Origin of the sequence: Fibrobacter sp. UWH9 (genome assembly GCF_900129715.1) — a bacterium.
Classification (GTDB): domain Bacteria; phylum Fibrobacterota; class Fibrobacteria; order Fibrobacterales; family Fibrobacteraceae; genus Fibrobacter.
Genome location: NZ_FQWP01000001.1, coordinates 1 through 57,671 on the forward strand (window position 1 = coordinate 1; position 57,671 = coordinate 57,671).

Here is a 57,671-nt window from a genome sequence, read left to right on the forward strand (position 1 = left end):
CTCAACACAATCAGGCTGGGCGTGTCAAACGCAAGGATCGAGGCGACGAACAACAAGATAAAGCTACTGATACGGACTGCCTATGGCTTCAGGAATATGAACAACATGCTGTCGCTGATAATGTTGAGCTGTTCCTATGTAGATGTAAAGATAGCCTACGAATGGGAATCGGAATCGAGAGAATCATCTAGCAAGGCTGCCTAAATGCTTCCACACATGTTGATGATGCCTCTTTTTTGTTTATATTTATTTGTGGATTAGGGAAAGGATGGACTATATGAGATTTGGGTACACCAAGAACGCACCTGCTTTTGCGTTGGCATTTTTATCTACAGTTTCTTCTGCCGTGGCTGCTGACTGGTATGCCAAGGAAACTCAGTGGGCCGGCCATGATCCGGACATTATCCGTTATGAAGACGGGTACGCCTTGATGACTACGGACAACCATCTGCTGATGCAGACTTCCGAAGATGCCTTGAACTGGAAAAAAGGCGAACCTGCCATGCCCCAGTTCGAGAAATGGCTTTATACCTATGCGCCAAACATGATCGATATCTGGGCGCCGGATATACATTTCATTGGTGGCGAATACCGCGTGTACTATTGCGGTTCCGAAATGGGGATCCGTTCTTCCGGTATGGGCTTTATGTCCAGCAAGGAAATCGATCCCACGAAACCTGGTTATGGTTGGACGGACCAGGGCGAGGTGATTCATACCGTAAAGAACGACGCTTATAATGCCATTGACGCGGCGGTGCTAAAGGACCTTCAAGGCAAGGTCTGGATGGCCTTTGGCTCCTGGGGTACGGGAATCCACATCATTGAACTTGACGAGAAAACAGGCAAGGTGACCAAGGGGGCGGAACAAATTAATATCGCCAACCGTGGTGGTGCCGGTGTAGAAGGGGCTAGCCTCATTGAACATAATGGCAAGTACTTCTTGTTTACGGCTTGGGATAACTGCTGCAAGACAGGTGCTAACCTTGATGGAAATTCCTACAAGACTGTTGTGAACCGCGCTAATTCCATTACGGGACCTTACCTGGACCGTTCCGGAAATCAGGCCCTGAAAGGTGGTGGAACCATTTTGCTGCAACGCTACGGACGCTATTACGGACCTGCCGGCGGCGAAGCTTTTGAAGATATTAATCGTCAGCGCTTTGTGAATCATTACTACGATAAGAACGATACTGGTCGAGCTAAGATCCAGGTTCGCGACATTGTCTATACGGAAGACAACTGGCCTGAACTCGGTCAGCCGTTTCTGGGACGTTATTTGAGTGCCGAAGCGGAACATGGAATTCTCAGCAACGTGGAAATCTCAAGCAGTTCCAAGGCTTCCAACGGCGAGTATGTTGGCTACATCAATGAACCTGACAGCCGTATTCGTCTGCCGATGATTATACCTCAGGCTGGCGATTACTTGATCCGCTATCGTTACGCCAATGACTGGACCGATGAAGGTTCCCACTTTGTGGATGTTAACGGCGTAACCCGCGAAGTGAAGCTGCCCATTACTGGAGCCTGGGGTGAATTCCCAGAAAAGTCTGTGGTCTATATTCCCGCCAAATTGAAACGTGGCAGTAACTTTGTTGAAATTACCAAGGGCAAAAGCTATGGGGAACTGGATCGACTGGACTTCCTCCGCATTATTCGCGATACCATTCCTGCAAATGGATTTGATAATGGTATTCGCCTTCGCCTAGATGAAAATGACCAGATGGCAATCAAGGATGGCGGTTACGCCATTTATGAGAATGTCATTACGGATTCTATTACAGGTCCTGCTGTTCATGTAGAAGTGAAGAATTGTGCTGGAGGATCACTTTCCATTAGAACTGAAAGCAAAAAGGGCGATGAAATTTCCAAGTGCGATCTTCCCACGTCTTGTGGGGATTCCAAGTGGGTTAGCGTAAAGTGCTCCGATTTGCCTGAGCTGAAAGGCGTGCAGGATTTCTATGTAACTGCTTCTGGATTATCTGGGGAATTGCTGGTCGGGAACATCAAATTTTCTAAGGCGGCTGAAGCCGAGGGCGATTCTCTAGAAAGAATTTCTGCTGTGAAATCCGTTGCTGGTATGCACTATGATGGAACTACACGAACCGTAGAACTTTCAAGAGATATGCGTTGGACTGTTTTTGATTTGAATGGGGTCGAGGTCCGTCGAGGCTTTAGTCGCAAGGTTGATCTGAAAAACCTTGGTCAGGGGAGCTATCTGGTTCGTGCTGGCGGTTCTTCTGTGAGAGTCCATTAAAACTCTCTAAATGGCGTGTTGCACGCGAAAGGAGTATGCTAGAAAGGTAAAAAGTTCTATATTGAACCTGTACTTTTACTTTTAAGGCGTTTTATGAAAATCGGTAAGACTGAAGCTCGTTTGAATGCAGAAATCGAAAAGCGCGGTGCGTTGTTTGCTGTGCTGCTGGATCCTGATACATCAGACGAGACTGCCTTTGTGAAGGCTGGTGCCATGGCTGCTGAAAATGGCGCAGACCTGCTGCTGGTAGGCGGCTCCTATTTGGGTAATTTCACCTTGCCGAAACAGGTGGCTGCTCTTAAGGCTAATGTGGATCTTCCCGTTGTCCTGTTCCCGGGTGGCGCTTCTCAAGTTGTTCCTGGTTTTGATGCCATGCTGTTCATGACTTTGGTTAGTGGCCGCAATCCCAACTACCTGATCGATGAACAGGTTCGTGGTGGTGCCTTGGTTCGTGCCCTGAACATGGAAGCCATTCCTACGGCTTATCAGTTGATCAATAGTGGCAAGCGTACTACAGTTGAATATATCAGCAATACCATGCCGGTACCTGCTAACAAGCCTAAGCTCAGTATGGTGAATTCCATTGCCGCAGAACTCATGGGCATGCGCTATGTCTATCTGGAAGCAGGTAGTGGCGCCGAAGAGCCCGTTCCTGTAGAACATATTGCCTACACCCGCAAGGCAACCGAAATGACCATCATTACTGGTGGCGGTATTAAGGACCCGCAAACGGCTGCTGTCCGTGTTGCTGCCGGTGCAAATATCATCGTGACGGGCACCCTGTGGGAAAAGGTCCAGGACCCGAAACTCCTTGCTGAATTCTCTGCTGCGATTCATACTAAGGGTTAACATACCTAACGTTGCAAAACGTTGTATAAAATCAAAAAGGCTCCACCAAGGTGGAGCACTTTTTTTTGGATGAGATTGTTTGAACGATTTGCTATTTCCGTTTGCGGGTCTGCTTCTGCTGAATGTATTTCGTCAAGAAGTTGTAGAATTGTTCCGTCTTGGAATTGTCCTGTTTGTTGCGTCGCAAGGAAACCACGATATCTCGCTTGAATTCGGTGTCCGTAATTTCAAGGAGCTTAATCTTTTTGTGATCCATCTTTCCCCAGGAAAGTTCTGGCCAGAATCCCACTCCGATACCTGCGGCGACAGCTTCCTTGATTGCGGTTGCGTTGTCGCTTTCAAAAGTGACATTGGCGTGGAAGCCGATTCTGTCGCAAAGCTCGTTGCAGATTTTGCGGTATTGCTTGGATCCGTAGAGTCTGATGAATTTTTCATCTTTTAGATCGAGAAGGGAAATGGAACTAAGCTTTTTGTATTGGGCTGTATTGGGAACGGCCAAGAAAATTTTTTCGGAATGGACGAAAGTCTTGTCGCTATTTGTATTATCCAGTTCCGGTTTGTAGGTGGCGTATGTCCTTACGCAAATGTCGAAAATGTTTGTTTCTTCATTTTGGATAAGGTCTACGTTTATGTCGGAATTGTTCTGCTTGTATTCAATGACGGCATTTGTAATTAATGTTGATGCCGCAAGAACGTTCAGCTTGACATTGTTGTTCTGCTTGTTGGCTGTGGCTCGCAGTTGTTCGGGCAGCTCCATCATGTTGGCGTAAAGGGGGAGCATCTTTTCGTAAAAGAATTTTCCGCTTTCTGTAAGTTTGATGTTTCTGCCGGATGTCTTGAAGAGCGCTACACCGAGCTCATCTTCCAATTTGTGTATGGCTTGGGTGAGAGCTGGCTGGACGATGCAAAGGTTTTTTGCGCTTTGAGTGACGTGCTCAGTGCGTGCCACTTCTAGAAAGTATTTAAGCTGAGTCAGTTCCATCAATAATAAATATAAAACTTATGTCTTCTATTTCCTAGGTTTTTAATTGATAATATTTAATTATTGAAATATCATAAAATTTGATGAAAGTTTTATGTAATCATCAAAAAAAATTATCAATGTGATATGAAGAAATTATTAGTCAAACTGGAATGTTGATTCTAGATTTGGCGCCGTAAAAAGAGCTCTTAAAATTCTAATCGTCAAAAAACTCTTAAGGAGATTGATTTATGAAGCTCAGGTTTGTTGCTGCCATGGCCGTTGTAGCCTTTGCCGCCTTTACCTTCACCGCCTGCGACAAGGCCAATGCCTGCAACTATAATGAGTCTGCAAATACTCTTACTTGCCAGGAAAAAACTTACAAGACCGTAAAGACTGGTAATAAGGTCTGGATGGCAGAAAACCTGGCTCGCTTTGATTCTGATTCTAGCTTCTGCTATGGAAGCAATCATGAAAACTGCGAAAAGTATGGACGTCTCTATCCTTATGAGTCCGCCAATACAATTTGTCCCGATGGTTGGGCTTTGCCGTCTCAGGCAGATTTTGAAGGTGTTGATCTTAAAGTTCTTAATGTCTTGAATGCCGGTTATCGCTATGCTAGTAACGGTAAGTTTGCCGATGAAGGTGTCAGCGCCAGCTTCTGGACTGCAGATTCTTATGACGATGCCCGCGGAACTATGGTTCGAATCAAGGATGATTCTATCTCCTACGAACATTTCAGCAAGAGTATCGCCTACTCTGTTCGTTGCATCAAGAAGTAGCACTTAAACATTTATCAATATACAATCAAGCATATGGAATGGCTAATTAATCTCTTTATCGGTACTTCTGTAGCGCAGCAGGTTGTTGTGCTCTCTTTCACCGCTGCCGTGGGCCTTATGATCGGAAAGATCAAGGTCAAGGGTGTTAGCCTGGGCGGCGCGGGAGCCCTGTTTGTCGGTATCTTGATGGGCCATGTGGGCTTGCGCATTGAACCGAATGTTCTGCACTTCATGCAGGAATTTGGCTTGATTCTTTTTGTCTACACCATTGGTATGCAGGTGGGGCCTGGTTTTATTGACTCCATCCGCCGCCACGGCCTTGTACTTAACATTTTGGCGGTAAGCGTTGTGCTTATGGGTGTGATTGTCACCCTCTGCCTTTACTTCTTTACGGATATGCATAACAACGTACCCGTGCTCATTGGAATGCTTTGTGGCGCAGTCACAAATACGCCTTCCCTAGGAGCCGCAAATTCAGCCTTTGTCGCGGCCGGGGCAGACACATCCCTGACGGGCATTGGGTACGCTGTTGCATATCCGTTTGGCGTTCTCGGAATCATTCTGGTCATGATTCTTATTCGAATCTTCTTCAGACAGGATCCGCAAAAGTCTGCAGATGATTATGCTTCTGAAATCGCAGCGACCCGCAAGGATATCGTTTCTTGCAGCCTTTCTCTGGATAACAAGAATCTGTTGGGTTCCAAGATTAAGGAAATTCCGGGAATCCGCTCCAGTGGCGTTGTTATTACCCGTCTCCTTCGCGACGGCAATGTTTCTATGCCCGACGGTAAGGTGGAATTGCAGCAGGGCGACTGCCTCCACATTGTGGGCTTCCCTGAAGCAGTTGCCGAAATGGAAAAGATTATCGGTACCCGCCTGTCGAAGCCGATTACCGAAAACGATTCCAAGTTTGAAACTCGAAGCATCCTTGTGACCAATAAGAAAGTCCTGGGCAAATCTTTGGGCGAACTGGCTCTTGAACGTTTCGGTGTGACTGCAAGCCGTGTCGTGCGTGGTGAATTCAAGTTTACGGGTCGTCTGGATCTCCGTCTGAAATTTGCCGATAAGATTCTTGTTGTCGGTCCTCGCGAAAGTATAGATGCTGCAGCAAAGCTCCTGGGTGATTCCCTGAAGGCTCTTGAACATCCCGAAATTATTCCCGCCTTCGTTGGAATTTTCCTGGGAATTATCGTTGGATCTATTCCCCTGACCATTCCTGGAATGCCGACCCCGCTGAAACTTGGTCTTGCTGGTGGCCCGCTGGTTATTGCCATCATCCTTTCCCGAGTTCGTAAGATTGGCCCTCTGAATTTCTTTATGGCGGCAAGCGCAAACTTGATGCTTCGAGAACTTGGTATTACTTTGTTCTTGACTTGCGTCGGTCTCAATGCCGGTATCAAGTTCTTTGACGTGTTACTGAAGGGAGATGGTTTTTACTACATGGGACTTGCCGCACTTATAACCTTTATCCCCTTGATGGTTGCGGGTATTGTGGGCAAGCTGGTTTTCAAGGTAAATTACCTGAGCCTGTGCGGTGCCATCGCTGGTTCCATGACCGATCCTCCGGCACTTGCCTTTGCCAATGGCCTTTCTGGAAGTGAAGCTGTAAATGTGGGCTATGCTTCTGTGTATCCGTTAACAATGCTGCTCCGTATTTTGAGTGGCCAGGTACTTGCCATTATTCTCTATAGCGTCGTGTGACGGATCTAGAAAACAGGTTCTTTGTTCTCCTCCAATCGAAACCCTTAATCCCCGGTCTCGCGGCAGACCGGGGATTTTTATCCAGTTTGCAGTTTTTTGCCCGATTTCCCCATATTTCAGGGATGTTCTCGTTTGCAATCCTTTTTTAAAAGTGTATTTTTCAAGGAAGAAAAGAGCCGCAAGCAAATTGCGGTGTTATTGAGGTTAAAATGCGAAAAATTGTGATTGCGACCTATGTACTTCGTGGACTTGGCATCGTGTTTGTACTGCTAAGCCTGTTTGGGCATAGTGTAATTTTGAATTTGTTTCCTGGCCTTGAAGGTCAGTCGATCAATCCTATTTTCTATTCTGGCGTTGTGGTATATCTTGTTGGTGCTGCCATTTATTTCGTCATCAATAAGAAGGAAAAGGCGGAGCGACGTCGCCGCATGATTGAAGAGGCCGAAGAAAAGGCTTTTGGTCCCCGAGACTAGATTGAGATTTTTATGATAAAAATTGAGAATTTGCACAAGACCTACCGCAGTGGTTTCTTGATGAAACCGAAGCTCGCCCTTAAGGACGTGAGCTTTTCTGTGGAACCGGGTCAAATTTATGGTTTTATTGGCCCTAACGGTGCCGGAAAGTCTACCACCATCAAGGTGCTGACCGGTCTTTTGAATTTTGATTCCGGAACGGTGCTGGTGAACGGTATTAGCCCCCGCGATGTAAAGAGTCGTACCTTTTTGGGCTATTCTCCTGAACAGCCGTATTTTTATGATTACTTGACTGGACGAGAACTTCTGAAGTTCTATGGCAAGCTTGTTGGTCTGGATGGGGTTGAACTGGATAAGCGTATTCAGTGGGCCTTGGAACTTTTGCATGCCGACAAGGACTGGATTGACCGCCGCCTCCGTTCATATTCAAAGGGTATGATGCAGCGCGTAGGAATTGCCCAGGCTATTCTCGGTAAGCCCAAACTTTTGATTCTGGACGAACCTATGAGCGGCCTCGATCCTATGGGCCGTCGTGACGTTCGTGGTGCAATCCAGCAGCTGAACCAGGATGGGGTAACGATTTTCTACTCCAGCCACTTGCTCAGCGATGTGGAAAGTATCAGCCATCGTGTGGCCATGATTGTAGATGGTAAGATTGTTCGTGAAGGTACCGTAGACGAGATTACGGAATCTTGCGGCGTTGAATACCACGTTCGTACCCGTCAGGGTATCCTCCAGTCGGAGTTGCCCGAGGGCGTAACCCCTGCAGGTCATCCTCAGGAATGCATTTGTGCTGATGATGCCGCTCGTGATCGCCTCTTGCGCTACTGCCTAGAAAAGGGAATCGCTGTGGAACGCATGGAACACAAGCGCCCCAGTCTTGAAGATATTTTGACAGAGGAGATTGCCCGTGCAGACGTTTAAGCATATTGGCGTTATTGCCCTCAATACCTTCCGCGAATCCATTCGCGACAAGATTCTTTATAATATCGGTTTCTTGGCTATCGCGCTCACCTTGTTCAGCATTGTGCTTGGTGAATGGTCTGTTTTTGACCGCTCTTACGTGATCAAGTCTACAACCCTTTCTGTTATGAGCCTTTCTGGTCTCCTGATTTCCATTTTTGTGGGTATCAGCCTGGTGCAGAAGGAAATCAAGGGACGTACGGTGTTGACCTTGTTGTCTAAGCCCATTAGTCGAGCCTCCTTTATTGTTGGCAAGTACTTTGGGCTGCTGGCTGTGGTGGCTGTGCATCTGGCTCTCCTGACTTGCATTTATTATCTGATGCTTCTGGCTACCGGGTCTGAGCCGACTTTGAGTCTGCTTACTGCGATCTACCTGATTTTCTGCGAGATGGCTGTGGTCATTGCGGTGGCCTTGTTGTTCAGCAGCTTTAGCAGCACTGTGCTTAGCGCCCTGTTTACCCTGGGTGTCTATTTTGCGGGACACTTGAGCAATCAGCTTTTGGAACAGGTCCGCTTTGCTAGCCGTATGGGCGAGATGAGTGGGGCTTCTACTGCAGTTTTCGAAAAGGCTGCCGTTGTCATTCACGCGGTTTTCCCGGGCCTTTATCGTTATAATGTTACAAGTTACGTGGTTCATGGCGTGGCTCTTCCGGATATGTATGTATTCTGGAATTCTGTGTACGCCGTTGGCTATGTGGGTGTTTTCTTGGCCATCGCTAGCTGGTGGTTTAGCCGGAGGGATTTCCTATGAGAAATCAGTATATGGCAAAGGTCCTCGTTCACAATAAGGTGGTGTCCGAGGCTCAGATTCAGGCCCATTGGGGCGAAATTACAGACAAGAAGGATATTGGCCAGGTACTGGTTGATGCCGGGGTATTACAGCCTCCTGTGTACATCAAACTTTTGGCCTTCGTCAAGAATTTGGAAGCCAAGGCTGCTGCCGAAAATGCTGCTGCGCCTGCTGCGGAAGCTCCCGCATCTTCAACCTCGGCGAAGGTTTCCGCACCGTCTATGCGGACTATGGCTTCGAAGCCTGGTGAATCTTCTGCTTCTGCCTCGGATGATGCCGGTGGTCTTCAGATTGAAGGCAATAATCCTTACGGAGAAACGACTTCTACGACCAATATGGAAGTGGAGACTGTGACGGGGCTTGAGGCTACTAGTATCAGCACGGTGCAGGTTCAGACAGAATATGATGAAAATGCCGAAGATGAGGATGATGGCAAGTTGCCGGCTCGTTTTGCCGTGGCTACTGGAGAGGGTAAGGCTGTTGAAGCTCCCGAGACCATCCGTCCAATGACGAATTTGTCTCAGCTGATTGCGTTCGCCCGAAAGTTTAATGCGACGGATATTTACCTGTTTGCAAACCGTCCCGTTGTGATGCGTCAATCCGGTGGGCTGTTCGTTGCGTCGGAAGCTGTTCTGGATCTGGATCGCATCAACGACCGCCTGAATGAAGCTGTTGTGGGTTTCTCTGACGGTTACAAGATTATTGTCGGCAAGAACTTCAGCAAGACTATTGGTCTTGCGGGTGCTGGTCGAGCCCGCATTACGGTTACCTGGAACGGAACCACGCCTAGCATTTCCATTCGCGTGATTCCCTCGGAAGTTGCAAGCCTTGAGAATTTGTATCTGCCGGCATTCTGTAACCAGTTTGCGGATTTGACAAGCGGTCTTGTCTTGATTGCGGGCCCTGCAGCAAGTGGTCGTTCCACGACCATGACGACTTTTGCGTCGACTATTGCCGCAAACCGTGATGTATACATCCAGACGATTGAAAAGCCCATTGAACGTCTCCTGGAGAATCCTCGTGGTGCCATCGCTCAACGTGAAGTGGGACTCCATGTGCGTTCTGGTATTGAAGGCGTTGAACTCGCCATGGCCAGCGGTGCCGATGTAATTTTATTTGATCACCTGGAAACAGCCGAGGAACTGGACTTGCTGTTGCGTGCCTCTAATTCTGGCGCTCTGGTGTTTGCCGTAACGGATGGCAATAATGTACACGCCCTGCTTTCTCGTTTACTGTCTTCTGTTCCCGAAAGCAACCGTACTGCTTTTGCCAATACTCTGGCAGACCAGCTTAAGGGTGTTATCGTTCAGCACTTGATTCCCATCGTCCAGAATCAGGGCTTGATCCTGGCTGCAGAAGCGATGAAGATGACTTCTCCCATGGCCAACTTGTTACGCCGTGGTGATGTGTCTCAGGTGGCTGCGGCAATCTCGAGCCAGAAGGATCAGGGTATTACCTTGGATGATTCCTTGCAGAAGTGCGTTGAATCTGGTTACATTGAAGGTGCAGAAGCTTGGAAACGTGCTTGCGATAGTCGTCGTTTCGCTTCTTATCGTCCGACAAATTAATGGAGGTTTGTGATGGCTACAGAAATTGATTCTCTGTTGGATTACGCTCTGCAGGTCGGAGCTAGTGAAGTGATTGTTACCGAAGGTGCTCCTGCTGCGGTTCGCCTGGCTGGCAAGGTTTGTGCCATTCCCGATGCTCCGGCAACGGAATTTGGAACGCTTAGAAAATTTTTGGGATCTATGGACGGAGAGTCCGGAATGATTCTTGGTGGCCCCTGGTGCAATTCCCGCTGGAGAGTTCGCTACTGCCGTGCCGCTCTCGGGAATACGGCGGTGTTCCGCCCCGTTCTTGAGGATTGCCCGGATTTTTCTGCCCTTGGCGTTCCTGAAATGCTGTCTAGCCTTCTCAGCTTGAGTGGCGGTCTTGTTGTGTTTGGCGGTCCCGCCTGTAGCGGCAAGACAACTACAGCTACCGCTTATGTGTCTGCCTTGTGCCAATCCAAAATTTTGCGTGTTAGCCTTTTGAATCCCAAGGAAGAGCTGAAGGTAAAAAGAGGCGACAGCCTTGTGCTTGAAGACTCCCGAGGTGATGTCCAGAGCAAGATTGCCCAGGCACTTCGTAGCGGCACTGATTTGATTTGGCTTGGGGATTTTGAAGGCATGTCCTTGATTCCTATTCTGAAAGCTGCGGAAGCCGGCGCCCTGGTTGTCCTTAATGTTTCTGCGGGCAATACGGTTGGCGTGCTGGAGGCTCTGCTTTCTTCGGAAACTCCGGAAAATCGCGGGTTGGCTCGTAACATGTTGGCTTCGGTTCTCAAGGCCGTTGTCGTGCAACGTCTTGTTCCTGCCGCAGAAGGTAATGGTGCTGTTCCTGCATGGGAAATTCTTTACGGTACTCAGAACGTGGCATCAAGAATCCGTAATGGCGAACATTATACCCTGCCCTCGATTATTGCGGCCTCTGCCGCCGACGGCATGTTGTTGATGGATGACTGCCTTGTAGAATTAGTAAAAGCCGGTTATGTAACGCAAGAGGAGGCTGCTAAGTATGCGGCTAACCCTGCGCGCATGGCTTAACGCATTCTGCTCTTTAAACGGGGCGGCATTTTTTGCCGCCTTTTTGTCGTTGTCCTTTTGGGGTGGAGCGGAAGCTTTCGCTCAGGAAGGCATGCTACCTTTTGATGAAACACAGGAAATGGCTCTTACGGATTCCTCTTCCGTAGATTCTGTTTCCCGTGGTTCCGCGGTCATGGATTCCGTTGCGACGGATTCGGCTTTGGCGGGCCCGGTTTCGTCTGATTCTGTTTCGTCTGCCTCCATTGTGAATGATTCTTCTGCAGTGGTGACTCCGGCGTTGCCTAAAACGGTCAAGAATGTATTGTATTTAGGAGGTGGAGATCATTCTCCCTGGTATCATTTAGGTGTTCTGTATGCTATAGAAGAATTTGGAATTCCTGTGGATTCTGTCGTGGCTACGTCATGGGGCGCCTGGGTTGGTGCCCTGTGGGCGAAGGGGGTGTCTCCAGATGAAATCCAGAGAATCATGCTGGACTCTACCATCGCTCCTTATGTGGGACGTAATTTGACTGCGGAAACCGCCGGCCTTTCGCAGGAAGGTGGTGACGCTTTTGAATGGGCCTTGTCGGAAGATGGAATTCCTTCGTTGAGAAAAAGATTTTCTGTTTCAAGGACTGATGACGGTCACCTTGTTCAAAATAGAAAGCCCCTTGTGAGAGACTCCGTTCCTTCTGGACGAGCTTTGGCCAAGTTGAGGTTTCAGGAAAGTCTGTATCGACAGCCGATTCAATATGCACGCCCGTTTTCGCTGGTGGGTTGCGATGAGAACGCCACGGCGGAATTTCGTTCGGGTTCTGTTGATGAAATCATAAAGTCCCTGCCGTTGTGGTGGAACGATGGTGATGTTTCTGTTAAGCGGGCTTCCGGTGAACTTTGTCCGTTTTACGCCTTGCCTGCAGAAGATCGGTTAGATGAATTGTCTATTATCGTTGTTGCGGATCCTCTTAGAAATCCCCCTGTCGGAGATGTGCGGAATCGGTTGCTTCGTAAGATGGAATCTGCGCAGCTGTCCAATCAGCCGGGGGTGATAATTCGCTCCCATGCCATTTCTGACACTTCTCGTAATGCCTGGATTCAGGCGGGTTTTTCTGCCGTAGAACAGCGACGTACTTCTCACCCGGCGTTGTCCTCCCGCAAGGTGGATTATGGGAATGGACGTAGACCGGCTGCAAAATCCTGGTTCCGTTTTTCTCCGTCGCTAGACAGTTTACGTTCGTCTATTCATGCAGCTGTGCGGTCTTACTGGACCGAGGCGGATACGGGTTTGGCTGGCCCTCGTAATTTTGCCGGAGCTATTCTGAAAAATCCGGCTTATGACTCGTTGGATTTCTTTATGGGTGCAACGGGGGATCTGTTTGTAGAGACGGTATCGCATCCGACTTTTGATCTTGCTGTGGGCGGTTTTGGCTCGAACGTAGTTGGCCCCCAAGCCTATGCCGAAGGCTCTGTTCGCTATGTTGATCATGTGGAACTGCAATTGACTCTGGCTGGATTCTGGGGTGGAAATTCCTATGGTGTGATGCCTCGTCTTGATATTTCCAAATTGTTGGGACTCGGTTGGGGCGTTTCTCTGGATTTCGCTTTCCTTAGATTGCAACCGCTGCGGTCATATTACAACAGTCTTCCCTGGAATTTAAAAGTCGGCCATGAAGAACGTATGGATCTGAACTTGTCCATGTATTACGAAATAGATTCTCGCCAGAAGATTGCTGCAGAATTTCTTTTTGGAAGCAGGACCTATGAGCTGGACACCTTGCATTATAGAAATGGTGAAGTCGTAACATACCCGGTTTCTCCCATGCTTCATTACTCTTATGAATCGTCTGGTGAATCTGGGTGGTTTGCTGAAGATGGTGCCGGTGTTGATGTGATGGCTGGTATGGAATCTATCGGTTATCGATTTGACATCATGGACCTTGTGCCGATCTATTGGAAGATTCTTGTTGACGGTCGCCTGGTCTATTCGCCTCACCCCAACGTATCGCTGGGTATTGGTGTTGCCGGTGGAATTGAACGCTATCACGAAGATGGTTTCGGCTATGTTTCCCCCAAGTCGTTCGAATGCGGCCCGCTGGATTTGGCTTACCGTCTGCATGCTCAGGCAACCCCTTGGTCGACGGAATGGTATAACCGTGAGTTGTCTTCCCACGAATATGGTATGTTGCGAGCTAATGGTGGAGTCCATGGAAAACATCTAGGTGCCTGGATTTTTGTTGCTTATTACCATGACTTTGAAGACAGCCCCTTGGCAGAACTTGATGTAGATAAGTTTGTGGTTGAACCTGCGGTAAGGTTCGTCTACAAGTCAATGGTCCTGTATATGGGATTGAATAGAATTGTTGACAAGGATTCGTTTAAAGAGTTGAGGAATCTGTCGGATTACAGTTACTTTATCCGTGTCGGCAATTATTCTTTCTAAATGTATGACGTAAAAAAGGGGTCTCGCGAGAGACCCTTTTGCTTTATACAACGCCGAAGTTTTTCCACTTTCCGCCACGCCAGCGGATATAGTTGACAATGGAGCGGTAGCATTCGTCGGCGGCCATGCCTAACCAAATTCCTGCAAGGCCCAGTTCTAAAGTGAAGCCGAGGAATAGTGCGGTTCCCAGGCCGCAAGTCCACATCATGGCGGTGCCTACGATGGCGGGGAACTTGGAGTCTCCTGAAGCACGGAGCGCTGAGGTTATGGTCATGTTGGCTGCCTTGAACGGCTGCAGCAGAACGTCGCACCACAGGCAGATTTTGCCCAGTCTCTGAACCTCGGGGTCGTTGGTGTAGAGGGATAGCAACTCTGTTCCGAAGAGGGCGACGATGATAGCGACGATGAGCCCGCTGGAACAACCTGCAATAAGGCTCTGGTGCAGTCGACGGTTGGCCATCTGGTAATCGTGGGCTCCTACCAGATGGGCCACCAGAATCTGGTTGCCGCTGCTGAGACCCACGCTAAGGATTACCGCCAACATGGCGAAGTTGGCACTGAAAATTCGTGCGGTCATGGACACGATTCCCAGGTGAACGATAATGGCTGTAAGGACTACCTGGAACATCTGGAAACTGACCGGCTCCACGGCTGCGGGGAAACCGATACGGATCCAATCAGGAAGGATAATACGGGAACGCTTAAAATCGGTACGTCTAATTTTATGGTGAACCTTATAGCGCAAGATGCAGAACAGGATGCCAGAGGAAATCGCCCAGGAAAGCATGGTGGCTAGTGCCACGCCCTTTACGCCCATGCAGGGAAGTCCGAAGTAACCGTTCAGGAATACGACGTTCATGGCCGCATTGGAAATGATGGTGATAATGTTTCCAAGCAAGTTCCAGGTGGTTAGACCATTGGTAGCTATGAGGGCGGTCAGTGTAGTCTGCAGGGACCTGAAGGCGAAACCGAAGGCGACTACGTGAAGGAATTCCTGGGCGTATCCGGCAGCCTCTCCGGAGAGTCCCATCCATCGGACGATGTTTCCTTCTAGGGGGATGATGATGAGCATGAAGGCGATGCCCAGCAGGATGCTCCCTATGAGGACCATGGTCTGGGTGGTGCCAGCCTGACGGGGGCGCTCTGCCCCGAGGAACTGGGAAGCGATACTTGCGCCCGCCTGGGAGAACGCGGTAATGGCCATGAATAACGCTCCTAGCAGGGGACCGAGGGCTCCTACGCCTGCCGCCGCGGTTTCAGAAGTTCTAGAGAGAAACCAACTGTCCATCATGGGCTGGAATGTGGCGATTCCAAATGTGAGGAACAGGGGCCATGATAGGCTGAGCAGGGAGCGGTCTTTGACTTGCATATAACAAACGTAGCAATGGCGTGAGGCCATTGCTAGCGGGTGAAAAGGGAATTGTGTTTACAATTGTGTAGGGACTTATTCGCCTCTGTTTCTTGCGGCGACGTCCTTGTACTTGTTGTGGTCTGCCAGGGTGCTGCTGAAGAAGTGTGTCATGGAGCCGTCGTCCTTGGCCACGAAGTAGAGGGCTTCGGTCTTTGCCGGGTTCAGGGCGGCGTAGATGGCCTTGCGTCCGGGGTTGGAGATGGGGCCGGGCATCAGTCCCTTGAACTTGCGGGTGTTGTAGGGGCTGTCGCTGTTCAACTGGCTCTTATAGATGGGACCGGTCAGATTCTTGAAGATGAACCTCACGGTGGGGTCGGCGCCCAGGGGCATGCCGATGCGGAGGCGGTTGTGGAAGACTCCTGCAATAAGGGGGCGTTCTTCGGGAATGCCGGTTTCTTCTTCTACGACGCTGGCCAGGGTAAGAACACGGTGCCAGGTTCCCAGGGTTTTCCACATGGCCTGCGGCTTGCTGAGCATTTCGTCGCGGAGTTTCAGGTTTGCGGCAACCATCTGCTTCAAAATTGTCTCTTCGTTGGCGTCCATGGCGAAGGGATAGGTGTCGGGGAGCAGGTAGCCTTCAAGAGTCTTGGCTTCGAGGCCCAGGCTTTGGGCGAACTTCGGGTCCTGGACCAACTTGTTCCAGCGGTCCTCGTCCAGGTTGGGGAATGCCTTTTTCAGGTATGCGGGAATCTCCCAGCTGGCTCGGCCTTCGGGAATGGTCACTTTTTTTACGGCGTTCTTGCCGCTTTCGATAATGGCCAGGACCTGGGGAAGGGTAAGACCTGCGGGAATTTCGAACCAACCGGCCTTGAGATTGGGCTTCTGCTTGTGGCAGATGATCTTGAATGCCAGTTCATCAGACCAGATTCCGTTCTTCTGCAGAATCTGGAAAATCTTGGTGGGGGAACTGCCCTTGGGCACTTCGATAAGGGTTAAAGTCTTGTTTTGGGCCGTTTCCTGGAGTCTAGAGTTGATGGAATAGGCTCCAAAACCGGCTGCGAGGGCCAAAATTAGGGTAAAACAAAGTAAAATCTTCTTCATACGGCAAAAATTTAAAAGAAATTATGACAAAAGGGAAAAATAAAAGGTATATTCCTATCGCATAATTGAATTTTACCCTGTTTCTGAGGAAGAATATGAAGAAGGTATTGTTGATTGCTCTTGCCCTGATGGTCGGAATGTCTTTCGCCGCAGGTAAGAAGGTGAAGTCCAAGCTTGGCGATGTTGATCTGACCAAGGAAAAGGATGGCGGCGCTGTTGTATGTACCGCTGGCTTCAACGAAGAACTGACCATCGTTAAGGATGGTGATACCGAAGTGCTCGTTAAGGGTTCTTGCGGTCAGGGTTGGGTCGCTAAGTCCAAGATCGAATACGTTGCTCAGGCTGCTGGCGATAAGTCCATGAAGCTCGAAGGCGTGGACGTGGTCGGCTGGCTCGATAACCCGTCTGCAGTGTTCGTGTTGGAAAACGATGACCTTGACTTCGACGGCGTGAACATCGACCGTGACTTCAAGGAATACCTCCAGCACACTATGGACCGCGAACAGACCGAAATGCGCAACAACGAAAACTAATTAAGGGAATTCCAAAAGCCCTTAAAAACGCCTTGCTGTAAAAAGCAGGGCTTTTTTCATTCTGGAGGCGGGGCGCAGACCCGCCCCCAGACTCCCACCCAGCCGTCAGATGATGTAGTCTTGAAAAGGGGAATTCCAAAAGCCCTTAAAAACGCCCTGCTGTAAAAAGCGGGGCTTTTTTCATTCTGGAGGCGGGGCGCAGACCCGCCCCCAGACTCCCACCCAGCCGTCAAATGATGTAGTCTTGAAAAGGGGAATTCCAAAAGCCCTTAAAAACGCCCTGCTGTAAAAAGCGGGGCTTTTTTCATTCTGGAGGCGGGGGTGTATTCCTCCGTATACGTTTTTTTTATTACGTAAACAAAATATGTATTGAGTTTTGTCCTTTGTAAATCTATAATGAGCCGGATCCTTGGGATTGGTGTATTAACAAAGGATGTTCAAATGAAAAAATTATTAGTGTCTCTCTTGGTAATGGCAGCTGCAGCCTTTGCCGGACCCGTAAGCTACTACGGAAAACTTCAGGCAAAAAATGCCGCCCTGTATTCTGCTAATACCGGAGATAAGGTTCAGTTGAAGGGTATGAGCATGTTCTGGGATACCTGGGATGTGGGCTACAACTTCTATAAGAAGAACGTTATTGACGCCCTGGTTCGCGACTGGAAAATTGAAATTATCCGTGTCGCCCATGGTACCGGCACTAATTTGAATAGCAATTGGAAGTCTCTGGACGAAACCGTCATTGACGCTGCCATCAGTAACGATATCTACGTCATTATCGACTACCATTCTCACAACGCTCAGAATGAAGTTGCAGAGGCCAAGGAATTCTTCACCCATATGGCCTCCAAATATGGTAAGTATCCTAACGTCATTTTCGAAGTGTTCAACGAACCCACCGGCGAAAAGATGTGGAACACTATCAAGAATTACGCCAATGAAATCATTCCGGTGATCCGTAAAAATGGTGGAGCTGACAATCTGGTCATTGTGGGTAACAGCCAGTACTCCGCTCATCCCGAAGAAGTTGGCGCAGGTGACATTAACGACAACAACTATGCCGTAACGTTCCATTTCTACGCTACGGAACATGGTGTTTCCGATGGTGCATACAGCGGCTACTCTAACTTCAAGAGCCGTGTCAATACCGCTCTCCAGAATGGTATGACTGTTTTTGTTACTGAATGGGGAACTACCGAAGCTAGCGGCGACGGTACCGTCAGCGAATCCAAGTCCAATGAATGGATGACCTACCTGGATAGCAAGAAGATTTCCTGGTGCAACTGGTCTGTAAGTAACAAGGGCGAAACCTCTTCCGCATTCATGAATCAGGGTAACTACACCAATCCTTCCAACTGGAGCGTAGACGGTTATTCTGCTTCTGGTAAGTATGTCTACAATCAGCTGCAGAACAACTACAAGACTGCCCCGTGGGTAAATGGTTCTACTCCGAATACCTCTTCTTCTACTGCTTCCAGCAGCGCTATGGCCGCAGGCTATACCGACTACATCGATGACTTTGAAGATGGCGACAAGTATGCCTTTACCGGTGGCGTCTGGTATGCCTACGATGACTCCAAGGACGATAACGGTGCCGGCGAATCTACCATCACCAACGATCCTGAAAAGGATGAAGATGGTGTTGACGGTTTCAAGGTTGTGGTGAAGGGTGATGACACTAAGGGCATGCTGGCTCTCAAGGGCATTAAGCTGGTTCAGGGTAAGAATCTGTATGCTCCTTATGTGGCTCTCGGCGTGAAGCTGAACAAGGACGAATCCGATTATGACTTGTCCTCCTGCAAGTCTATCAGCTACCGATACAAGGGTGCCGAACACAATTTCAAGGCTCAGTCCTCCAAGGTTGAAAACTTCAACTACCATAAGATTGCCTTCAAGGCCCAGAGTTCTTGGACAAAGGCCGAAATTTCATGGGAAGATCTGGACCAGGAAAACTGGGGCAAGGCAGAAATGGAAACTCACTTCAGCATTTCTACCGCATTGAACACCATTAACAAGCTGACCTGGGAAGTGAAGGGTATTGAAAACGCTAACAAGACCTATGACGCTCCCACCTACAACTATCTCTACATTGACGACGTCCGTTGCGACGGTCTGGCCATCAAGCCTGTTGCTGGTTCCGGCTCTACCACCGGTAATTCCTCCAGCTCTACTGTTTTGAACAATAGCTCTAGCTCTACCGTCGTTACCAACTCCTCCTCTAGCATTGTCGTTGGCAATTCCTCCTCCAGTACCGTTGTGACCAATTCCTCCTCTAGCACCGTTGAGGCTAATAGCTCCAGTGCTACCGCTGCCGGCTACAAGGTTTCCGGTAACCTGGAACAGACTGTTGCTCCGAACGGTACCTTCGCTACTGTTACTATTACCGGCGTAACTTCCTTCAGCCGCGACTGGGCTCTGTCCTTCCTGACAATTGAAGAAAAGAACGGTACCGTAACCATTTCTGGAACGGTTCCCGAATGGGCATCTTCCAAGTCTGAAACTCTGACCATCAATGGTGAAAAGGTCGTTGTCAAGTTGACCGTTGCTGCTGCGGGTGCCTCTTCTAGCTCTGCTGTCCAGAACGGTTCCTCCAGCTCTGCAACAGCAGGAAGCAGCGCAACTGTTGCTACCCCCGCAGGCGTAGTGGATGACTTCGAAGATGGCGACAACCAGGCTTACACTGGTGGCTACTGGTTCGCTTACAACGATAAGGGCGACAAGGGCGCATCTACCTTCGCTAACGAAGAAGACGCTGAAAATGGTGGCTATGTGGTAATTTTCCCGGCAACCAACGGTTCCACCACTATGGCTGGCCTTAAGGATGTCGTTCTGGATCAGGGTGATAACAAGTATGATCCTTATGTGGCTCTCGGTTTGAACCTGGGCGAAGAAGATGAAGCCTACGATCTTTCCAGCTGCACCGAAATTTCTTACGACTACATCGGTTCCGCTCATAACTTCAAGGCTGTCCTCAAGGGTGATGGCACGGGCGCTCTGACTGATTATGACCGCCATATGGTTGCTATGAAGGCTTCTACCTCCTGGACTACTGCCAAGATCGCCTGGTCTGACCTGGAACAGGATGGCTGGGGTGCTGAAGTGGTTCTGGATAAGTCTCTGGTTTCTGCTTTCCACTGGGAAATCAAGGCTGAAGTTGAACCCAACTACCTCTATGTGGATAACTTCAAGTGCGATGGTCTCAAGATTGTTCCGCCGGCAAGCAGCGATAGCAAGGATCCCGGCTCTTCTGCTTCTACCGTCGCTCTGAATACCGTTGTTGCTAACCCGCTGTCTGTGGCTCTCCATGGCCGTACCCTCCAGATTGGTGGTGCTGACCTTGTGAATGTTGATGTGTTCGATATGCAGGGTCGCCCCATGATGAGTCTCCGCAACGTCAATAGCGATGTTGCCCTGGAAACTCTGGCTGGCGGTAGCTACATCGTACGCGTCCGTGCTGGCTCTGCCAACATGACCAAGCGCATCATGCTGAAGTAATCTTCATTCCCTAAATTTGTTAGACGAAGTGTCCGCTAGAAATAGCGGGCATTTTTGTATATTTGGCCTCATGAAATTTACGAAAGGTGTAAAAGACGGACTTCCCATTGGAATTGGATATTTTGCCGTATCCTTTTCTTTTGGCATTGCCGGGTCCAAATTATTGACTTGGCCTCTGGTCACCTTGATCTCCATGACTAACTTGACTTCTGCAGGGCAGTTTGCCGGTTTGCAGATTATGGCTGATGCGGCAGGCACATTCATCGAAATGGCTATTGCGACTTTCTTTATCAATCTGCGTTACAGCCTGATGGCCATTTCCCTTTCCCAGAAGGTGGCGCCTAGTTTCGGTACTGGAAAGCGATTGTTCCTGGCCATGGGTATTACCGACGAAATTTATGCCGTTTCCATGGTACAGAAGGAACCGGTCACCCCGATTTACTTTTTGGGCCTGGCCACCTTGCCTTATATAGGTTGGTCCCTGGGAACTTTGTCTGGTGCCATATGTGGCGAAATTTTACCGGCTATTGTGACTAATGCCCTGGGGGTTGCACTGTATGGTATGTTCATTGCCATCGTGGTTCCCCAGATGAAGGCACATAAGCCGACGATGCTTGCTGTGGCTATCGCGATAGGCTGTAGTCTCGCCTTTAAGTTTGTGCCGGCCCTAAGCGGTGTTACCGTGGGCTTTGCCATTATCATCTGCGCCTTGATCGCTTCCCTGATTTGCGCGGCTCTTTTCCCTGTCAAGGATGAGGAGGCTGAAACATGAACTTGAAGCTGTACTTTATGTATCTGGCGGTGATGGCTGTGGTGACGTACCTTTTGCGCGCCGTTCCCTTTGTGCTGCTGAAGTCAAAATTGAAGAGCCCGTTCTGGCGTTCCTTTTTGGCTTATGTGCCTTACACGGTTCTTGCGGCCATGACTGTCCCTGCCATATTCTATTCAACCGATAGCAAACTTTCTGGCGCCTGCGCTCTTGTGGCTGCCGTGGTGGCTTCCTTGTTTGGCGCGGGTCTTGTTGGCGTTGCCGTGGTGGCTTGTGTTACGGTTCTTGGTGTAGACGGCCTTTTATTGTTTTTATAAAGTTTGCGGTACACTTCTAACTTTACCCCATAAATCGAAAATTAACTGTCCGTAAAAAAATGACTTCTGAACAGTGGGAAAAGATTCGCGAAATTTGCGATAAACTATCAAAGGTGACTTACGAGAACCTGACGAAGATTATCCGTCTTGAACAGACGGGAAGTTCGTCTGCCGCCCAGAAACTGGACGATAGTTTTCAGAACGATGTGGACGCCTGGATGGGTGGCGGCACCTGCTTTAGCATGACTTGGCACCTGTATCAGGTTTTTGTGGATATGGGTTTTAAGCCTCGCCTGGTCATGGGCCATAAACGTAAGGAACGGAATATCCATTGCGCGTTGATTCTGCCCGACAATACGTCGTCTCCATTGGCTCCTGCAACGGAATATCTTTTTGATCCGGGGTACTTGATTTTTGATCCGCTGCCGATTCCCCAGCCGCCTCCCTTTGGAACGGGAACTGCGTTCTTTCCGCTGGTTCCTAACTGCGTCCGTCTGGACCGTCCTTCTGCCGACGCCATGTCCCTTTGGACTGGGGGTGCGGGCGCTCCCATGAAATTGCGTTTTGACTATCCGGTGGAGGGCGTTTCTGTAGAGGAATTTAAGCAGCACTGGAATGGAAGTTTTTATAGGGAAATGATGACTTATCCGGTGCTGAACCGCCTAGACCGCGAACGGGGCGTGCAGTACTATTACCAGAAGGGAAATCTGGTAACCCGAGATGCCAATGGCTCCCGTATGGAACGGATTGAGGTGCCCGATCGCGTGGAAACTTTGAGCCGGGTGTTCGATCTTAAGCCGGAATTGATTGAAAGGGCTCTGCATATCCTCGAAAAATAAAAGGATGTGAGGGGGATGTTTTTTGAATAGGTCTTTGAGGCTTATTATAATTTTCTTATATTCTCGCAAACTCTATAGGAGGAATCATGAAGAAGTTTGCGATTGTTTTGCTGTCCGCCCTGTCTATGGCCCTTGTGGCTTGCGGACCTTCTAAGTTGGAAATTCAGGAAATGGCTGTCCAGAGTGACGTGGTTGTCGAAGTCCGTCAGGTCCTGAACGATTCCATTAGCCTTTTTGTTGGCAATACGCTGTACTTGAACGCCAAGCAGATGGTTTCTGACGAAATGTATCCGCTGCTGGTGAGCATGCGTGATCCCGCTGAACTGGAAAAGCCTACCGCAACAGATATCCTGAATAGCGACGAAGACTTGCTGAACTACCTGCGTAGGGTTTCTCCTCAGATGGTAGCTGTGGGTTTGGTCATTGGCGAAACCGCTGCCAATGAAATCGGCTTCGAGGAGTCCGATGTGGTGACCCGATTGACTGCCGTATTCCGGAAGATGGGTGGCGGTACTTTGGTTCTGTTCCACGAAAAGGGTGGCGAACTGACCGACGCCAAGAAAATTTTTTAATAATGATGGGAGTCAACTGGGGACAGTTGACTTTTAATTTTAAGGAGAAGATATGAAGCGACTGATGGCCCTGCTGGGAATTTGCTTTGCTTCCGCCTTTGCCCAGGGAAACTGGGATTCTGCTGATGTTGGATGGGATGATGAGCCCGCCGCTCCTGCAACGGGTGCCGTTGCCGATGGGAATGCTGCTCCCGCTGAAGCGTTGCCTGCGCCTGTGGCGGTTCAGGAGGATGAAATTCCGCCTGTGCCTCCCTCACCTCAGGATCACGGTTTTGTAGAAATTGCGGAACCGGCTGCTCCTAGTCAGGCAGCTCCCGCCCCGGCTTCCTCTGCCGAATCTAAAACTGCGGCCGCTCCTGCCACTGCCGCTCCTGCTGCGGCTCAGCAAGAAGGACTGCAATGGACTTTTACTGGGAATGCAAATGCTGCGGCACCTGCTGCCGTTCCTGCTGCACAGGATGGCGATAGCTTTGTTCCTTTTGGTTCACAACCTGCGGTCAACTCCACTTCGTCTGTTCCCGCAAATGATGACCGCAAGAAATTCTTCGCGGGTGTATTTGCTGCTGGAACCTATAACGATTTCTACGACACAAAGCTTGGATTCGGTTCCCTCGGTAAGAGTGCTTCGGGCTATTCCATCAAGACTTCCGGGGCCGATGATATTCTGGGCAATTTCTGGGGTCTTGGCTATAATGCCGGCCTTAGCGTGCTGTACATGCCCAGTGAATTTGCCGGTGTCCATGTGGAAGTGGGCGGGGCTTATCGTTATGCAAGCAGTGAAGCGGACATATCTGTGATTCTTACTTGGGATGATTCTGATCGACTTCCCGAAAAGTCAGACATGACCATTGAATATTACGTCAAGCAGCTTCGTATCGATGTGCCGGTATTGGCTCGTTTCGCCTTGCCGAATGTGGCTTTCCTGGAAGTGGGCCCCCAGGCGTCTTTCGCCCTTTATTCCAAGAGTAAGACTGTTATCGAAGATGATTTCGGAAAGCAGACTTTCCGCGAACATGACGTGAGCGACGTGTTTGAAATGGATGCAGTCATTGGTGTCGGTTCCACGAAGTACATCGGTACAAAGGCCCTTGACATGAGCTTGCGTTTTGTTATGGGTATCACTGCCTTAAACGATGCTGATGATGCGCCCAAGACTTGGCAGGGACAGTTTAATTTAACCTTCTGGTTCTTGTAATAGGAGGGTGACATGAAGAAGTTTATTAAAAGTTTGCTGAGTGTCGCTGCGATTTTTGCTTGCTCCGAAAGTGCTTTCGCCACATGTTCTGGAACAATTCATTTTCAGAAACCGGCTGAATGGTCTGGCGCAATGGATGTCGTCATTTTGAACAAGACTTTTGCCATTACAGAAGACATGTTCAATTCGGCTACCGGTTTTTATGATATTAAGGTAAATCAAAGCGTGTATTCGAGCCCTGAGGAAAAGTTTGGTATCCAGCATATGGTTAAGGTCAATTCGGGATCTTCTGCTTATGGCCGTACTGAACTGTATTATGTTCTTGCGTCTAAATGGAACGGCTACGAATCTATGTATTCTATGCTTATTCCTAGCCATCTTGATATTCCCTGTCCGACAGATGACGGCGATGTCTATGTGATGGAAAATCCCAAGAAGCCTGGATCTACTTTGATTTCTTCCCAAAAGCCTGATATCAAGTACTTCTATGTCCTTGTACCCGACGATGAAGAGTGGAAGGCTTCCGTTCCCATGTATTCCGGTGATGGTACCTATAAAAACCGCCAGTATCTGAAGGTCGCTCCCGATATGTGCGGCTGGTATTACGCAGTGTGGATGGATGAAGAACTGCCTGAAAATCTGATTTTCTTCAAGGCTGAAGATGAATCTCTTGATGATGCAATTGGTATTGATGGATGGGGCGCTTCTAAGTTGACTCCTATCGCTTCTGCCGCATTGTATGAAGGCTATGGCGTTGACGAACTGTTCTTTATTGCTGATCCGGGCGAATCCCCCGATGGCAAGGTGATTTCCTTGAATGATCCTGAAATTGAGGGTAACTGTACCTATTCCATGGCGGCTGTTCTCTATGATACCGATGCATCTCTCCATGGTTCCTTTACCTGTGATGCCTATCCTGCTGTGGCTTCTAACGGTTGCTATGTGGCTTCTGCTCCCTATGGTTTCCCGGGTGGCGGTGCTGCAAATACTGTTCCCTGTATCGGTGTGACCAAGGGTATCGTCAATGAAAATCTGGATCCTGTTACCAAGAAGCCGACTTATAATCCTGCCAGTGGCTGTTTCCCCAGTAAGGAAGCCTTTGACGTGATGTTCCGCGAGACTCCGGGCGTTAATTCCGTGCATTGTCGCGATGTGCCCTTTTCTCAGACAGCAGACGGCAAGTGGGAATATGACAGTCAGAATGAACCTACTGGCGCATTTACCATTTTGAATGACCTTCAGGATTCTGTTGCTGCCGGGGTATGTACTGGTACCTGCGCCACTGCCGCTACACTCCGTAACGTACTCGGAAATGTGAGATATGGTGCTGGTTCGCTGAGCTATGTTTCTAGCGCTGCAATTTCGTTGTTGGGTAAAGTGGAAAACTGGGCCGACATCGAACCTACGACGGGGCTTCCGTATATTGACCTGTACCCCACGGCTTCTGGTGAGTTTGATTCGGGAACGAATCCTGACGTGTACGACAATCTGTCTTGGGATTTGCGCATAAAGAGCAAGGGAAATCAGCACTTCTGCTTTGAGTCTCATGCCCACTTCGTTTATCGCCCCGGTATGCAGTTCTCCTTCCGCGGCGATGATGATATCTGGGTGTTCATCGACAACAGACTCGCTGTTGACTTGGGCGGAACCCATATGGCTGCTCCTGGTTATGTAAACCTGGATGAATTTAAGGGGGCTCAGGGTAATCTCGTTGCTGGAAAAACTTACGATATCGACATCTTCTTCTGTGACCGTCGAACCGATATGAGTAACATCCGTATCAGTACCAATATGTATCTTCAGCAGAAGAAGAGCCTAACGGTGAGCAAGAAAAAAACTGCCAGCGGAACTTACACTTATGGTGTATGCTATAGCGTAAACAATGGCGGATCCTGCGCAGCTGCCCTGAATGGTAGTGAGAACGTAGAAACTTGCGGTAATGAACTTGCTTCCCTGGGATTGACTCCGTCTTATTATCTAGTAAGCGGAGGAACCCTGGATAAGTCTACCGCAAAGATGTTGACTGCCGGTGAAGTGAACGTGGGTGGCATTGATCTGACTGATCCCTCGGTACCTATGATCTATTATGACAAGATGAAGCTGGCTCCCGGCCGTTGGAGCATCTTTATTGAAATCAATAAATCTACAAAGAAGATCATGACCTTTACCATTGATGAAAATGGAACCTTCGAAGAAGAAATCAGCAGCTCCGATAGTGGTTCCAACGGAGGCGAATTGGACGGCTCTTCTAACAGCAATGGCGGTTCCGAAGAAAATCCTGTTGCCGGTTCATCTGCTTCTGCTACCGAAGATGGTAAGAATCCTGAAGGAGCAGAAAACGGTAACGGCAATGTCGATCCTTCCAGCTCCAGTTCTAAGGAAAATGGAAAGAATGACAGCAGTGATGAAAAGGATGATGAAGACCGCAATTATGCTGAACCTACATTCCGCGTAAAGATGGTTGCTCCCTTTACTTTCGTGATTGTCTTTAACGAAGAGATCGCATCTCAGCCCAAATCCTACGAGGTGATGGATATGCTTGGATCTGTTGTAGCTTCTGGGACCGTTTCAACGAGCGAGACTAAGGTGGTTGCTCCTAGCAAGGGTACCTTCGTCGTCCGTTCCGGCCGTCACCATGAAATTGTGAAGTTCAAGTAAAGACAATCTAACGGTTTAGATAAACATTAAGCCAGCGCAAAGGCGCTGGCTTTTTGTATGTCTATTGATAAACGTTTAATTAGTTCAATGGATTGCTGGTTAAACCATTCGCTTCCATTCCTTACGGAGCATATACAAACCGATAAATGCGGTTCCCACGTCGGCTACGGGCTGGGCGCAGAAAACTCCGGTTAGGCCGAAGAACAGCGGGAGGATCATCAAGAAGGGGATGAACAGGATCAGCTGACGGCAAGCGTTTAGGAACATAGACTTGCCTGCCTTTCCGGTTCCCTGGAAAAAGCTACCTGCAATCATACCGCACGGGACCATGAAAATTGTGCAGGTGAACAGGCGCAATGCCTTGGCAGCCACTTCCTGCATTCTCAGGTCACCTGGGGCGAAGGGGGCTACGAAGGCGGGGGCCTGCCACTGGACCAAAGCCCATGCCAGAACCATGAAAATCATGGCGTAAAGGTAGGCAAACTTGACCACGCTCTTGACTCGGGTGTAGAGCTTGGCTCCGTAATTGTACCCCACGATGGGCTGGGTTCCGTTTACAAAACCAAGCAGGGGCAGCACGATAATAGAGACGATGCTGTTCAGGATGCCGAAAGCGGAAATGGCCATGTCGCCGCCGGACATGGTGGAGGTGGCTTCAATGCTCTTGTTTCCGTAGGTAGTCAGGCTCCAGGCGAGAATTGCGTTCATGAGGCTGTTGCAAATCTGCATTACAGAAGGAGGCAGGCCCAGAATGTAGATCTTGCGCACAAAGGGGGCGCGCAACTTCATGTAGCGGCGATTGATCTTCACCGGCGTACTCTTTTTCAGGAAGAACTGGGTGATGAGAATGCTGCTGACCAGCTGGGAGCAGATGGTTGCCCAGGCGGCGCCCTCGATTCCCCAGTGGAGGCGCATGATAAAGATGTAGTCCAGTGCCACATTAGTGAAGGCGCCGATAATTTCGCGGAACATGGCTGTCTTGGGGTGACCCATAGAACGGATGAAGTGGTTCATGCCCGGGGCCACGGTCTGGAAAACTGCACCCAGCAAGATGATGCGCATGTAGCTGCTGGCTACGGGGAGGGTCTGGTCGCTGGCGCCGAACAGCCTGAGGAGGGATTCCATGAAGATTTCGCCAAAGGCGAAGGCTCCCACTGCCATTATAATAAGCAGCACAAAGGAGTTGTTCAGGATGATGGCTGCCTGCTGGTACTTCTTTTCGCCCAGACGGATCGAGAAAAGGGTGTTGCCGCCTACGCCCACGATCATGGACATGGCCATAATGAATAGGGCGATGGGGAAGCAGAGCGTGATGCCTGCGATGCCCAGGCTGCCCACGCCCTGACCTACGAAAAAACGGTCCACTATATTATATAGTGCATTGACCACCATACTGATGATGGCGGGAACGGAAAACTGCAAAACCAGCTTGGGAATGCTGGCTGTTCCGAAGGAATTCAGTCTTTCTGAGTGTATTTTTGTCATTTCGGGAGCGCAATTTAGAAAAAGGCTCCCTGTAAGGCAAGATTTGGAGGGCTTTACTCGGAAACCACCTGATTTCTGCCGTTTTCCTTGGCGATATAGAGAAGTTTATCGCTTGAGGCTATCAGATCTTCCATTTTACCGATTTGCTCTCCCTGTCTGCTTGACAAACCTAGGGAGATTGTCACGGGAACAATCGTGTCTTTCCAGGAAAAATGGTGACGCTCGATGGCAGAACGGAAACGTTCGGCACTTTTCTTTGCGTCTTCGACACCTACGCCAGAGAGTAACAGCACGAATTCTTCACCGCCGTAGCGGGCAAGAAGGTCGGATTCTCGCTTTTCATCCTTGATGATGGCGGCCACTTCCTTGAGAATGGCGTCTCCGCACTGGTGTCCCCAGGTGTCGTTGACCTTCTTGAAGTGGTCGATGTCCAGCATGATGCAGTGGACGTAATAGTTATTGCGGCGGGCCAGGGCCAGTTCTCCCAGGCTGCGGTCCATGAAGGTTCTGCGGTTGTTGATCTGTGTCAGGGGGTCCTTCGTGGCGGCTTCATACAGTTTTTGGTCAAAAGCTTCTTCGGTGGGGTCCTTATAATCGACCTTCAGCACCATTTTTCCGATTTGCAGTCTATTGTCGGATTCCAGCTTGCAGGTGGTGACCGGATTGCCGTCTACATAGGTTCCGTTGGTGCTGCCCATGTCGGAAACAGTAACGAAGCGGCCGTCAAAGTAAAGTTGACAGTGCTTACGGCTGACCAGTTCATCGTCCAGTCGAACGTTTGCGTCGGTTCCGCGGCCAAGGACTGTTATTCCCTTGGACAGGGGGATCTGCTTAAAGTGGGTGGGCGGGTACAGGACTATCAGGTGGGGGCGCATTTCCGCTGTGGGAAACTTGATCGTGTTGCCAGCGGTGGCGATTGTCTGGTCCATATCCTGCATAAATCTCTCCTGGAATTCCGTATGAAAATCTAACAATTTATGAGAGGGTTTGCTCAAAAAAGCAACTAAAAATGAAATGTAAAATTTTGTTATCGCGATTTTGCGTGATGTATGCACGAATATGCGACATATCCACCATTTGTATACAGAACGTACCGCTTTTTTTACTTAAATTTCAAAAAATGAGTGGCATTCTGCGCTAGAAAAGGATAAATTTCAAGCCGGTGTGGCATTTCGGAATGGCCGGTCTTTCCGTTATGCCAAAGAATGTTGGAAGGAAAACCATTGATGGATAATAATACTATGAAGAACAAGAAGAATACTCTCCTCGCGGGAGCCTTTAAGTGGATTCTGGGTACATGTATGGTGCTCATGGGAGTGCAGAGCGCCTGGTCTAGCTGTTCCGGTACGCTGCATTTTCAGCCGCCTCTGGAATGGGGCGCTAATAATGCCCCGACAGTGACTTTCTACACTGCTATGAATAACAAGCAGAAGGTTACGTCTGTAATGACCTACAATGCAACGACTGGTTATTACGAATATGACCTTTCCAAGATCGGTGGTGAAGCCTACGACTCCACGTTCACCGTGTATACGATGATGTCGGATTCTACGATCCGCTATATTACGACGGCCAAGTGGAATGGTATCCCGAAGGATAATGCCAAGGATCCCAACTATCCCATGAACAACCGTGACTTCGCCTGCCCCAACAGCAAGGGTGATGTCTACATTCTTGAAAACCCCAAGCAGGCCGGCAAGACTCTTATCTCTTACGGTAAAAAGCCCAACATCAAGTACTTCTACATCTTGGTTCCGGACGATGAAGAATGGAAGGCCTCCGTTCCCATGTATTCTGACAATGGAACCTACGCTGGTGGTAAGCCCTTCAAGGTTGACCCCACCATGTGCGGATGGTACTACGCTGTGTGGATGGACGAAGATCTTCCCACTTCTTTTGTTCTCTTTAAGGATTCCGACGAAATGTTGGCCGACGCAATCGGTGTCAACGGTTGGAACAACACTCTTGAAGCCATTGACGTTGAAGCATTCTTCGATGCATACGGTGTAGATAGACTTTACTTTATTGCTGACCCGGATGAAGCTCCGGATGGCAAGCTCTTCTCTGTAGTTGACCCTGAAATCGAAGGTAACTGCTCCTATACTTTGGCTGCAATCCTTTATGATACCGATGCCGCCCTCCATGGCGCATTCACTTGCGATGCTTATCCTGCTGTGGCTTCTAACGGTTGCTATGTGGCTTCTGCTCCCTATGGTTTCCCGGGTGGCGGTGCTGCAAATACTGTTCCCTGTATCGGTGTGACCAAGGGTATCGTTGGTGACTTCCTGGATCCTCTGACCAAGAAGCCGACTTACAATGCTGCTTCTGGTTGCTTTGTAAGTCAGGAAGCTTTTGACGTGATGTTCCGCGAAACTCCCAATGTCAATGCTATGCATTGCCGCGACGTGCTCTTTACCCAGTCTTCTGACGGTATGTGGGAATACGATAGCTATAACGAACCCACCGGTGCATTTACCATTTTGAATGACCTTAAGGACTCCGTTACTCTCGGTACTTGTGTTGGTACTTGCGCTACTGCTGCTGCTACTCGTAAGGGTTTGGGCAACGTCAGATACGGTGTCGGTACTCCGGCTAAGGTTTCCGCTGCAGCTAAGGCTCAGCTGGGTGTCGTGGCCGACTGGTCTGACCTGGAACCCAAGAGCGGTCTCCCCTATATCGACCTTTATCCTGTGGCTGCCGGCGAATTCGACTCCGGTACCAATCCCGACGTTTATGACAACACTTCCTGGGATGCCCGTATTTCTGGCATGAACAACCAGATGTTCTGCTTCGAGTCTCACGCACACTTCGTTTACCGTCCGGGTATGCAGTTCTCCTTCCGCGGTGACGATGACATTTGGGTCTATATCGATAACAAGTTGGCAGTGGACCTGGGTGGTACCCACCTTGCCGCTCCTGGTTACGTGAACCTGGATGAATTTACTGGTGCTCAGGGTGCTCTCGTTGCTAACAAGACCTATGACATTGACATCTTCTTCTGCGACCGCCGTACTGATATGAGTAACGTTCGTATCAAGACCAATATGTACATCCAGCAGAAGACTGCCCTTACCAAGGAAAAGACTGAAAACTACACTCCCAAGAATCCTGAATACCAGATGTGCTATACTCAGACTGGTGAAGGTTCTTGTGCTGCTGCAGTTTCTGGTGACGATAAGGCCATCGAATGCTGCGGTGCTGACTTCGTTAATAAGTCTGAATGTACGAGCTTCAAGTTCCAGTACTATCTGGTCGCTGGTACCAAGTTCCCTTCCGATCTCTCTTCTGCACAGCTTCTGGCCAATGACGCTTCTATTCCGGGTATTGACCTGTCTAACCCGGCTGTGCCCAAGTTCACCTACGAACAGATTGCTCTGCCGCCGGGAACCTGGACTGTCTGGGCCTATATCGATGGCGACAAGAACAAGGTTTATACTTACAAGTCTCAGGGTGAAGTGGAAGTTGTCTTCAATAACGCTACCGCCCTGGATACTACCGAAGCAGAAAACCCCTGTACAAAGGCAACCTGTGGCTTCATGGGTGTTGAAAAGTCCAAGTACGAAGTGGTTGACTTCGCTATGGGTAGCGATTTGGTCCCGGTTTATATTTCTGCAATCCAGGTATCCTCTGATTCCGTGCTGATCAAGCCCAATGACGCAAGAAGCGTTAGCTACACCTTGAAGTCTACTACTGATCGCGCTGATGGAAAGAACTACCTGCAGTACTTCGTTAAGGAAGCAGATGGCTCCTTTACCCCCATTGATCCGGGTGCTGCTCGCAGCTTTGGCCCCGATGGTGGTATTGATACCGTCTATGTCACTGTTGACCTTGGTGATATGAATTACTCCATGGAAACCTACAAGATTTCTACCGCATCTGGTAAGCAGGCTCTGTCTCTGACCTTCTACCTGCCGCAGCTTGCCTTCGTAGATTCCAGGGATTCCAACTGGAAGGAAATTACTGGTGATGATCCCGCCGCTCCTGGTTTCGAAGAACGTTGGACTGATACCGATCAGGACTTCAACATGGTTATTCTGAAGCCCTCCAAGCAGGCCGATGGTTCCTTTGCCTACTACAAGTGCGACGATTGTAACGTTGGCTTGACTATGGCTGCCGGCGTGGCATCTGAAGGTCTTGTACTTTCTGCATCTGAACCCTTCGAAAATGGCTTTGCAAGAGTGCAGATCCGTTGCAGCGGTAATGAATGTAAGACCTATCGTTATGATGCTGAAAATCCTGCTAACAGCAACCCGGCCAGAATCTCCATTTCTGGTAACGGTAGCGATGCTATCATGGCTCACTACCACCCGATTTACTTCCGTGAACCGCCGGTACCTGTGCCGCAGTTTGCTGATATCTTCGACGTAAAGGGTGCTCCTGTTGAAGCTATGAAGATTTATAGCGACTATGTTGCTAGCGAATATCTGGACGGTGTGGGTGACTCTATCGCCATCTACTTCAACCGCAATATTCATAAGGACTCTCTGCCGGAACAGATCTGCATCTTGTGGGATTCTGTTGCTGCGGATACGATTTATCCCTTCAAGGACGGTATGTCTACCCTTAAGGCTGACTCCGTTAAGTACTGCAATGTTATCGTCAATAAGACTCAGTATTCCTGCTTGAATCTCGATGCTGCTACTGGCTATTGCGACAATCGCCTCGAAGTTGGCGGCCTGACCCTTTCTAGCCGCATTAAGACTGCTGGTACCGGTAAGGTTTACTCTTATGCATCCTTCGATGATAATGGTAAGCACATCAAGCAGGGCTTTGAAGGCAACATCGTGGATCGTATCGCTCCTGTACCTATCGAAGCAATCGTGATTTCCCAGAAGAATAAGGATGGTGAACTGAGTGGTTACGACAACTTGACCGTGATTCTCTCTGAACCGGTGACCTTGCTGGATCCGACCAACACTACTTCCTTCGACTTCTACCTGAATTCTGCAACTAGCCTTGACTCTGTTGCCAAGTTCGCTTCTGCAACTGGTCCGACTGGTACTGTGGTGACCTCTTCTATCGTTCCTGTTCCTAGTTCTCGTGAAGATGGCTACGGCAAGATTGACGTGATTTACAAGACGTCTAGTAACGCTCTGTCTCCCCATGCTGGTGACTACCTGCGTCTGGGCGGCGACCTGACTAAGCTTATCTGGCGCGATAACATGGATTCCACCGCTTACGGTGCAAATGAAATGCGTACTTCCTTTGACGTAGATTACCACTGGAACTCTCCCACTGGTTACAACGAAACCAAGCGTCTGCCCTCTCGTTGGGTGCTGGTTACCGGTGACGCCGAAGTGGGTGTTTACGATGTGAACTTCGCCTACACTGGCAATGCTGCTGAATGTCTCCTTGATTCTTGCGCAAGCCCGATTACCGCGATCCCTGTCTCTTCTCTGGACGGAAACGAACAGGTCATCAAGAGCAAGTGGGGTATCCCGGGTCACTTGGTCAAGTCTGATATGAAGGCTCTGTACGACAAGAAGAAGGTTGCTAACGAAGACGTTGATATGAGTGACTTCTACTTCTACTACAAGGTTGAATACTTCACCAACCTGGGTGCTTATGTGGCAAGTTCCTCTGCAAAGATCTACTGCGATGACGATCTGAACTTCCAGCACAACAAGAAGTACTTCTTCGGTGGTGCTGGCAAGAACTGTACTACTCATGGCACCAACTACTACATCGGTTGGAACATGACCTCTGATAAAGGTCGCTTGGTTGGTACTGGTGCATACATCACCAAGATCGATACCTACGTCAGAATCAACGGTTCTAAGGAAAACCGCAAGGACAAGACTTCCATGTTCGGTATCAAGAAGTCTAAGAATGCATATCCCATTGATCGCACATGGGAAGACTTCAAGAAGAACAACTAAGTCTTGATAACAAGTGCTTTAAAAAGGGGCGGATTTATCCGCTCCTTTTTTATTATATTTTCTCCATGCGAAAAATTTTAGCTGTTGTATCGCTTTTTGCTCTGGGTGTTTCTGCTGCGTTTGCTGCCGAACCCACTGATCTGGATTCCCTTTTCAGGGGCCATGAATATAAGCCTGTATTGAATGCGTCCCTCAGAGATTCTGCTGATTCCCAGCAGAGTGCCGCCGTGGTTAAGGCAAATACCAAGTCCGGCAAGTCTGACGGTTACTATATGCTGCAGTTCGAAGCTGTTGCTGACTTTGATGCGGCTCAGCGTCGTCGTGCCCAGCTTTCCGCTAGCACGGGTTATGCAATCCAGGTTGTATTCGATACTCCGTTCTACAAGCTTCGTGGCGGTGGATGGACTACTAAGAAAGCCGCTGAAGATAAGGCTCGCGAACTTTCTGCCTACAATATCAATGCGTTTGTAGTAAAGGTTAAGTAGAAGGGAATTGTCGGACCTTTGGGTCTGTGAAATTCCTTGCAGCAAAGATTAAAAAAGGTACTGCGGTTGTCCGCAGTACCTTTTTCTTGTATAACCGTTAGACTTTTTACACTAGCAGGCCAAGTGCCTGTTTGATAGCGTGTTCGTCCATGCTGGAGGGGAGCAGGGCTCGTTCTTCAGGACCAACAAAAACCAGGTTCCTCTCGAAGTCCGGGCGGCCGCTCCTGTTGCGGGGAACCAATTCCTGGGGCTTGAGGGAATAGTAGAAGGGGCCGGTCTTGACGAAGCGCTTTTTCTGAAGACCTTGGTTCAGTGCTTCGGTCAGTGCCTTTTGGAGTACAGGACCTGCGCGATCCACGTGATGCAGCTCCAGAATTCGCTGGATCAGGATCTCTTCGTGAATCGGTGCCTCGTGATCTACGTAGAATTTCAGCTGGGTGATAATGGCTGCAGCCGGCAGTTCAGCAATAGGCTTGTCGTGGGGCGTGCCCTCGATCTTGGGGTGTTGCACCTGGTAGGCCACCACCTGCGGTCCTTCGCTGACGGGCATTTCCAGTTCGTCTTCATCTTCCGGTTCTTCGTCGCTGGCGGGAGGCGGAGCGATACTTTGTTCAATGGCGAGCGTTGTTACCAGGTGGCTGACTTCATCCTGATTTGCCATGTACCAGAAGGGGAGCCAGAGCGCCAGGACCTTCCAGCCAGTCTGTTTCAGGATGGTAGGACGGATATAGTCGCGGTCTTCCACGGATTCACGGAAACGTTCCGTAGTGCAGTCGTCTTCGATGAGTGCTAGGAAGCGGCTAGGATTATTGGCGTCTGCCACGACCGGTCCCACAGGAATGCCTCCCTTGGTAAAGGAGTCTTCGACCTGGAAGTTTTCTTTCTTAAGGGCGTCGACGATGGAATCGTGAATGTCGGACCCTGCTGTATGAAGGTCGTTCTTTTCGGTGAAGTCCTTGGCCTGCAGGTAGGTGATCCAGTCCCAGAAGAGATTGTGCTTGGCATTGCCCTGCTTGGCGAGATCCGTTTCGGAAATGTAGACGTGGGTTTCGTGCTTTGCCAGAGTGGAACAGACGGCTATCTTGTTGTCGCCGTTGACTCCAGTAACGCCTTCGGATTCGGCGCAAACAAGGATCACGTCGCGGAAACGTCCCGCGGCTCGTTCCGGGGTCTTGACGTAATAGCGGATATCCGGATTCTGCTGTGTGAAGAATCGTGCCGTTGCGGAACCTGCCGCCACCATATTCTTGATGCATTCCTCGATTTCGTGGCAGGTCGTCTGATGGAATGCCACGATACCTAGGGTCTTGCTGGGGTTCTTTTCTGCATGGCGGATGGCTGCCTGTGCGATTGCATTCACCTTGTTCTGGACGACCTTGAGCTTGATACCGGTGAATTTTTCGCGACTGGGAACAGGCAATTGTCTGATGCCACGGCTATAGATTTTCTGGTTAGCGAAACTTACCAGGGTCGCGTCGGAATACTGGGTCGAGAACCACAGTTCGCGAGTAGAAATGCCCTGGCGAAGAGCGGCTGACAGAATGCTATCGTGGAACAGTGTCGTATGAGAAATCGGCGGTTCCTGGAAGGCGTCGTAAGTGAGCGGTTCCAGAGTGGGATAGTGGGGGTCACCCACAAGAATAATCTTGTTTGCGCTGAGCAGGGTAGGAATGGATTCTACGACAGAGACGCATTCTGCATCAAGAATGATGGCGATGTCAAAGTGTCTGTCTTCAGGCAGGCAGAAAGAATCGCTGAGACTGATGGATGTCAACCTTTCGGGCGAGGCTTGAAGAGTGTCGTGTAATTCCCTGAAGTTCGCGTTGCAGAAACGGTCCTGGATGTCTCTGTATTCCTTGCCTTTCTGGGCGTGTGCCTTGGGATTCAAGGAGAACAGTTCCGGGAAAACCTTGGTTGCGGTCTGCACCTGGGAGCCTGCCCAATGATGAGCTACGGCCTGCGGGATTTCCCGATTGGCCTTGCTGGGATCCTTTAGGAATGCTGAAAGGTTGGGACAGTTGTAGTCTGCGATTTTCTTTGTAAGGGCAGACAGTTGTAGATGGGTGTCCAAGCTATCCCAGTTCTTGTTCCAGGATTTGATTGTGCCCAACCACTTTTCAATGCTTTGGCTTTCTAGAGGTTCCTCTAGGTTCATTTCCTTGGTAATCTTGCGGATGGCTTGCTGGAGACTGCGTACGGCTTCGCAAAGATCGCCCAACTTGGGCTGTAGGTCTTTGAAGAGACTCCACTGTTCAAGAATTTGCAGGAGCAGTTCAAAACGAGGATTGTCCTTGTGCTTGTCGCGGAAGTCGTACAAGTACTGAATCTTGGTATTCAGTTCAATCCAGTTGGAACGTTCGTAGAGCCAATCTTTTCCGAGGAGGTGATTGCCCAGAACGGCTGATTCCTTGTATGCCTTCTTGTTGTCCTGCAGTTCCAGAAGGGTGTCTATCAGGTCGATAAGCTGGGCGTCGGACTGGACTTCCTTGGGGTTGCGGAGAACCTGGAGGAGCTGGCGCCTAGAAGAACGGTAACGGTCTGACAGACCCTTTAGGGTGGCCTTCTGACTTTCAACGAAGTCTTCGCGTGCGGTAAGGATGTTTTCGTCTACGGCATTGTCGGTGTAAATGTCGGACGTCTGACGGCGGTAGCGGACCCACTTGTCGCCCGCTTCGGGCAGCATGGACAATGTTTCTCTGTAGGCGTCCCAGTTGCTGGAACGGAGCTGCCATTGGTCGTAGGTGGGTGTGCTTTCGCTAAAGTTGTCTTTGAATAGTTCAAGGATATCGGAGAGACCGGCCAGGAAGATTCCTGTGGGGAACAGGCCTGCTTCCTGAAGTCGTTTGAGGATGGTATCCAGTTCACTGGCCCGTTCGGCGGCGCGGTTCAGTTCATCGGCCAGAGAGTTTTTCTGCTCTGGTGTGAGGCTAGGAACCTTGACGCCTTGGAAGGCTGTACGGGCTTCGATGCCGTTTTTCTCGAAGTATAGCTCAGTCAGCTCTGCAAGATCTTTTTTAAGGGCTTCGTACCTTTCGAAGCTAAGTTCGGGCACTCCCTGGAAAATGGTCTCCGGGAATTTCTGCTTGGGGGCTCTGGCCTTGATGAATTCCTTGAGAAGGCCCGAAAGCATGATGCCGGATGGCTGCAGGGGCTTGTTGACTGCGTCATAGTAGTCTGAAAAATCCTTGCGGGCCTTATGGAGTTCCTGGGCGACAGCATTGCGGTCAACGTTGGCGAACGTGCGGAAAGGCGGTTTCCATGTGTTCAGAAATTCCCTGGCTGTGGTTGCTCTGCGGCTGACCACAAGGACGTTCTTCCCCTGGGCGACAGAATCGGCTACGATGTTGGCGGCAACCTTCATCTTTGCGGTGCCCGGCAGCGCCTGGATTGCGTAGGCTTCTACTTCTGGATCCAGGGCGTCTATGGCAGCCTTGCTAGTATGGGAATCGATGGTATAGAGGAAGTGATGTTCACAGGGATTGAATACCTGATTGAAATCTTTTTCCTCGAAGATGGATTCCTTTACCTTAAAGCCGTCTTCTCGAAGAAGGGATGAAAGTACCGGGGCTGTGTCAATTTTCTTGTCGTTCCATCCCTGTTCAAAACGGTTTTTCAGGAGGAGTCGACCGGTGTTGAAAAATCCCAGGCAAAGACCATGACGAGTGAACTTCCAGCTCTTCATGGATGCGATGGACTTTTCGAACATGGAGAAGTACAGCAAGAGGCTGAACTGCCCATTGATGATTGCATCGCCTGCCTTGGGCAGGGGGACGGAATCCTTGAGGCGTTCCCTAAGGACTACGTTCTCAATAGGAGTCCTGTTGGAAATGTAGAGAGTCTTCTTTGTCGTGTCGACATCGAGGGGGATTAAAAGGCTTGGTGCAAGTGCGTTTCCGTCCCACTTCAGGAAGCCCAGAAGAAGGTACAGGTCCGATCTGCCGAAATCTTCGTCTTTTTCTTTAAGGACGGTGCAGACGGATTCAATGGTTTCAGCTTTCTGCTGTGCGCTAAATTTGTCGCTCACAGGGAAGAAGGAATCCAGCGGCAGCGGGCCATTGGAATTTTTCCACTTTTCGAAGAAAAGGTCGCCAGCCTCCATAATAAGAGGAGATTGGAAGTCACCCTTGGTAGAAAAGTTCAGTAAACGATCTTTTGAATCAAAAAGAGCTGCTTCTTGACGAATTTTCGATATGATTGCAGAAGGAGACACTTGAGCCATACTATGAATATAAATTTTTTCCCCCGCGTAAAAATTACGTAAACTTTATAAAGTATGGATTATTTGTTCAACTGCCGCATTTAGGGGCTGTGGGGTGGGGGTATTTTGGAAGCCTGCCTTGTAAAGTACTCGGCCAATGAGGGCTTCGGGGGTTATGCCATCTTCCTTATCTTGCCGAATACTGTGAGCTAGCTCACGTTTGGAAAGCTTCTTGCCGTTGGGATCCACGATTAGGGCATGGTGCAGGTAGAAGGGGCGCTTGTAGGCGGGCATCTGTATGCGGGTGGAACCGGCACAGACGTTGGCGATTAATTCTGAGAGGTAAATCTGACGTGCCGTGGAATTGCGGATGTCTTCGCCTCGAACGATATGGGTTATTCCTTGATGCAAATCATCGACGCAGACGGCGAATTGGTAAGTCCAGAAACCGTCGCGATCCCGGATGGGAAAGTCTCCGCATTGTTCTGACGGATTCTCGCTGAAGTCTCCGAGACGATAGTCTTTCCAGTTTATTATTTTGTTAGAAATTCTAACCCTGAGGCTATGGGGCGCAAGCCCCATCCCATTATTTTCCGGTTCCTTGTCTCCCACCTGAAGGTGGCCAAACGCCTCTCGTCTCTCTTCTAAAATTCGGCATTTCCCCTGGTAGATAATTTCTCCAGTTTCGCTTCTGGGATTTTCGGCCTCCAGCTGCTTACGGCTGCAGGTGCAGGGGTACACTAGGTCCTTCTGGGAAAGTTCTTCCAGGACTGCCTGGTAGATGTGATGACGTTCGCTCTGGATGCTTTCGCTGTGGTGCTCAAAACCGAGCCATTCCAGGTCTTCGCGGATGCCGTCGATGTAGGCTTGGCGGGCTCTTCCCTGGTCGTGATCTTCAATTCGCAGGTGGATGTGCAGGTCCCATTTCTTGGCGGCGGCCCAGACGTAAAGTGCCGAAAGCAAATGGCCTTCGTGGAGGTAGCCGGTGGGGCTTGGTGCGAAACGGATTTTTCCTGACATGGCCCAAAGTTATAAAATACTGAATCCTGAAAAATGGGCGGTCGTTTCTTTTGCTATCTTGAGGGGCAAATGGCTAATAGACATTCCAGATTTTTTTATGGTGCCGCCGGTGTTTGCGTGTCTTCCCTGGCGATTGCCCTTGGTGCCTGCGCTTCTGCTCCGGCAACTCAAAAGGCTGACGAAACGGTTCCTGTGGAATCCGCTGTTGCGACCGACGTTGCAAAGGCTGAAACGGTAGAAACGGTTGAAGTTTCTGCAAAAGAAAAACTTCCCGGGAGCTATAAGGATGTTCAGTTCCCCGAGTTCCAGTATGTGGCTCCCCATCCCAAGGATTACCGCGTAGAAATCGCCTCGGGAATCGTGGGCTATATCGTTAGCGATAGAAGTCTGCCTTTGGTTGACTTTACGGTCTACTTTGATGAATCGGATGTGCCTAGCTCCTTGAAGGATGAGGCGGCCAGTTCCATGGTGGGTTCCATGCTTCGCCGTGGTGGCGGTGGTGGAATAACTCCCCATGCCCTGGATGATTCCCTGGAATTCATTAGTGCTGGTCTCAGTTCCTCTGTTGGAACTTTCAGCTCCATGTTCGATATCAACTGCCTGTCCAAGGATTTTCCGGGCATGATGAATATGGCCCGTCAGGTTCTTACGGCTCCCGCCTTTGATGGGGAACAGCTTGAAATTATAAAGGCTAACTATGTGACTGCCTACGACCGTCGATACGATACCCCGGCTAAGGTTCTGTCTGCCTTGAAGAGCAAGGTTAATTATGCCCCCAACGCAAGACTTTGGGATGCCAACGCCGAGGAATACAAGGCTGTCACTCCTGCCGATGTGAAGCGTCTGGCAGAAGGTGTCTACTCTTCGAAGAAAATCATTTTCGCCTTGTCTGGCGATGTGGATAAGGATTCTGCAATTGTTGCCCTAAAGGAATTCTTTGCGAACTGGAAGGTGGATTCTGCCAAGGTAGCTCGCCCGAAGCCTGAACCGCTGACCTTCCTGAACAAGCCTGGAATTTACGTGGTGGACAAGGATATTACCCAGGCCAATATTTCCATGAACCAGCCTTTTGTAAAGCGTCCTCATGCGGATTACTATCCGGCTGCAGTGGCCAGTTTCATCTTGGGCGGCGGAAGCTTTACTAGCCGTCTTATGAATCGAGTCCGCAGTGATGAAGGTCTTGCCTACAGTGTCTATAGTTCCGTCGGTAATGATTATCGCGATACGGCCATGACCACCATCGCCTTGCAGACCAAGGTGGAATCGGTGGACTTTGCCATGAAATTGATTTTTGAAGAAGTGGAAAAGCTGGCCAAGGAAGGTCCTACCGAAGAAGAATTAGCCCAGGCCAAGAAGTCCCTGATCGAAAGCCTGCCCAGCCTGTTTGACAGCCCTTCTTCTACGGCAATCATTTTTGCCAAGGGCGAACTGCTTGGAAAGTCCTTTGACCATTATCTGGATTATGTCAAGGAAATCAACGCTGTGACTCCGGAACAGGTAAAGGCCATGGTGGCAAAGTACTTTGACAGGTCCAAGATGACTGTTTCCATTGTGGCTCCTGTGGCAAAACTTGAATCGATTAAACCTTTTACCGTTGTCCCCCTGGATAGCCTGGAATTTCGTAACTAGTGATAGCCGGTTTCTTTAAAATTGCTGGTTTTGTGCTGCTTGTCCTTGGACTTGCGTTGCCGGCGTTTGCCCAGGATTCTGGAACGACGAATTCTGCGGCTTCTTTTGTTACCGCGATCTCGGCAGATTCCCTGAAGAAAATCGGTAAACATGAATTCCTGAAGAAAAAACTCGGGAATGAAGATGACCTTCGTTCTCTTTGCTCGGGGCTCAAGGCCTGCCTGAATGTGGATTTTGAAGGTTGTTTCGAAGAAGACTTGAAACCATGGCCTAAGGTGAAGTACAACGATGAATTCTGCGCTCCCTACAAGGAAATTGTAAGTCGTGGTTTCAACCCTGATCCCAAGCAGCCTATGGTGCATGAGGTTTTCGCTCGCCTAGGACGCAAGTATCGTGCGATTTACGTGAACGAGGGGACCCTTCCGCTAAATGAAGATGTGATCAGCTACCTCTTTGACAATATGCCTTTTACAGCACAGCTGATTAACGCTTACCTGGATGAAAACTACACCCTCGAGTATACTCATCGGAATCGTCGGTTCTTTAATGGCAGCAATGGCCGCAGCCTTTCTGGAGAATTCTACTGGGCCTTGCAGGATAGTGCCGGTACTAAGCTGGGCTTGCGCAACTTGTTCTTCGGATACGGACATGCCAAGGTCTTGAAATGGTCCCTGCATGGTACTGCAATTGCCTATTTGGACATGGATCCCGTTTCGAGGACGAAACTTAAGTACAAATTAACGGCTATTGTGTTCCCGGCCAACTCCGTCTTGAATTCCATTATGCAGATGGGTGTGTTCAAGAAAGTGGTAAATGAAAAGATCGACCATATTGTGGGAGATGTGAAGAAGGCTGCCGGCAAGTATTTCTCTGGGGACAAGGAGCCCATGCTGAAAAATGCATCCCTGAAGTCAGTGGATAATATTCAGTATGTTCTGGATTTTGAAAGCGTGGTGAATGGGGCGCCCTGGAAACTAGGCGACTTCGAAAAGGTTCAGAAGGAACGCGTCGCGCAGCGTAAACAGGATTTGGACGCAGTTCCAATTATAGTGAAGGACAATCAAGTTTTAGAGGAAAAAAAATGAGTGATTTGATCGAAAAGGAAAGCTTGGAATCCCTGCTGGCCCGTGTGACGGACCGTCGAAAGGAACTGTTGACTTCTGTCGTTGACCGTCGTACAAGGCATTTCTGCATGGTGCTGGAAGATCTGTTCGATCCCCATAACATTTCTGCAGTGATCCGTACGGCTGAAGTCTTTGGCCTGCAGGATGTGCACGTGATCGAAGAAGATAACGCCTATAGCGTGAACAAGTCCATCTTGAAGGGTTCCTACAAGTGGATGAGCCTTTACCTTTACAAGAAGCGCATGCTCTGCATGGAAAAGCTTCGTGCCAAGGGCTATAAGATTGCCGTGGCCAGCACCAATACTACCAACTCCGTTCTGGATCTGGACTTGAGCCAGCCTACCGCTTTTTACCTGGGCAGCGAGTTCCATGGTAACCACCCGGACACCCTGGCCCATGCCGACTATGAATTCAAGCTGCCTCAGTATGGCATTACCGAATCCATGAATGTTTCTGTGGCTGGTGGCGTGCTGATGACCTATCTGGATGTATACATGCAGAAGGAAGGCCGCGAAAAGTTCCTGCTCCCCAAGGCAGAACGCGACGCTTTGCTGTATGATTGGCTGGATCGCCATGTAAATGGCATTGAAAATAATAGTCCTATCAAACGTATCGAAGAATAATAACTAGATTAAAAGCCAAATGAAAAAGTATTCTGCACTGTATTTTTCTGTGGGCCTGGTTGTAATACTGGCGCTCATTATTCTTGTATTTGGCGTATTTTTCCTGAACGAAAAGGATCCTCGCGAAACATTCAACACTTACTACCTGCGTTTTACCCAGGTCAGTACCCTTGTGCTGGATGACCCTGTGAAGGTGAACGGTGTTCGTCTAGGTAAGGTCGAGAATATCGAACTTTCTGGACACCGCGTGGTGGTGACGATCCGACTTCGTACCGACGTGAAGATTCCCAAGGATTCCGAAATCAGAGTGCAGAATATCGGTATCATGGGTGAACGTCAGATCGGTATGATTCTCGGCGATTCCACAAGCTACTTCGTCCCGGGTGATACCATTTCGGGTCAGTTCGACGCCGGTATTGCAGAAGCCATCGGCCTTGCCGGTGAAGTTTGCGATAGTACCAAGGTCCTTCTGGAATCTGTAAAGAAGGCTCTGAACCAGACTATCGTCAATCCGGAATTCCAGGATCGTTTCAAGACCCTGCTTGTTAAGGCTGAAAAGCTGGAAGACCGTCTGATGCTTATGCTGAATACCACCGATCCCCAGCTGAAGAAGAGTCTGGAAGGCTTGAACCAGGTGACGGAAAAGGTGAATGGCCTTATTGATGGTGTAAAGTCTCCCATTGACAATATGTTTGCAAGTACCGATAAGGTGATGGGTAACGCAAATAATTTGATTGGCGAACTGGAAGGTGTGACCAAGCACCTAGATGATTTGGTTGGAAGAGTCCAGACTAAATTGGAATCCAAGGACAACACCGCCGGTATTTTGTTGAACGACAGAGCCCTGCATGACGACATCGTGAAGACGGTTCATTCGGCTGATAGCCTGTTCCGTATTATTCTGCAGGACGGTCTGGACGTCAACGTGGATATTTTCTGAGGAAAAAATGATAGTTAAGACATTAGTGGTCACAAACAAGTTGGGTATTCACGCGCGTCCCGCCGGTATGATTGTTGATATTACCGGCCAGGCTAAGAGCGACATCTCCATCGTTTTTGAAGGGGCCAAGGCAAACGCCAAGAGCATCCTGAACGTGATGATGCTTGCTATTCCCGCTGGTTCCGAAGTAAAGTTCGAAATCGATGGTGAAGATGAAGAGAATGTAGCTTCCTTGCTGGAAGGTTTGTTCAATGACCACTTCAACGAAGAACCCTGCTAAGAATGATGGCTTGAATCCGGTTCACGGTTCGTTGCGACGCACTGTACTGACCGGCGTTCCCGCTTCTCCCGGCTTCGCTATGGGCCGGGTTTTCCCGGTTTCGAACCGAGAAATTTCTGTAGTAGAGGAAACTCTTCCTGAAAGTCGACTGGCAGACGAAGAACAGCTTTTCTTGAAGGCTGTTAGCAAGACTGCCAAGGAAATCGCCCAGATCAAGGAAATATCCGAAAGCCGCGCAGGCATGAAGGATAGCCTGATTTTTGCAACCCACCTGATGATTCTTCAGGACCCCGGGTTGGTAAATGGTATTATCGATAAGATTCGCAAGGACCGTAAGAATGCACGCTGGGCTGTGCATGTGGTTCTTGGGGCTTACATTGACCGCTTTGAATCTATTGATTCTGCGGCCATGAGAGACAAGGCGGCTGACCTTAGGGATTTGTATAATCGTCTGATGGCCGCCATGGAAGACTCCGGACCTGTGCTGGAGGATGTGGCTCATGAAGAAGGCGTTGTCCTGGTTGGCCATGAACTTCTGCCTAGCCTGTTGATGTCCATTAAGCCGGGGCAGGTGAGCGGTCTCGCCATGGATACCGGTGGCCGTACTAGCCATGTGGCCATTCTTGCACGCTCTCTCCAGATTCCCCTAGTCTCTGGTTTGCGTAACGCAGCCGCCATTATCAAGGCTGGGGACGTCGTCATTGTTGATGGCTCTAGCGGCAAGGTTGTCGTAAACCCCAACGAAGAAGACATTAAGGATTTCCGCGAAAGGCAGGAAGTCTTTGAACGCCAGCGTCGCGAACTGTTTACCATGCGACAGCTGGAACCTATGACCCGTGATGGTAAGTATATTACCCTCCACGCCAATATCGAAATTCCGGGTGAAGCAGATAAAGTAACGGATTTCGGTGCGACGGGTATTGGCCTTTATCGTTCTGAATTTTTGTTCCTGCGCAAGGATGCTCCCACGCAGGATGAACAACGCGATGCCTATCGCTATATTCTCGAGACAATGTCTCCGTGCCCAGTGACGATCCGTACTCTGGATGCTGGTGGTGATAAACTGGTTAGTGGCATTAATGCAGTGAGTGAGTCTAACCCCTTTATGGGCTGGCGCTCCATTCGTGTGTGCCTCGATCGCGAAGATATTTTCTGTACCCAGCTGAAGGCCTTGCTCCTGGCAAATACCAAGGGCAACCTGAGACTTTTACTGCCCATGATTTCTGGCATGACGGAACTTCGCCGTGCAAAGGCATGCATCAAACGCTGCCGTGATGAACTTGAAGCCGAAGGTAAGAAGTGTGCCAAGGTGAAGGTGGGCGTGATGATTGAAGTGCCTGCCGCTGTCATGATTGTTGACAAGCTTGCCAAGGAAGTGGATTTCTTCAGCATTGGTACAAACGACTTGATTCAGTTCACCCTCGCTGTGGACCGTACCAACGAACTTATTACAGACATGTTCCAGCCGCACCATCCGGCGGTGCTTAGCATGATTTATGAAACTGTCAAGGCCGCCCATCGTGAAGGTATTCCTGTGGCGGTTTGCGGTGAAATGAGTGCTGACCCCATGAGCGTCTTGCTGCTGGTTGGCCTTGGAATTGATGAACTTTCCATGACTCCATGGAACGTCATGTCTACGAAGAAGATTATTCGATCCATCAACTTTGAAGATGTCAGGGAAACGGCTCTGACCGTGCTTCAGATGGACGATGCCGAAAGCGTAAACGCCTATCTTCACAAGAAGTATGCGCAGGCTATTAGAGACCTGGGCGTGCTTAGTGTGGTGGGCCAGGCCGATAACAGCAAGAAGTAAGAGAAAAGTGAAATTTGGTGTTTTTGTTGCAATAATAAGCATGTGTGCAGTGGGCGCATATGCTCAGGTTGACTCCGTCCAGACGGATTCTGTTCAGAATAAACCTATTATAGATAATGCCGTTCCGCAGCCCTTTCAGGCAACTGACAGCCTTGTGGCTTCTATGCCTGTGGAACCTGTAAATCCGTATGCAGAACTTGAACAGATTCCCCCAAATCGATTCCAGGACATGGTGGTTCGATATGATCGTGCCCGCGCCTTGAGCCTGGACGAATCCCAGCCTAGGGATGTTCGTGACTTTGCCAATGCGGCCCAGTTCTTCTATAAGGAACAGTGGGATAGTGCTTTTGACGCTTACAGCAAATTGATGGGCCGTGATACGGCCTTGGATGGTGCCGTCGTTCTCCGTATGGCCAAGGCTAAGTTCCAGCAGGGTGACTTCAAGCAGATGCGCGAAACCCTCCAGAAGAACAAGGCCATGGAAAAGGATGCCTCCTGGGACCGTCAGGCAAGCCGCCTCCGTATCGAGGCCGCCATGGCCGATTCTACTTTGAGTGATCGTGCCCATGCAGATTCCATCAAGGCCTTTATTGATAAGTATCCTAAGTCTGACGATGCTTCTGCCCTTAAGTATCGTTATGCCAAGTATCTGGAACAGTTCAAGCAGCTGAAGAATGCGAAACGCGTCTACATGCAGTTGTTGACAAGTTCTACTTCTTATAAGGATTCTGCTTTCTCGGCCATTCGTCGCCTGCGTAAGGTTCAGGGCGCTCCGGAAAGCTTGTCGGAGAAGGTGGCCTATGCCAAGATGGCCTGCGCCAAGGATGAGGCTGCTAGCTGCCTGACCTTGCTGGATTCCATTCAGATTCTTGATGCGGCCTTGCTTGCTAAGTCTCCGGAATCTGCGGTGGCTCTTCCTGAAGATTCTATCCAGAGCAAGTTGCCTGTGAGCAGCCTGGACATGGATACTCGAATTAACCTTTGGGAAAAACGCGCTGTCGCTCTTCGCGGCTTGAAGCGGGAAGATGAGTCCATTAAGCAGTTCCGATTCTTGCTGGATTCTGTGGAAATGCGTCCTCTGTGGATTCAGTCTACCCTGCGTCTGCTTCGCAACAACTCTAGCAAGTATGCCCGCGAAATTAAGATGTTCGATTCCCTGCTGGCCGACGTAAGCAAGTACAGCAAGGAAAACGCCAACAATTTGTGGGTTCGTGGCTTTGAATACGAGCAGAATCAGAAGTATGATAGCGCCGTAGTTTGCTACCGCGAGCTTTCTCACAAGCGTTTCAAAAATAATGTTAAGCGTCAGTGGGCCAAGTTCCGCATTGGCTTTGTCTACTTCAAGCAGGAAAAGTGGCAGGAAGCTATCGATGCTTTCACCGATGCGACCAAGGATCAGTTCCTCTGGAGTGGAAGTGGCGCCCGCATGTTCCTGGGGGATGCCTACATGAAATTGGGCAAGGATTCCCTGGCCCGCGAAGCCTACCTAGATTGTATCCGCGATTTCCCGCTGGCCTACTACGCTCATCGTAGTCGCATGAAGCTGGTGGAATACAAGCTGATGGATGCGAAGGACGTTCCCTATGCCCATGGTATTCCCATGTCGCCCGAACAGACTTTGGCCTGGATTCGTGACTCTCAAAAGCTGGGCAAGCCTGACGCTACTTATAGCCCGGAACGTTATAACCGCATAAAGACCTTGTTCCATTATGGCTTTACGGATCAGGCATTCGCTCTTTACGATGAAGCTCGCAAGAAGAATGCTAAGCGTCTGGACTTCCTTTATGAATATGGTCAGCTGTTCTATGAAGTGGGCGAAACTGCTGCCGGTTACCGTCTGGCTCGTCAGTTCCAGAACAATATGGACCGTCGCCGTCTTATGGCTCCGCCCATTGCCGTCCTGCATTACCTGTTCCCCATTCCTTATCGCGATCAGGTGAAGTTCCATTCCGGTGATCGCATCGACCCCTTCTTCGTGTATAGCGTTATGCGTCAGGAATCCATTTTCAACTTTGAAATTGCTTCTCCTGTTGGCGCCTGCGGCTTGCTGCAGATTATGCCCGCTACAGGAAAGACCCTGGCAAAGTTGGAAAATATCGAGAACTTCGATCCGAAGCAGTTGTACAATGCCTATATGAACATCCGTCTGGGCATCCGTTACCTTGTGGATCTGAAGGCTGAGTATAACGATGACTATATGTATGTCCTGGGCAATTACAATGCAGGTCCCAAGCCCACCAAACGTTGGCAGGCTGCAGGCCAGGGCCTCCCTTGGGATGTCCGTGCTGAAGATGTGAGCTATTGGGAAACCCGCGACTACGTAAAGCGCGTCATGGGCAATTACTGGATCTATCAGGAAATTTACGACGAACTGTAAGACGCGAGGCGACAGGTACGAGGTATGAGGGCGGAGCCTGGGGCTCCTTTGAGGTAAATAATCGCGCCGAAGGCTCCTAGCTTATTAACTCATAATTCGTAATTGATATCTAAACCGCTAGATTCCTCGACTCCACTTCGTTTCGCTCGGAATGACACTCAAGGAATCTCATCACTCATCACTCTTCACTATTAACTCCCCATGCTTTTTCTTCTTTTGACCATTGGCCCCGCGTTTCTTTTTGCCTGCGGAAATATCCTTGAAAAATCGGGTGTTTCCACCGTGGGCAAACGTACTGGTGGTGTGTCTAATCCTTGGCAGTTTCTGAAAGGCGTCCTGAGTAATGGCTTTTGGTGGTTGGGCATCAGCTGTTCCGGCCTTGCGACTATTGGTTATTACATAGCCATGGCACGCTATGACTTGAGTCAGGTGCAGCCTATGATGGTGCTGAATCCGGTTTTGACGGCATTGATGGGTTTTGTTATTCTGAAAGAAGTTCTGACTCGCCGTATTGTTGTAGCGATCTGCTTTGTGGTGGTAGGCCTTCTTTATTCTGTAGAATCCCTTGGCGAAGCGACCAGCGTACAGGATGTTTCTATGTTGTGGGCTTATGCCGGGGTCGTTTGCGGTGCTACCCTTGTTGCTCACCTTTGGGTTAAGGATCGCGAAATGGTGGATTCCCTGATTATGGGTGTGGGTTTTGGAATTTCGGCTGCATTCTATAAGAGCCTCGCCATGGATTTTGACCTTGACAATGTGACTCTTTCTTCCGTGGGAGCCCTTCTTCTAGACTTTAGAACTTTGGGTTATATTGTCACTTACGGCATTGCCTTCTTGTATTCCCAAGTTTCTTTTTCTCGGGGCAGAGCCCTGTTTATTATCCCGTTCAGCGCTGCTGTCGGTGCTGCTGTTCCTACGATTGCGGGAGCCTTGGTCTTTAGCGAGGCATTCCCTCTTGGAAAGATGATTTCTGTTGCGCTTGTTCTTACGGGAGCGGCCCTGTTCGTGGTTCGTCGCCCTCGTTTAAAGAAAGGCGAAAAGGCCTAATGATTCGTGAAAGATCTGTTTGCCCTTGTGTGATATAGATTGCAAGTCCCGCCCTTAGGCGGGCATTTCTGTATATATTTGAATCGGGTATGCTTATGTTAGACTATAAAAAAATTTGCCTAAATTCTTTGGTAATTGAATTCTGGGTGTTAATGCTGACCTTGGTGTTTGTAGCGTGTTCCAGCGAGAGTGGTGAAACCAAAAGTGTTCAGGTTGTTGAATCTGAAATGAGCTCGTCATCGGAAGATTCTACGGTTACGGAACCCCCGAAGTTTTCCTATGTGGGCGGCCCGATTATTTTTACAGAAGTGGATCCCATCAATACGGTCTATGATGATCATGAGGGTGGTGATGCCGGTTGGGTTGAACTGTATAATTCTTCCAGCGAACCGGTGAATCTAAAGGGAATGGCTTTGACCAATTCACTGGACAAGCCTGAAAAATGGATTTTTGGAGATGTGGTTCTACAGCCGGATTCCTTCATGCTGGTTTATCTATCCGGGAAAAATTTGCCTGATTTTGTTGCTCCTCATGATTCAATCAGCTTGATTGGAACGGGTTGCTGGAGTTGGACAGATGCCCAGAATGATCCCCCGGGAGAAAGCTATTCTGAACCGTTAGACGGACAGAAAAAATTGTGCTTTACGGAAAATAATGGACGGATGTTTGGCGCCCGGATGCGTCTAGGCGAAAATGAGAAACTGGGCTGGTCTTCCATTTCGTCCTTTGTGGGGACGAGGAGTAGCGGCGAAAATGATGTGCTGGACATTTCGGCTACCAATGAGATTTTGCTTCATGCCTTTATCACCAGGGATCGAAAGGTGTCCTTCCGTTTGGGTCAAACGGGACTTGATGACTGGAAAGGTTACGAATTGGTCTTTACGGGAACGGGGGATTCTTCTACGGTGTATCGCGCCTTGCTTCCTACGGGGAAGACGTACCCTGACTTGTCCATCATTTATGGAACTAGGATGAGCCCGGAAAGTCAGGAAAAGCAGGAAGTGACCGTGAAGGCCTTCTCTTACATCGCGCGAAACAGAGGGCATGAACCTCATACGTCCTTCAAAATCAAGAACGAAGGTGGTTCGCTATACTTGATGAAAAATGCGTTGGAAATTATGGACTCTGTGGCGTACCCCAAACTGCCTGTTGAAAAGACCTGGTCTTTGGGTGATGGCCGCTGGGGCTTTGCCGATGCGACGCCTTATGGTGTGACAGTTTCCGATGTGGTTTCGGAAAGGTCGCCTGCTTTGGATACTTTGACTGATTTGCCTCCGTCAGGTTTTTACCAGGATGAGTTTGTAGTGTCGTTCCCGAAGGAAAGTATGGTGCGCTGTGAATTTGGTGGAGCCGTTCCTACGGAGAATAGCCAACTGGTTTTGGCGTTGAAGGTGGACAACTCCGCTGTAGTTCGCTGCGCCAGCTTTATTCCGGGCGCCCTCCCTGGAGAAGTCTTGAACCGAACTTACCTTTTTGAAACGACGCCCGGTGTTCCGACGGTCTTTATAACTAGCGATCCCAATTCCCTGTTTGACCCTGATACGGGAATCTACATGGAAGGTCCCAATGCCGAACATGCGGAACCTCACTACGGTGCCAACTATTGGGAAGACAAGGAAGTTCCTGTTTTTGTTGAACTACTTGAAGTGGGGCAGGGCGCTCCTGCTTTTGCCAAGAACGCCGGGCTGAAAATTTTCGGAAACTACAGTCGTCAGAATGAAAAAAAATCCGTGGCAATTACATTCCGAGAAAAGTATGGCGACAAAAGATTGAACTATCCCTTGTTCCCTGATTTCCCGGATTTAACTAAGTTTAAAGTTTTCCTGTTAAGGAATAATGGTAGCAATTTTAACAACGACTATATTCGAGATCGTTTGGCCAGTTCTATTTCAGAAGGGCTTGGCGTTGACTATCAGAGAGGGCGTGGCGCAATCGTCTATTACAATGGCGAGTACTACGGTATTCACAACATCCGTGAACGCTCTACGGAATATTATTTCGAAACCCATTATGGATACGACCCCGATGAAATTGACTTGCTGAAGGCGGATAATGCCGCATCGGCTGGGTCCGCTATTGGCTACACCGATTTGATGTCCTGGATGGAAGATCATGATTTGTCTTTGGATGAAAATTATGCCTATGTTTCGGAACAGATTGATGTAGACAACTTGATGAATTACATGCAGACGGAAATTTTTGCAAATAATAGGGACTGGCCTGCCAACAATCTTAAGAAGTGGCGCTGTGAAAATCCCGCAACAAAATGGAAATGGTTCATTTACGATACTGACTTTGGTTTTGGTGGCAGTTCCACGGATCAAAGCAATATTTTTGACTTTACTACTACGGAGGAGGGCAAATCTTGGCCCAACGGACCGGAATCTACGTTCCTTTTAAGGACGCTCCTTAAAAATCAGACGTTTAAAATTGCGTTCATAAATCGTATGACAACTCTCCTTTCCATGAATTTTGAGTCCAGTAGGATTCTTGCTCGAATCGAGTCCATGATGGGTGAAATTGAGTCGGAAATTTCCAGGGATCAGGATCGTTGGAACCATAAATCCTCTTACATGAGTAGTCAATTTGATAAGATTAAGAGTTTTGCCAAAACCCGTCAGGCCGTAATCGTGACGGAACTGCAGGAATTCTTCGGTCTGGGCGAGGTGGCGGAGGTTTCCCTATCTGTGGAGGGGCATGGAACCATCCTTGTCCATGGGTTGTCCTTGGATCGTAACTCTATGACTGTCAAGTTCTTTGCCGGCACTCCCGTGACTCTTACCGCTGCTCCGGTGTCAGGTGGTGTGTGGGCTGGCTGGGCTGATGGTGTCATGGACGCTACCCGAACAATTCTCCCCGAGGAAATAACCTCCCTAACAGCCACTTTTAGGTAGCACTTTGGGTGTCCAAAACGTTTTTTTTCTAAATTTAGGGTATTATGAGTTTTACTACAAAGATTCTTTGCATTGGTGCGGGCTACGTCGGTGGTCCCACCATGACCGTTATTGCCGACAAGTGTCCTGATGTAAAAGTTACTGTCGTTGATATTAACCAGGCCCGCATTGATGCCTGGAATAGCGAAAACCTCCCGATTTTTGAACCGGGACTGGATGACGTCGTTAAGCGTGCCCGTGGCCGTAATCTTTTCTTTAGTACCGATATTCCGGCTGCAATTAAGGAAGCGGACATCATCTTTGTGTCTGTGAATACTCCGACCAAGACGTTCGGTCATGGCGCCGGAAAGGCTTCTGACCTCCAGTACTGGGAAAAAACCGCTCGAAATATTCTTGAAATTGCCGATGAAGGCAAAATTATCGTGGAAAAGTCCACTTTGCCGGTTCGTACTGCCGCCGCAATGGAACGCATCCTGAATTCCAATGATAAGGGACTCCACTTCGAAGTTCTGTCTAATCCGGAATTCTTGGCTGAAGGTACCGCCATCCAGGATCTGTTTGAACCGGACCGTGTTCTTATCGGTAGTCACCAGACTGAATCCGGCTTGGCCGCTTGCCAGAAGCTGGTCGATGTCTATGCCCACTGGGTTCCCCGTGATCGCATCCTGACCACGAACCTGTGGAGCTCTGAACTGACAAAACTTACTGCAAACGCCTTCCTGGCTCAGCGTATTAGCTCCATCAACTCCATTAGCGCCCTGTGCGAACGTACCGGTGCCGACGTGGATGAAGTTGCCTTTGTCATGGGCAAGGACAAGCGTATCGGTCCTAAGTTCCTGAAGGCTTCTATCGGTTTCGGTGGCTCCTGCTTCAAGAAAGACATCTTGAACCTGGTTTACCTTTGCGGTTACTATGGACTGCCTGAAGTGGCTGCCTATTGGGAAAGCGTGGTAAAGATTAACGAATGGCAGACCCATCGCGTGGTGGACCGTATGCTGGAAACCATGTTCAACACCATCGCCGGAAAGAAGATTGCTGTCTTCGGTTTCGCCTTTAAGGCAAATACGGGTGATACTCGTGAAAGTCCCGCAAACCTGGTTGTTCGCGACCTCCTTTCTGAACATGCACTGCCGGTTGTAACTGATCCGAAGGCTATTCCCGATGCAAAGCGTGACCTGAAGGATGTACTGGATCAGGTTGAATTTAACGAAGATCCGTATAAGGCCGCCGAGGGCGCACATGCGGTGGTGGTCTGCACTGAATGGAAGTGCTTTGCTGAACTGGATTGGAACCGTATTTACAGTTCCATGGCTAAGCCTGCCTTCGTGTTTGATGGCCGTAATATTTTGGATGCAGATGCTCTTCGCAAGATTGGTTTCGAAGTGACGAGTATCGGTAAGGGTAAGGCGGAGTAAAAAGGATTATTTTTTATGGCAGCAATTAGTGTCTTTGGGCTTGGGTATGTGGGTTGCGTCGGCATTGCATGCTTGGCGAAACTGGGCAACAAGATGGTGGGCTGCGATGTTGATGCAAACAAGGTTTCCCGTGTTTCCAAGGGTCTTCCGACCATTGTCGAAAGAGACATTGATGAATTGATGGAAGAAGGCTTCAAGGCTGGGTTGATTTCTGCAACCGAGTCTGTCGAAGAGGCTGTCTTGAATACGGATTTGTCTTTCCTGTGCGTTGGAACTCCCAATGCACCTGATGGACATCTGGATGTTTCTTATTTGATAACCGCTGCAGAAAGTATTGGCTCTGCACTCAAGAAGAAGGACTCGTTCCATATTGTCATTATCCGTAGTACGGTTCCTCCTGGAACTAACGCTATGATTTCAGAACGTATCGCTGAAATTTCCGGCAAGCAGGTCAATATGGATTTTGCTGTTGTTTCCAATCCGGAATTTCTGCGTGAAGGGACTGCAGTAAAGGACTTCCTGAATCCTCCCATTACCGTTATTGGATCTCAGAACGAGATTGCGGTTAAGACCTTGCGTACCTTGTATGAACCTCTTGGCAGTGAAATTGCCGAAGTTCCCGAAAAGGTTGCTGAGATTATCAAGTTTGTCAATAACTCTTACCATGCCCTCAAGGTGACATTCGGTAACGAGGTTGGCGCAATTTGTAAGTCTCTGGGAATCGATAGCCATCAGGTGATGAACTTGTTCTGCAAGGATACTCAGCTGAATATCTCTCCGTACTATTTCAAGCCCGGTTTTGCCTATGGTGGCTCTTGCTTGCCTAAGGATCTTAAGGGTTTGAAGTTCCTTGCTGAAAATAATGATGTCAGTGTACCTGTCCTTGACTCCATTGAAAAGAGTAACGATGCTCACATCGATAGAGTTGTTGAACTGGTCAAGAATTCTGGATGCAAGGATGTGGGCGTTATTGGATTGACCTTTAAGGCCGGCACTGACGATTTGAGAAATTCTGCTTCGACTCGTATGGTCGAGGCTCTGATGAAGTCCGGTTACAATGTCCGTATCTTTGACAGATTCCTGAACCTGGCTCTGGAAAAAGAAACGAACCTTAAGGATTTGAATTCTCGAATTCCTCATTTGCTGCCCCTTTTGAAGGGCTGCACCGAGGATGTGGTGAAGTGCAGTTCCCTGGTGATTGTGACCGTGCGTAATCCCGATATTCCTGCGATGATCCGTAAGTACACGAACGTACGTTTCTTCGATCTGGACCGTGTGAAGGATTCTTCTGTAGAATGCTTGCCCAATTATGAGGGCTTCTGCTGGTAGTATTTTATGTCTGAGTTGTGCGGAAAGAAAGTCTGTATCGTTGTTGAAAACTTGCCGGTTCCTTTTGATAGGCGCGTCTGGCAGGAAGCAACGTCGCTTCATGATGCTGGTGCCGAAGTTACTGTGATTTGTCCCCAGACAAAGAAGTATCCCTTGGCGTACGAAGAACTTGACGGTATCAAGATTTATCGTCATCCGCTTCCTGAAGCAAACAGAACCTTGGATTATTTCAAGGAATATTTCTGTGCTCTCTTTCATGAATTTAGACTGCTCTTGAAGGTGTTCCGGAAGCAGGGCGTGCAGGATGTAATCCATGCCTGCAATCCTCCTGACTTGATTTTCATTGCGGCATTCCCGTTTTATGCATTGACCCGCTGCAAGTTCCTCTTTGATCATCATGACATCAATCCGGAACTGTGGATTGCCAAGTTCGGTAAGAAGGGCTTGGGTTACCAGGCTATGCTCCTGGTAGAACGTTTGACGTACCATTTTGCTAAACACGCTATCGTCACTAATGAATCCTACAAGGAAATTGCCATCCGTCGTGGTAAAAAGCGGGAAGAAGATGTGACGGTTGTCCGTAGCGGTCCCAATATCCAGAAACTGAAAGTGGGCCCGGCCAAGCCTGAAGTGAAGCAGGGCTTTAAGCATCTCGTTGGTTATATTGGCGTTATGGGAAAGCAGGAAGGTATTGATCTGCTGCTCCAGTCTGTCGACTACATCGTAAATAAGAAAGGTCGCAAGGATATCCGTTTCTGCATTATGGGCGGCGGTCCTTCTCTTGAAGAACTCCGTCAGATGAATCAGTCCATGGGTCTTTCTGATTATGTGGAATTCCCGGGTCGCGTGTCGGACGAGTATCTGGCCGATGTGTTGAATACTGCGGATGTGTGTGTGAATCCGGACCTGCCCTCTGAAATGAACGACAAGTCTACCATGAATAAAATTATGGAGTACATGGCGTTTGGAAAGCCGATTGTGCAGTTCACCTTGAAGGAAGGTAAGTTCAGCGCTCAGGAAGCTTCTCTTTATGCAGAGAATACTAGCACGGAAGATTTTGCAGAAAAGATTCTCTGGTTGCTTGAAAATCCCGAAAAGGCTGCAGAAATGGGCCGCTTTGGCCGCAAGCGTGTCGAAAGCGAGTTAAGCTGGGAATATGAACGCCCGAAGCTGATCGGGGCCTATAAGAAGCTGCTGAAGGTTTAACAGTAAAATTAGCCCTCACTTTGAGGGCTTTTTTTATTTAAAGTTTGCTGTATAGGAAGACTTCTTTTCTGGGGAAACTAGGCGCGGATTTTCTGTAACGCCGTCGTCCCATTGGGTAAAGTTGTGTCCGCTTTCGGGGATGGCCTCTATTAGGAGTTTGTTTCCTCTAAAGAATGTTCCACTAAATGTTTTTGAATGATTTTCTGGAAGCCGCATTCCGTCGATGGTTATGTAGCCGGCTCCCTTGGCTTCGAAAGAAACAGGTGTGGTCTTGCCTAGGTTGAATTCTTTTCTGTAATCTTCTATGACGGATTTGTCGCGTTCTACGGCCCATTTTATGATGTCCTCGCCGTCTTTAGAAACGGAGCGAGGGAATCGTTCCATGTCACGGTCCATTTCGTCGGAGTCAATTTGGGCTAGAATCGTCTTAACAGCATTGGAAACTTTTTCGGCGGTTAGATAGTGACTAAACAGAATGGCGGAATGATTGATGAAGGCTCTCTTGAAGTCATCATTTTGAATGAGTTGAGTGTAAACCTTGGCAAATGACCATGGGGTTGAACGGTCTCGGATCCAGTCGAATATGTTCTGGTTGCTTTTTTGCCATTCATGGGAATCAAGGTTAAAACCATGATCTATGTCGAATGCCATGTATTTCCAACGTGTGGAATCTGATTTCCAGGCACGAACGTTATTTGTTGGCCAATCGTCGTTGAGGCTGTAAATTTCAAAAGCCATGTAGTTCGTGAAGTTTATTATGTCCAATTTTGTTTGCAGGGTGTCGTATTCGTCTTGCCTTGAAAAATCGGAATTGGCGATGTACCTGATGAAATCAACGTATTTTTTAATTGATTCTCCGCTGAAATTTTCGCGGTGATGTTCTACGACGGTTACGGTTTTTGAGTTGATTCCGTAGTTGGTCTCTATATAATCAGCGTTTAATATTTCGCGTATGTTGTGGATTCCGTAGTATTCGCCGTTATAGAAAACTACTACGGGGTGTGAACGCTGGTAATCTATGGTTGTCCCTTCCAGAAGGCTTGTGAATGCGGCGTCTCCTACATAATCCTTGTAGAATCGATTGCCGAGATTTCTAAGACGGAAAGATTTGAATTTATTGTTGTTGGGGCGAGTGTCGAAAAGCGTGTAGGTGAGTTTGCCGTCTTGATAGACTTTTCTCATTTTGATGTTGACGGATTTCTTTGGGTAGTATCGGGTGCAGCCTCCTGCAATGGAAATTCCTGCATCAATTTCAAAACTGACTTTCTTGGATGAACTTCCTTTTGCGAAATATTCGACGTGGACGGGGTATTCCGTTTCATT

41 protein-coding genes (1 of these 41 running past the window's edge) are annotated in these 57,671 nt (G+C 49.1%); 33 read left to right on the forward strand and 8 right to left on the reverse strand.

Going from position 1 to position 57,671, the window contains the following annotated elements; all coding sequences use genetic code 11:
- From BUB94_RS00005 to BUB94_RS00015, 3 genes are all read left to right on the forward strand, one after another.
- A partial coding sequence (locus BUB94_RS00005) for a transposase (RefSeq protein ID WP_139258420.1) occupies positions 1-204 on the forward strand: 204 nt, incomplete at its 5' end.
- Between the two features lie 73 nt (positions 205-277).
- Entirely contained in the window at positions 278-2,254 is a 1,977-nt protein-coding gene (locus BUB94_RS00010) for a family 43 glycosylhydrolase (protein ID WP_073157936.1), read from the forward strand.
- 93 nt (positions 2,255-2,347) lie between these two features.
- The gene (locus tag BUB94_RS00015; protein ID WP_073157638.1) at positions 2,348-3,103 is read left to right on the forward strand and encodes a phosphoglycerol geranylgeranyltransferase; all 756 of its coding nucleotides are present in this window, start codon (positions 2,348-2,350) and stop codon (positions 3,101-3,103) included.
- Positions 3,104-3,194: 91 nt separating this feature from the next.
- Here the strand turns inward: BUB94_RS00015 and BUB94_RS00020 are convergent, their stop codons facing one another.
- The gene (locus tag BUB94_RS00020; RefSeq protein ID WP_073157636.1) at positions 3,195-4,085 is read right to left on the reverse strand and encodes a LysR family transcriptional regulator; all 891 of its coding nucleotides are present in this window, start codon (positions 4,083-4,085) and stop codon (positions 3,195-3,197) included.
- A gap of 230 nt (positions 4,086-4,315) precedes the next feature.
- On the opposite strand from BUB94_RS00020, the gene BUB94_RS00025 reads away from it, so the two are divergent.
- The 8 genes from BUB94_RS00025 to BUB94_RS00060 all read left to right on the forward strand — a co-directional run bounded on the left by BUB94_RS00025 (position 4,316) and on the right by BUB94_RS00060 (position 13,777).
- Positions 4,316-4,846, forward strand: coding sequence for an FISUMP domain-containing protein (locus BUB94_RS00025; protein ID WP_073157633.1), 531 nt, complete (start codon positions 4,316-4,318; stop codon positions 4,844-4,846).
- Between the two features lie 33 nt (positions 4,847-4,879).
- Positions 4,880-6,547: a putative transporter gene (locus tag BUB94_RS00030; RefSeq protein WP_073157630.1), complete on the forward strand. Its 1,668-nt coding sequence runs from the start codon at positions 4,880-4,882 to the stop codon at positions 6,545-6,547.
- A 209-nt stretch (positions 6,548-6,756) separates the two neighbouring features.
- Positions 6,757-7,020 (forward strand): hypothetical protein, encoded by a 264-nt coding sequence (locus BUB94_RS00035; RefSeq protein WP_073157627.1) that lies wholly within the window; start codon positions 6,757-6,759, stop codon positions 7,018-7,020.
- A gap of 12 nt (positions 7,021-7,032) precedes the next feature.
- Positions 7,033-7,944 carry an ABC transporter ATP-binding protein gene (locus BUB94_RS00040; protein WP_073233232.1) on the forward strand — a complete coding sequence of 304 codons (912 nt, stop codon included), beginning with the start codon at positions 7,033-7,035 and terminating at the stop codon, positions 7,942-7,944.
- A complete protein-coding gene (locus BUB94_RS00045; protein WP_073157621.1) occupies positions 7,931-8,734 on the forward strand; it encodes an ABC transporter permease in 804 nt (267 codons plus the stop codon). The genes BUB94_RS00040 and BUB94_RS00045 overlap by 14 nt, the downstream gene beginning before the upstream one ends.
- Positions 8,731-10,341 carry a type IV pilus twitching motility protein PilT gene (locus BUB94_RS00050; protein ID WP_083537908.1) on the forward strand — a complete coding sequence of 537 codons (1,611 nt, stop codon included), beginning with the start codon at positions 8,731-8,733 and terminating at the stop codon, positions 10,339-10,341. Before BUB94_RS00045 ends, BUB94_RS00050 begins: the two co-directional genes overlap by 4 nt.
- Positions 10,342-10,353: 12 nt before the next feature.
- A complete protein-coding gene (locus BUB94_RS00055; RefSeq protein WP_073233242.1) occupies positions 10,354-11,358 on the forward strand; it encodes an ATPase, T2SS/T4P/T4SS family in 1,005 nt (334 codons plus the stop codon).
- Positions 11,330-13,777, forward strand: coding sequence for a patatin-like phospholipase family protein (locus BUB94_RS00060; RefSeq protein ID WP_083537909.1), 2,448 nt, complete (start codon positions 11,330-11,332; stop codon positions 13,775-13,777). Before BUB94_RS00055 ends, BUB94_RS00060 begins: the two co-directional genes overlap by 29 nt.
- A gap of 43 nt (positions 13,778-13,820) precedes the next feature.
- Here the strand turns inward: BUB94_RS00060 and BUB94_RS00065 are convergent, their stop codons facing one another.
- Both BUB94_RS00065 and mltG read right to left on the reverse strand, forming a co-directional pair.
- A complete protein-coding gene (locus BUB94_RS00065) occupies positions 13,821-15,146 on the reverse strand; it encodes an MATE family efflux transporter (RefSeq protein ID WP_073157610.1) in 1,326 nt (441 codons plus the stop codon).
- 75 nt (positions 15,147-15,221) lie between these two features.
- Positions 15,222-16,229, reverse strand: a complete 1,008-nt coding sequence (gene mltG, locus BUB94_RS00070) for an endolytic transglycosylase MltG (protein WP_249269441.1) — start codon at positions 16,227-16,229, stop codon at positions 15,222-15,224.
- 95 nt (positions 16,230-16,324) lie between these two features.
- On the opposite strand from mltG, the gene BUB94_RS00075 reads away from it, so the two are divergent.
- From BUB94_RS00075 to BUB94_RS00110, 8 genes are all read left to right on the forward strand, one after another.
- Positions 16,325-16,762 carry a hypothetical protein gene (locus BUB94_RS00075; RefSeq protein ID WP_073157933.1) on the forward strand — a complete coding sequence of 146 codons (438 nt, stop codon included), beginning with the start codon at positions 16,325-16,327 and terminating at the stop codon, positions 16,760-16,762.
- 441 nt (positions 16,763-17,203) lie between these two features.
- On the forward strand, positions 17,204-20,254 hold the full coding sequence (locus BUB94_RS00080) for a cellulase family glycosylhydrolase (RefSeq protein ID WP_175549659.1): 3,051 nt from the start codon (positions 17,204-17,206) through the stop codon (positions 20,252-20,254).
- A gap of 70 nt (positions 20,255-20,324) precedes the next feature.
- Positions 20,325-21,026 (forward strand): AzlC family ABC transporter permease, encoded by a 702-nt coding sequence (locus BUB94_RS00085; protein ID WP_073233248.1) that lies wholly within the window; start codon positions 20,325-20,327, stop codon positions 21,024-21,026.
- Positions 21,023-21,340, forward strand: coding sequence for an AzlD domain-containing protein (locus tag BUB94_RS00090; protein WP_073157601.1), 318 nt, complete (start codon positions 21,023-21,025; stop codon positions 21,338-21,340). Before BUB94_RS00085 ends, BUB94_RS00090 begins: the two co-directional genes overlap by 4 nt.
- 59 nt (positions 21,341-21,399) lie before the next feature.
- Entirely contained in the window at positions 21,400-22,179 is a 780-nt protein-coding gene (locus BUB94_RS00095; protein WP_073233250.1) for a hypothetical protein, read from the forward strand.
- 86 nt (positions 22,180-22,265) lie between these two features.
- Positions 22,266-22,751 (forward strand): hypothetical protein, encoded by a 486-nt coding sequence (locus BUB94_RS00100; protein WP_073157595.1) that lies wholly within the window; start codon positions 22,266-22,268, stop codon positions 22,749-22,751.
- A 52-nt stretch (positions 22,752-22,803) separates the two neighbouring features.
- The gene (locus BUB94_RS00105; protein ID WP_073157593.1) at positions 22,804-23,946 is read left to right on the forward strand and encodes an outer membrane beta-barrel protein; all 1,143 of its coding nucleotides are present in this window, start codon (positions 22,804-22,806) and stop codon (positions 23,944-23,946) included.
- A 12-nt stretch (positions 23,947-23,958) separates the two neighbouring features.
- Complete coding sequence (locus tag BUB94_RS00110) at positions 23,959-26,604, forward strand: fibro-slime domain-containing protein (RefSeq protein ID WP_073233252.1); 2,646 nt, start codon at positions 23,959-23,961, stop codon at positions 26,602-26,604.
- A 99-nt stretch (positions 26,605-26,703) separates the two neighbouring features.
- On the opposite strand, the gene BUB94_RS00115 is transcribed toward BUB94_RS00110, so the two are convergent.
- Both BUB94_RS00115 and BUB94_RS00120 read right to left on the reverse strand, forming a co-directional pair.
- Positions 26,704-28,089, reverse strand: coding sequence for an MATE family efflux transporter (locus tag BUB94_RS00115; RefSeq protein WP_073233254.1), 1,386 nt, complete (start codon positions 28,087-28,089; stop codon positions 26,704-26,706).
- Positions 28,090-28,142: 53 nt separating this feature from the next.
- Positions 28,143-29,027 (reverse strand): GGDEF domain-containing protein, encoded by an 885-nt coding sequence (locus BUB94_RS00120; RefSeq protein WP_083537912.1) that lies wholly within the window; start codon positions 29,025-29,027, stop codon positions 28,143-28,145.
- 288 nt (positions 29,028-29,315) lie between these two features.
- Here BUB94_RS00120 and BUB94_RS00125 point away from each other — a divergent pair, with 288 nt between their 5' ends.
- Both BUB94_RS00125 and BUB94_RS00130 read left to right on the forward strand, forming a co-directional pair.
- Complete coding sequence (locus BUB94_RS00125; RefSeq protein ID WP_217653102.1) at positions 29,316-33,968, forward strand: fibro-slime domain-containing protein; 4,653 nt, start codon at positions 29,316-29,318, stop codon at positions 33,966-33,968.
- 65 nt (positions 33,969-34,033) lie between these two features.
- The gene (locus tag BUB94_RS00130; RefSeq protein ID WP_073157927.1) at positions 34,034-34,453 is read left to right on the forward strand and encodes an SPOR domain-containing protein; all 420 of its coding nucleotides are present in this window, start codon (positions 34,034-34,036) and stop codon (positions 34,451-34,453) included.
- Positions 34,454-34,559: 106 nt separating this feature from the next.
- On the opposite strand, the gene BUB94_RS00135 is transcribed toward BUB94_RS00130, so the two are convergent.
- Positions 34,560-38,672: a DUF3320 domain-containing protein gene (locus tag BUB94_RS00135; RefSeq protein ID WP_073233258.1), complete on the reverse strand. Its 4,113-nt coding sequence runs from the start codon at positions 38,670-38,672 to the stop codon at positions 34,560-34,562.
- A 45-nt stretch (positions 38,673-38,717) separates the two neighbouring features.
- Positions 38,718-39,671 (reverse strand): glutamate--tRNA ligase family protein, encoded by a 954-nt coding sequence (locus tag BUB94_RS00140; RefSeq protein WP_073233260.1) that lies wholly within the window; start codon positions 39,669-39,671, stop codon positions 38,718-38,720.
- Between the two features lie 69 nt (positions 39,672-39,740).
- Between BUB94_RS00140 and BUB94_RS00145 the strand changes: the two genes are divergently transcribed.
- The 12 genes from BUB94_RS00145 (at position 39,741) to BUB94_RS00200 (ending at position 56,348) form a co-directional block, all read left to right on the forward strand.
- The gene (locus BUB94_RS00145; RefSeq protein WP_073233698.1) at positions 39,741-41,300 is read left to right on the forward strand and encodes a M16 family metallopeptidase; all 1,560 of its coding nucleotides are present in this window, start codon (positions 39,741-39,743) and stop codon (positions 41,298-41,300) included.
- Positions 41,301-41,332: 32 nt separating this feature from the next.
- Positions 41,333-42,385, forward strand: a complete 1,053-nt coding sequence (locus BUB94_RS00150; RefSeq protein ID WP_139260075.1) for a hypothetical protein — start codon at positions 41,333-41,335, stop codon at positions 42,383-42,385.
- Positions 42,382-43,047, forward strand: coding sequence for a TrmH family RNA methyltransferase (locus tag BUB94_RS00155; RefSeq protein WP_249269426.1), 666 nt, complete (start codon positions 42,382-42,384; stop codon positions 43,045-43,047). Before BUB94_RS00150 ends, BUB94_RS00155 begins: the two co-directional genes overlap by 4 nt.
- A 19-nt stretch (positions 43,048-43,066) precedes the next feature.
- Positions 43,067-43,987, forward strand: coding sequence for an MlaD family protein (locus tag BUB94_RS00160; RefSeq protein WP_073157563.1), 921 nt, complete (start codon positions 43,067-43,069; stop codon positions 43,985-43,987).
- A gap of 7 nt (positions 43,988-43,994) precedes the next feature.
- Complete coding sequence (locus BUB94_RS00165) at positions 43,995-44,267, forward strand: HPr family phosphocarrier protein (RefSeq protein ID WP_073157561.1); 273 nt, start codon at positions 43,995-43,997, stop codon at positions 44,265-44,267.
- Positions 44,239-46,080 carry a phosphoenolpyruvate--protein phosphotransferase gene (gene ptsP, locus BUB94_RS00170; RefSeq protein WP_073157558.1) on the forward strand — a complete coding sequence of 614 codons (1,842 nt, stop codon included), beginning with the start codon at positions 44,239-44,241 and terminating at the stop codon, positions 46,078-46,080. Before BUB94_RS00165 ends, ptsP begins: the two co-directional genes overlap by 29 nt.
- A 49-nt stretch (positions 46,081-46,129) precedes the next feature.
- Entirely contained in the window at positions 46,130-48,457 is a 2,328-nt protein-coding gene (locus BUB94_RS00175) for a lytic transglycosylase domain-containing protein (protein ID WP_249506298.1), read from the forward strand.
- 201 nt (positions 48,458-48,658) lie between these two features.
- Positions 48,659-49,504 (forward strand): EamA family transporter, encoded by an 846-nt coding sequence (locus tag BUB94_RS00180; RefSeq protein WP_073233266.1) that lies wholly within the window; start codon positions 48,659-48,661, stop codon positions 49,502-49,504.
- 89 nt (positions 49,505-49,593) lie between these two features.
- Complete coding sequence (locus BUB94_RS00185; protein ID WP_249506299.1) at positions 49,594-52,398, forward strand: CotH kinase family protein; 2,805 nt, start codon at positions 49,594-49,596, stop codon at positions 52,396-52,398.
- Positions 52,399-52,442: 44 nt separating this feature from the next.
- Positions 52,443-53,813 carry a nucleotide sugar dehydrogenase gene (locus BUB94_RS00190; RefSeq protein WP_073157546.1) on the forward strand — a complete coding sequence of 457 codons (1,371 nt, stop codon included), beginning with the start codon at positions 52,443-52,445 and terminating at the stop codon, positions 53,811-53,813.
- Positions 53,814-53,828: 15 nt separating this feature from the next.
- Positions 53,829-55,142, forward strand: coding sequence for a nucleotide sugar dehydrogenase (locus tag BUB94_RS00195; protein ID WP_073157544.1), 1,314 nt, complete (start codon positions 53,829-53,831; stop codon positions 55,140-55,142).
- A gap of 6 nt (positions 55,143-55,148) precedes the next feature.
- Positions 55,149-56,348 carry a glycosyltransferase family 4 protein gene (locus BUB94_RS00200; protein WP_073233270.1) on the forward strand — a complete coding sequence of 400 codons (1,200 nt, stop codon included), beginning with the start codon at positions 55,149-55,151 and terminating at the stop codon, positions 56,346-56,348.
- A 33-nt stretch (positions 56,349-56,381) separates the two neighbouring features.
- Here BUB94_RS00200 and BUB94_RS00205 read toward each other — a convergent pair whose 3' ends face one another.
- Positions 56,382-57,671: the 3' portion of a CotH kinase family protein gene (locus tag BUB94_RS00205; protein WP_073233272.1), read on the reverse strand. 924 nt of this gene lie beyond the right edge of the window; 1,290 of the gene's 2,214 nt are visible here — the last part of the coding sequence; its start codon lies beyond the right edge, outside the window — the gene reads right to left on this strand; it ends in the stop codon at positions 56,382-56,384.

Excerpts from the sequence above, each read along its gene's own strand:
- BUB94_RS00110 (WP_073233252.1), top strand. The coding sequence starts at position 23,959 with ATGAAGAAGTTTATTAAAAGTTTGCTGAGTGTCGCTGCGATTTTTGCT.
- BUB94_RS00155 (WP_249269426.1), top strand. The coding sequence starts at position 42,382 with ATGAGTGATTTGATCGAAAAGGAAAGCTTGGAATCCCTGCTGGCCCGT.
- BUB94_RS00050 (WP_083537908.1), top strand. The coding sequence starts at position 8,731 with ATGAGAAATCAGTATATGGCAAAGGTCCTCGTTCACAATAAGGTGGTG.
- BUB94_RS00145 (WP_073233698.1), top strand. The coding sequence starts at position 39,741 with ATGGCTAATAGACATTCCAGATTTTTTTATGGTGCCGCCGGTGTTTGC.
- BUB94_RS00165 (WP_073157561.1), top strand. The coding sequence starts at position 43,995 with ATGATAGTTAAGACATTAGTGGTCACAAACAAGTTGGGTATTCACGCG.
- BUB94_RS00105 (WP_073157593.1), top strand. The coding sequence starts at position 22,804 with ATGAAGCGACTGATGGCCCTGCTGGGAATTTGCTTTGCTTCCGCCTTT.
- BUB94_RS00025 (WP_073157633.1), top strand. The coding sequence starts at position 4,316 with ATGAAGCTCAGGTTTGTTGCTGCCATGGCCGTTGTAGCCTTTGCCGCC.
- BUB94_RS00185 (WP_249506299.1), top strand. The coding sequence starts at position 49,594 with ATGCTTATGTTAGACTATAAAAAAATTTGCCTAAATTCTTTGGTAATT.
- BUB94_RS00180 (WP_073233266.1), top strand. The coding sequence starts at position 48,659 with ATGCTTTTTCTTCTTTTGACCATTGGCCCCGCGTTTCTTTTTGCCTGC.
- BUB94_RS00040 (WP_073233232.1), top strand. The coding sequence starts at position 7,033 with ATGATAAAAATTGAGAATTTGCACAAGACCTACCGCAGTGGTTTCTTG.
- BUB94_RS00095 (WP_073233250.1), top strand. The coding sequence starts at position 21,400 with ATGACTTCTGAACAGTGGGAAAAGATTCGCGAAATTTGCGATAAACTA.
- BUB94_RS00190 (WP_073157546.1), top strand. The coding sequence starts at position 52,443 with ATGAGTTTTACTACAAAGATTCTTTGCATTGGTGCGGGCTACGTCGGT.
- BUB94_RS00120 (WP_083537912.1), bottom strand. The coding sequence starts at position 29,027 with ATGCAGGATATGGACCAGACAATCGCCACCGCTGGCAACACGATCAAG.
- mltG (WP_249269441.1), bottom strand. The coding sequence starts at position 16,229 with ATGAAGAAGATTTTACTTTGTTTTACCCTAATTTTGGCCCTCGCAGCC.
- BUB94_RS00115 (WP_073233254.1), bottom strand. The coding sequence starts at position 28,089 with ATGACAAAAATACACTCAGAAAGACTGAATTCCTTCGGAACAGCCAGC.
- BUB94_RS00015 (WP_073157638.1), top strand. The coding sequence starts at position 2,348 with ATGAAAATCGGTAAGACTGAAGCTCGTTTGAATGCAGAAATCGAAAAG.
- BUB94_RS00030 (WP_073157630.1), top strand. The coding sequence starts at position 4,880 with ATGGAATGGCTAATTAATCTCTTTATCGGTACTTCTGTAGCGCAGCAG.
- BUB94_RS00085 (WP_073233248.1), top strand. The coding sequence starts at position 20,325 with ATGAAATTTACGAAAGGTGTAAAAGACGGACTTCCCATTGGAATTGGA.
- BUB94_RS00075 (WP_073157933.1), top strand. The coding sequence starts at position 16,325 with ATGAAGAAGGTATTGTTGATTGCTCTTGCCCTGATGGTCGGAATGTCT.
- BUB94_RS00195 (WP_073157544.1), top strand. The coding sequence starts at position 53,829 with ATGGCAGCAATTAGTGTCTTTGGGCTTGGGTATGTGGGTTGCGTCGGC.
- BUB94_RS00100 (WP_073157595.1), top strand. The coding sequence starts at position 22,266 with ATGAAGAAGTTTGCGATTGTTTTGCTGTCCGCCCTGTCTATGGCCCTT.
- BUB94_RS00060 (WP_083537909.1), top strand. The coding sequence starts at position 11,330 with ATGCGGCTAACCCTGCGCGCATGGCTTAACGCATTCTGCTCTTTAAAC.
- BUB94_RS00065 (WP_073157610.1), bottom strand. The coding sequence starts at position 15,146 with ATGCAAGTCAAAGACCGCTCCCTGCTCAGCCTATCATGGCCCCTGTTC.
- BUB94_RS00160 (WP_073157563.1), top strand. The coding sequence starts at position 43,067 with ATGAAAAAGTATTCTGCACTGTATTTTTCTGTGGGCCTGGTTGTAATA.
- BUB94_RS00135 (WP_073233258.1), bottom strand. The coding sequence starts at position 38,672 with ATGGCTCAAGTGTCTCCTTCTGCAATCATATCGAAAATTCGTCAAGAA.
- BUB94_RS00140 (WP_073233260.1), bottom strand. The coding sequence starts at position 39,671 with ATGTCAGGAAAAATCCGTTTCGCACCAAGCCCCACCGGCTACCTCCAC.
- BUB94_RS00080 (WP_175549659.1), top strand. The coding sequence starts at position 17,204 with ATGAAAAAATTATTAGTGTCTCTCTTGGTAATGGCAGCTGCAGCCTTT.
- BUB94_RS00125 (WP_217653102.1), top strand. The coding sequence starts at position 29,316 with ATGGATAATAATACTATGAAGAACAAGAAGAATACTCTCCTCGCGGGA.
- BUB94_RS00090 (WP_073157601.1), top strand. The coding sequence starts at position 21,023 with ATGAACTTGAAGCTGTACTTTATGTATCTGGCGGTGATGGCTGTGGTG.
- BUB94_RS00020 (WP_073157636.1), bottom strand. The coding sequence starts at position 4,085 with ATGGAACTGACTCAGCTTAAATACTTTCTAGAAGTGGCACGCACTGAG.
- BUB94_RS00130 (WP_073157927.1), top strand. The coding sequence starts at position 34,034 with ATGCGAAAAATTTTAGCTGTTGTATCGCTTTTTGCTCTGGGTGTTTCT.
- BUB94_RS00010 (WP_073157936.1), top strand. The coding sequence starts at position 278 with ATGAGATTTGGGTACACCAAGAACGCACCTGCTTTTGCGTTGGCATTT.
- BUB94_RS00055 (WP_073233242.1), top strand. The coding sequence starts at position 10,354 with ATGGCTACAGAAATTGATTCTCTGTTGGATTACGCTCTGCAGGTCGGA.
- ptsP (WP_073157558.1), top strand. The coding sequence starts at position 44,239 with ATGACCACTTCAACGAAGAACCCTGCTAAGAATGATGGCTTGAATCCG.
- BUB94_RS00035 (WP_073157627.1), top strand. The coding sequence starts at position 6,757 with ATGCGAAAAATTGTGATTGCGACCTATGTACTTCGTGGACTTGGCATC.
- BUB94_RS00200 (WP_073233270.1), top strand. The coding sequence starts at position 55,149 with ATGTCTGAGTTGTGCGGAAAGAAAGTCTGTATCGTTGTTGAAAACTTG.